We start from the raw sequence: 54500 nt of genomic DNA on the forward strand, positions 1-54500 counted from the left end.
TCGGCGCGTACTTCATGGTCGATATGGCGCACTACGCGGGTCTTATCGCCGCCGGGCTTTATCCGAACCCGGTACCGCATGCGGACTTCGTCACGACCACCACGCACAAGAGCCTGCGCGGGCCGCGCGGCGGCGTCATCCTGATGAAGGCGGAGTTCGAGAAGCAGATCAACTCGGCGATTTTCCCCGGCATTCAGGGCGGCCCGTTGATGCACGTGATTGCGGCGAAGGCCGTCGCGTTCAAGGAAGCGCTCGCGCCAGAGTTCAAGACGTATCAGCAAGCCGTGATCGACAACGCGCGCGTGCTCGCTGAAACGCTGGTCAAGCGCGGTTTGCGCATCGTGTCGGGCCGCACCGAGAGTCACGTGATGCTCGTCGACCTTCGCGCGAAGAAGATCACCGGCAAGGCAGCGGAAGCGGCGCTCGGCAACGCGCACATCACGGTCAACAAGAACGCGATTCCGAACGATCCGGAGAAGCCGTTCGTCACGAGCGGCGTGCGTCTGGGCTCGCCCGCGATGACCACGCGCGGCTTCGGCACGAAGGAAGCGGAGATCGTCGGCAATCTGATTGCGGATGTGCTCGACAACCCGGAAGACCAGGCAACGATCGAGCGCGTGCGCGGGCAAGTGGCCGAGCTGACCAAGCGCTTCCCGGTCTACCGTTAATCCGAGAGACTCCCGCCAATGCGCTGCCCGTTCTGCCGACACGAAGACACTCAGGTCGTGGATTCTCGCGTGTCGGAGGACGGCGCGGCCATTCGGCGGCGGCGGCGCTGTCCCGCATGCGACAAGCGTTTCACCACCTATGAGCGCGTCGAGCTGGCGCTGCCGTCCGTCGTCAAGAAAGACGGCAGCCGCACCGAATTCGACCGCCGCAAGATCGTCGCGAGCATGAAGCTCGCGTTGCGCAAGCGTCCTGTTGCGGCGGACGCCATCGATGCCGCCGTCGCGCGCATCGAATATCAGTTGCTCGGCAGCGGCGAGCGCGAAGTGCAAAGCGAGCGGCTCGGCGAGCTCGTGATGAACGAGTTGCGCCAGCTCGACACCATCGCGTATGTGCGCTTTGCATCCGTCTATAAGCGCTTCGAAGATGTCTCCGAGTTCGAAGACGTGCTCGACGAATTCCGCCGCGCCGCGCCCAAAAAGTCCGCCTCGCGCAAGCGCTGATCCTCGTTTCATCCTTCCCCCAAGCCCTTTGCGTGTCCTCGCGTAGTCTGCACAGGACGCGATCACGTGAACACTAGGCCATTCGGCTAATGGCGGCGCGTCTTGCATCCCGATAGATTCGACCTTCGTTCAACTCGATCGATAAGGGATGCAGATGAACCGACCATCCATTGCGGGCTTCACGCTCGTCGAACTCTGCGCGGTGCTTGCCGTCATGGCGATCCTCGCGACGTTCGCAACGCCCTCGTTTCTTGCATGGCAAACGCGCGATCAGGTCGATGCCCGCGCGCGTTCGCTGTTCTCGACGCTGACACTCGCCCGCGCTGAATCCCTGCGGCGGGGCGCGCGCATTACGCTGTGCCGCATCGACGGCGCGCGGCATTGTCTTGCGTCCGGAAAGAGCTGCGATAACGGCATCACGGACTGGTCGTGCGGCTGGGCCTTGTTCGTCGAGCGCGACGGCGTGCCTGCGCTGTTACGCGCTGAACCAGCGATATCGTCGATCTCGATAGCGGGCGCCGCAACCGATCTCTCTTTCACGCCGCCCGCCGGGCAAGTGATCGGCGGCTTTCGCAGCTTCGACCTGGCCCCGCGCGGTGCGGATTCCGCTTCCAATGCGGCCGCGCGGCGCTGCATCCGGCTAGCGGCGGGCGGGCGTCCACGCATGACGGCGGGCAGTTGCGGAGCATCGGCATGAAGACGCTTCAATCTGGCGATTCGCTCCTCGAAGTCATGATCGCGCTGTCGATTACCGCGGTGACGGCGCTCGGCTTTGTCGCCTTGCAAAGCGTGCTTGCGCGTGGCGAGCGGTCTGCGCTGATCCGCGAGCGTGCGGCGCTCATCGCGGATTCGGTCGTGGAGAGCATTCGCAGCGATGCGGATCGCGCCTCCGTCGTGTCGCAGTGGCAGGCGAGGGCGGCGGCGATGCTTCCCGATGCCGATATATCCGTGCAAGACCGTGTCGATGGCGTGCGCGTCGCCACCGTGAGCTGGCGTGCGGACGATCGCGCCGATCTTTGCCCCGAGCCACAGGCCCGGCCGCGCACTTCGTGCATCGTGGTGGCGTTCGCACGATGAAAACGCGGCTCTTCATCTCGCGCGGCCACACGCTGCTCGAACTTGCAATTGCGCTCGCGCTCGGGCTGCTGATCGTGGCGGCGGCGTTGTCCTTGTATCGCGCGCAGCGTGGCGCTTTCGAGCGTGCCGCCGACGCCGCCCGCATGCACGATGCCGCCGTCGCCGCGCTCGAACTGATCGCGCAGCACGTGCAGATGGCGGTTTTCGCATCCACCCACGCCGACGCGCCGCTGTTCGGGTGCGTGCAAGGCCGCGTCATCGGCGCGGATACGGCGGCATCGTGCGAATCGCTCACGAGCCGATCCGATGGCGTGCAGGTTCGATACGCGGCGGTGCGGTATCGACGTGGCCCGCAGCGACGGGTGCGCCGACCGATTGCCTCGGTCAGTCCGTCGCCGATGACTACGTGACCAATCGCTTCTACGCGAAATCCGCTACGTCGGCCGGCGAGCCGGAACTGTATTGCGAGGGAAGCGGCAAGCAGGCGCAACCGCTGGTCGAGGGCATCGAGCGCCTGCGAGTTCAGTACTGGCTGACGGGCGCCTCGAGCGCGGTCGATGCCTCCGCGATCCCGCGCGAGCGTTGGCCCGACGTCCACGCCGTCGACCTCTGCGTGTTCGTACGCGGCTTCGCGACGTTGACGAAAGCGCGGGCGAACTATATCGATTGCAGCGGCGCAACCGCCGTTGCCGACGACGGCCGCGTGCGCCAAGCATTCTCGCGGCGCGCCGAGATACGCAATGCGGCGGCGGCAAGCGATCGAGGTTCAACATGAACCTCCGGTCGAAGTCTCTCGGCGCGGTATTGCCGATCGTGTTGCTGCTCGCCGCGATGATGCTCGTCACCGCGAGCGCATGGCTCCAGACATCGCTCGTGGCGGCACGGACGACGGTAGCGGCGCGCGAACGCATGCAGGCTTTCCACGCGGCGGACAGCGCGCTGCTGCGTTGCAGCCGGATGCTTTCGGCGGCGTTGCCTGCGACTGGAGCGGTAGATCAGGAGCCGGCTCGCTGGCGGCTCAGGGCGTCGTTCGAAGGGGCGCCGGCGGTGGCGGTTGCGCCATTCGTCACCTGGCCTTATGCGATGCGCGCGCCGCAATGTCTGATCGAGGCGTGGTCGCGCTCATGGCAATCGGCGGCAATGTCGTATCTCGTCACCGCGCGAGGTTTCGGGGCACAGCCGCAGTCCGAAGCGTGGCTACAGGTGCGGATCGATTTAGCTGATGGCGTCATCACGCAACATTGGCGGCGCGTCGTCGCCAAGCCATTTTGAGGGGCTTTACAGTGAAGAACCGGTATCGGATAGAAGACGGCTTCAGCTTGCTCGAGTTGATGATCGCGCTCGGCGTGGCCGCGATCATCGCGACCTTTGCGCTTCCGGCGTACCGGACGCACGTCGCGAAAACGCATCGGCTCGATGCTGCGGCAGCGCTTCAGCGAGCGGTGCAGTTCATCGAGACAGCGCGGCTCGCACAGACCGGAACCGACTCCATTGCGTTGAGTGCGGGTCTGGATCAGGCGCCGTCGAGCGGAACGCCCGTCTATAAGCTCGCGCTGTTGCCAGAGTCTGCGGCGAACGGCGGCTACACGATCGACGCTGCGCCCGTCGCATCCGGCGTCATGCAGGACGATGCATGCGGCGTGTTCATCATCGATGCAACCGGCCTGCGGTCGAACCGGCTTGCGGACACGGCGGCCCCGCTCGATGCGGCGAAATCGTCGGCATGCTGGACGGGAAAGGGATGACGCGCTTAGAAAACGGTCGGATCGACCGCGTTCGTCGACGTCTCCGTGCTTGTGGCCTTCATCTGCTGATAGATGCGCCATGCTTCCCAGGCCGCCAGCCCAAGCCCGCCCCACTTGAGCAAAGGCTTCGCGCCACGCACCACCGTTTTGCGGACGGGACGGGTCAGCAAGAGCGAAGCGAGCGACCCGACGATCGGATACTGCTTGAACAGGAACCCGAACTTTCCGCCAGCCGGGCCACGGCCGCTCATCAGTGCATTGAGCGAGCCAAGCAAACTGCCGATGCCGCCGCCCGCCGCGCCGCGCCGGGCCGACCGCCGCCCCGAACGCCTGCCCGTCACCATCAGCCCGATGAGAGGCAGGTGCGCGACGGATTCGCGAAGATCGTTCGTCGCTTGCCGCAGTTCCATGCGCTCGACATCCGCGCGAGCAAGCAGCAGTTCCTTGCGCAGCGTGCGCATTTGCGGCGTGCGAAGCTGTTGCTGCACTTCGCGCTTCCCTGCCTTATAGGTGTCGTCGTTATGGCTCATGGTCGAACGGGCATGTGTGATTCAACGTGGACGGGATTCGTGCGCCGTGCTGCTCAGTCGAAAATGTCGCGATCCTTGCGGAACTGATCGAGCGTGTCGTCGAACAGATGCGGCGCACTGCGCAGCTTGCCGCGCGCGCTCAGGCCGCAAATGATCGCGATGACCGCATACAGCAACGTGATACCGCCGAGCGCCTGCCAGCGATAGGTGTCCCAAAAGAATATGGCGATGAGCACCGTGAGGGAAATCAGCGCCATCATGGCCAGCAGCATCGCCGCAAGCCCGAGAAAGAGCACGCCGATCAGCCGTTCTTTCTCCTCCTGCAGTTCGATGCCGATCAGTTCGAGCCGCGTTTCGAAGATCGCGAAAACGGAGCTCACGATGCGGCGCAAGGGTCCTTGGGAGGAATCGCGCGGTAGCCGTTCTGTCGTCATGGTTTGGGTGCGGGGGCGCGGTGGATGCGGCCTTCATGGTCCCGGCCGGTGCACGAGGCAGCCGGCCGGCGCGAGTGCCGAACCGCGGTCCCGGGCAGGGCGTTCGCGGTTCGGCCTGAAACGATCCGTCCTGGCTAGGCCGGATCGCGTCGGTTACCCCTTTAGCAAACGGCGGGCCATTCGTTCGAAAGAGCGATGCACATCGAACGTGGCCTGCCTCAAACGCTTACCGTCGATTGATAAGGAGACCGATGACCATGCCTACGCCCGCCGCTATGCCGATGGACGCCCACGGATGCTCGTGCACGTAATCGTCAGTGGCGCGCGCAGCTTTCTTGCCGCGTTCGATCACGACGACCTGTGCATCGGCGGCCTTCTCTTTGGCTTGCTTGAGACGCGTCATCGCGCTCTCGCGCAGCTCGGAAGCGCGCTCGCCCGTTGCGGCAGCGGCTTGCTTGAGAAGGTCTTCGGCGTCAGCGAGAACGCTTTTGATGTCCGACATGAATTGCTCCTTATTGATTTCTGACATTAAAGGCTCCAATCGTTGTGGCTACGAGATCGTAACCAAAGACGCCATCGCTGACGAGGAGGCTTCGTTACAGTGCCGATGAATGCAGATTTCGTTCCTGCCCCGTTTATCGGAACAAAGGCTGTGAACAGCGCCTGCCTTCGTCGAAAGTCCGACACCGTTGCAACACTGAGACGATCTGACCCGTAAAAGTTTCAGTCGCCTATCGAAAGTTACAAAAGGATCACTGGCTCAGAAGAACGCCTGAATGCCGGTCTGCGCGCGGCCAAGGATAAGCGCGTGGATATCATGCGTGCCTTCGTAGGTATTCACGACTTCGAGATTGACGAGATGCCGCGCGACGCCGAATTCATCGGAGATGCCGTTGCCGCCGAGCATGTCGCGGGCTAGGCGTGCGATTTCGAGCGCCTTGCCGCACGAGTTGCGCTTCATGATCGACGTGATCTCGACTGCCGCCGTGCCTTCGTCCTTCATGCGGCCGAGCCGCAGCACGCCTTGCAGTCCGAGGGTGATTTCAGTCTGCATATCGGCGAGTTTCTTCTGGATCAGCTGGTTTGCGGCAAGCGGACGGCCGAACTGCTTGCGGTCGAGCGTGTATTGCCGCGCCGTGTGCCAGCATGCCTCGGCGGCCCCGAGCGCGCCCCACGAGATGCCATACCGCGCCGAATTGAGACAGGTGAACGGCCCCTTCAGTCCGCGCACGTCCGGCAGCAGGTTTTCTTCCGGAACGAAGACGTCGTCCATGACGATTTCGCCGGTGATCGATGCACGAAGCCCGACCTTGCCGTGAATCGCGGGCGCTGATAAGCCCTTCCAGCCTTTCTCGAGAATGAAGCCGCGAATGTCGTCGCGGCCGTCTTCTTCCAGCTTAGCCCAGACGACGAAGACATCCGCGATCGGCGAGTTCGAAATCCACATCTTCGCGCCGGACAGCGAATAACCGTTCTGCACTTTCTTCGCGCGCGTGGTCATGCTCGCCGGGTCGGAGCCCGCGTTCGGCTCGGTCAGGCCAAAGCAGCCGATCCACTCGCCACGCGCCAGCTTCGGCAGATACTTTTCTTTCTGGGCATCGCTGCCGAACGCGTGGATTGGCACCATGACGAGCGACGACTGCACCGACATCATCGAGCGATACCCCGAATCGACGCGCTCCACTTCACGCGCGATCAGCCCGTAGCTGACGTAGTTCAGCCCCGGCCCGCCGTATTGCTCGGGAATCGTCGGCCCGAGCAGGCCGAGTTCGCCCATCTCGCGGAAGATCGCCGGATCGGTCTTCTCGTCGCGGAACGCCTGCAAGACGCGCGGTTGCAGCTTGTCCTGCGCGTAGGCGCGCGCCGCGTCGCGCACCATGCGCTCTTCTTCGGTCAGTTGATGATCGAGCAGCAGCGGGTCTTCCCAGTTGAATCGGGCGGCGTCGGCCATGTGCGTTCTCCTGTTTGGCGTATTGGGGCGTCGCGCACTGTCGTCGGAACGGCGCTTGACGTGAGTTCCGCTGTGCGAAACAATGTTCTGCAAATCCGCTTCGAGTTTAGCATTCGATGAAACCCTCCAACAATCGCAGGCTCCCCGTAAATGCGTCGCGCCTTTTAGAATCCGATGCCATCGACGAGCGCAAATTCGTCGTTGCGCTCGCACGCGGCCTCGACATATTGCGCGCATTTCGCCCCGGCGAAACCTTGCTGGGCAACCGCGATTTCGTGGAACGCACGGGCTTGCCGAAAGCGACCGTGAACCGCCTCGCCTATACGCTTGCCACGCTCGGCTACATGCGCTTCGACGAAGCCGCGGGCAAGTACGCGCTCGACACCGGCGTGCTGTCGCTCGGCTTTGCGCTGCTCGCGGGCGCGGACATGCTGGAACTGGCGCGACCGCATATGCGCGCGCTCGCGCGCGAGATTGGCGCGGCGGTATCGCTCGGATGCCGCGACGGACTGGACATGATCTATCTGGAAACGATCCGCAGCGAAACGGCGCTGACGCTCGGCCTCGCGCCGGGGTCGCGTCTGTCGATGCTCACGAGTTCGATGGGCCGCGCATATCTCGCCGTGCAGGAATCGGCGGCGCGTGCTGCGTTACTGGAAGAGCTGGCAAGAGAGCAGGGCGCGGAACGCGTGGAAGCGGCGGCGCGCGCCATCGACGATTACGCGCGTGACGGCTGCTGCTATTCGTTTCGCGAGTGGCACGACGACGTGAACGCGATCGCCGCGCCGTTTCGCGACGTGCGCAATGGCCGATGGCTCGTGTTGAGCAGCAGCGGGCCGGCGTCGTCGATGGACGAAGCGTATTTCCGCGACATCATCGGCCCGAAACTGAAGGCGCTGGCCGCACGCCTCGGCTAGGCCGGCGAGGCGATCAAAGCACGGTCCGGACGTGCCAAAGCTCCGGAAACAGCACGACATCGAGCATCCTGCGCAGATACGGCGCGCCCGCTGTGCCGCCCGTGCCCTGCTTGAAGCCGATGATCCGCTCGACGGTCGTCACGTGGCGGAAGCGCCATTGCCGGAACGCGTCTTCGAGATCGACGAGTTCTTCGGCCATCTCATACAGTTCCCAGTGCTCGGACGGATTGCGGTACACCGCGAGCCACGCCGCTTCGACGGAGGCATCGTGCGTCGTCGGCTGCGTCCAGTCGCGCTCCAGCCGCTCCGGCGCAATGTCGAAACCGCGTCGTGCGAGCAGGCGGATGACTTCGTCGTAGAAGGAAGGCATTTCCAGTGTCTCGCGCACCTGTCCGAGAATGTCCGGCCGATGCGCGTGCGGCTTCAACATCTGCACGTTCTTGTTGCCCAGCAGAAATTCGATCTGCCGATACTGATGCGACTGAAACCCCGACGACGCGCCGAGATAAGGCCGCATCGCGGTGTATTCGGACGGCGTCATCGTCGCGAGGACGTTCCACGCTTGCACCAGTTGCTCGAATATCCGCGACACGCGCGCGAGCATCTTGAACGCGGGCGGCAATTCATCGCGATGCACCGAGTCCAGCGCCGCGCGCAGTTCGTAGAGCGCGAGCTTCATCCAGAGCTCGCTCGTCTGATGTTGCACGATGAACAGCATCTCGTTGTGATCCGGCGACAGCGGATGCTGCGCCGTGAGGATCAAATCGAGGCCGAGATAATCGCCGTAGCTCATCGAATCGGAGAAATCGAGCTGGGCGTCGTGCCAGCCTTCCTTTTCCCCTTCCGGCGATGCCGCCGCGCCGTGTCCGAACGGACAACCTTTGACTTCGCTCATGTTCTCTGCCCTCAGGTCACCGACGCGCGTTCGGCAAATTCCGGCGCGCGCCAGCTTTCGGTCGCGAGCACGTCGCGCAGCACTTCGACGGCGTCCCACACATCGACGAAGCGCGTGTAGAGCGGCGTGAAGCCGAAGCGCAGAATATGCGGCTCGCGATAATCGCCGATCACGCCGCGCGCGATCAGCGCCTGCATCACTTCATAGCCGTGCGGATGTTCGAAGCTCACTTGCGAGCCACGCTGCGCATGATCGCGGGGCGTCGCGAGCGTCAGCGGGAAGCCGGCGCAGCGTGCTTCGACGAGCGCGATGAACGCATCGGCGAGCGAGAGCGACTTGCGCCGCAGCGTCTGCATGTCCGTTTGCAGGAAGACATCGAGTCCGCATTCGACGAGCGCCATCGAGACGATCGGCTGCGTGCCGCAGAGAAAGCGCCCGATGCCGTCGTCCGGCCGGTAGACCGGGTCCATCTCGAAAGGCTTCTTGTGGCCCCACCATCCGGAGAGCGGTTGCGAGAACGTATTCTGATGCCGCTTCGGGACCCATACGAAGCCCGGCGATCCGGGGCCGCCGTTCAGATACTTGTACGTGCAGCCGACCGCATAGTCTGCGCCGACGCCGTTCAGATCGACCGGCACCGCGCCCGCCGAATGCGCGAGGTCCCATACGGCGAGCGCGCCCGCGCGATGAATCGTCTCGGTGAGCGCGGCCATGTCGTGCATGTAGCCGGTGCGGTAGTTGACGTGCGTGATCATCGCGATGGCCGTGTGCTCGTCGATGGCGGCAGGCAACCCGGCGGCGTCATCGACGAGACGCAGTTCATAACCGCGATCCAGCTGCTCGATGAGCCCCTGCGCGATGTAGAGATCGCTCGGGAAGTTCGAACGTTCGGAGACGATCACGCGACGCTTGGGATCGCGCTCGTTCACTGCTTTCAACGCGGCCGACAGTACCTTGAACAGGTTCGAGGAAATCGTGTCCGTGACGACGACTTCGTCTTCGCCCGCGCCGATCAGCGCCGCGAGCTTGTTGCCGAGGCGCTTGGGCAGGGCGAACCAGCCGGCTGTATTCCAGCTTCGGATCAGCCCTTCGCCCCATTCCGCGCCGATCACGCTGGCGGCGCGCGCGGCTGCGGACATGGGCGGCACGCCCAGCGAATTGCCGTCGAGATAAATTACGCCCTCGGCGAGCGAGAACTGCTGGCGCAGCGGTGCGAGCGGATCGTCGCGGTCGAGCGCGGCGGCATCGTCACGATGTTTCATCGAAAAGTCCATGAGTGGGCGGATTATCTAGCGAAGAGGACGGAGCACGGCGCGCACGGGGCTTGCATCGAGCGTCGTGAATTTGAGCGGTAGGGCGATGAGTTCGTAATCGCCGGGCGCGACGGCATCGAGTACGAGGCCTTCGAGAATCGCCATGCGATGGGCGCGGATGCGGCGATGCGCGTCCATCGTTTTCGACTCCTGCGGATCGAGCGAAGGCGTATCGATGCCGATGAGCTTCACGCCTTTCGCCGCCAGCAAGTCGATGGTTTGGGGCGCGACCGCGCAGAACGCGCTATCCCACGCTTCGAGCGGCGCGCGGTCATAGGTGCGCAGCAGAATGCGCGGCGGGGCGTCGTCGAGATGAGCGGCGATCATCTCCGGCGTGACGAGCGGCTTCGCGCCGATGCAGTGCACGACGCGGCACGCACCGATATACGCGTCCAGCGCGACAGCCCCGATCGGTGCGCCGTCGGCATCGTAGTGAAACGGGGCATCGGCGTGCGTGCCCGTGTGCGGCGAAAGCGTGAGGCGGGCGACGTTGACGGGCGACCCCGCTTCTATCCGCCAGACGCGCTCGATGCCGACCGGCGTATCGCCCGGCCAGACCGGCGCGCCGTTGGCGATCGGCGCGGAGATATCGAAAAGCGTCATGGCGCGGCCTAGCAGAGAGTGTGGATATGCGTCAAATCATAGCCGTCCGAATCGGAAAGGTGATTGCGAAATAACCACCCAAAAACGTTCCGGCTAGAACATAATTCGATGAAACGGGCTCGGAGGCTAAAAAGTGACCGGATTCACGCTCGATGCAACGGATTGCCGAATTCTGGCGGTATTGCAGGAAGATGGACGGATCAGCAACCTGGACCTGGCGGAGCGCATCTCGCTCTCACCGTCGGCGTGCCTGCGCCGGATGCGGCTGCTCGAAGAAGAAGGGGTGATTGCGAGTTATCGCGCGTGCCTCGACCGCGAGCGGCTAGGCATCGAACTCGAGGCGTTCGTCCACGTCTCCATGCGCAACGACCAGGAAAACTGGCATGAGAAGTTCGCGGCGGCGGTGCGCGAATGGCCGGAAGTGGTCGGGGCGTTCGTCGTCACCGGGGACACGCACTATGTGCTGCGGGTGCTCGCGCACAACCTCAAGCACTACTCCGATTTCATTCTGACGAAGCTGTACAAGGCGCCGGGCGTCATCGACATACGCTCGAACATCGTGCTGCAAACCATGAAGGACGACGCGGGCGTGCCTGTCGCGCTGATCGACCAGCCGGCGCGCGGCGTGTCGAACGGCTGATCCGCGCCTCGCAGCCTTATTCGAGCGGTCCGACCGTATGGAATCCGCCCGCCTGAAAGACGAGCGGCGCGATCTCCGACGCGTTCTCATGCACCCCGCAGCGTTCCACTTCACCGACGAAGATCACGTGATCGCCCTCGTCGTAGCGGCTACGGTTGTGGCATTCGAACCAGGCGAGCGCGCCATCGAGCACGGGCATGCCGGTATCGCCGGCGGCGTGGGAAACGCCTGCGAAGCGGTCGCCCTTGACCGTCGCAAAACGCCGGCAAAGGTCGAGTTGCGAGGCCGCCAGCACGTTCACGACGTAATGACTATTCGCGCGAAAGACCGGCATCGAAGCCGAGCGCGTCGCCAGACTCCACAGCACGAGCGGCGGATCGAGCGAAACCGAATTGAATGAGCTTGCCGTGATGCCGATCAGCTGGCCGGAGTCCGTGCGGGTGGTGATGACCGTCACGCCGGTCGCGAACTGGCCGAGTGCGGCGCGGAAAGTGGTCGGGTCGAAATTCGGGGTCTTGGCGCGTGTCATGTGGCAACTGGGCGGGCGAGTGTACGGTCGAGTTTGTTGTGTGCAACCGAGCCGGCCGCGCGTCGCGCCTGAGTCGGAACGACCTTCTTTGAAAGCATAAAAAAGCTGTAGATTTGTGTCGATTCTAGCGGAATCGGCTGCGGCAAGCCGCCATAAGCCAGTACGGAGTGTGTGGGCGACGCCGCTTTGTAATCGCGGTTAAGCTCGTCGTCATTGAAGAAGCGCGTCGGCGCATCCATATGGAAGGTCCGCGGCATCGCCGCATGCACTTGATGAGGAGCAGGCATGACCCAGCAAAACGCGCAGGCGAGATTCGAAACCGCGACGCTCGGCGGCGGTTGTTTCTGGTGCACCGAAGCGGTGTTTCTGGCGGTCGAAGGCGTGCAGTCGGTGGAATCGGGGTATGCGGGCGGGCAGGTGGTGAATCCGTCGTACGAGCAGGTCTGCGACGGCGACACCGGCCACGCGGAAGTCGTGAAAGTCGTGTTCGATCCGGACGTCATCGGCTATCGCGAAGTTCTGGAGATTTTCTTCGCGACGCATGATCCGACGCAACTCAATCGTCAGGGCAACGATGTCGGCACGCAGTATCGCTCGGCGGTGTTCACGCATTCGGACGAGCAACGCAAGATCGCGCTCGAAGTGATCGACGAATTGCAGCGGGAGGATGTCTTCGGCGGCAAGGTCGTCACCGAAGTCACGCCGCTCGCCGACGACTATTATCCGGCCGAGGCGTATCACCAGAACTTCTTCGCGCAGCATCCGAATCAGGGATATTGCGCGGCGGTCGTCGGGCCGAAGGTGGCGAAGTTCCGCAAGAAGTTCGCGCATCGGCTGAAGGCGTGATGCATCGCTAATTCGACTGCGCGCGCTCGCACGCTTCTGCGATACCGCGCGCCAGTTCGAAGCACGTCAGCGGCGCGGAACCTTCCGCCTTGTTGTTCGCCGCGATTACCACCGGCTGGCCGGCAATCGCGTACTGCGCCGCCAGTTCGGCGAGCGCGGCGCGCGTGTCGATGTCTTCATCGACGATTCTGTCGAACGGCTCGTACTTCGCCTTCGCCTGTTCGTATTTGAAGCCGCTGTGCAGGCTCCAGCGCACGATGAGCGGCCCTCTCTTTTGTTCGTCCAGCAGCGCAAGCGCCTTCGCCTGGCGGCGCACGTCCGGCATCCGTGCGTGCACGCCGATGCAATACCGCACGTTCGCGTCCCGCAGCGCGCGGATGAAGCGCGGCGTGAGCATCACCGCGTCGCGAAGCTCCACCGCGTAGCACGCATCGCCTTCGAGCGGCGGCAGCGCGCCGAGAAACGTCGCGAGACGATCGGTAAAGCGCGATGGCTCGACGATCATCGCGTCGGGCAGCGGCGGGATCTGAAACACGAGCGCGCCGGCCTTGGCGCCCAGACCGCCGATGCACGGCGTCACGAACTCGTCGATGGCGATGCGCGCGTCGAGAAACGAGGGGTTCCCGGAACCGGGCGCGCCGCGCTCGCCGCGAATGAAGGCGTCGGTGACGGAGGCGGGCGCCTTCACGATGAAGCGGAAATGCTCCGGCACCTGCGATGCGTAGCGCGCATACTCCGCGAGCGACAGTGGCGCGTAGAACGAGCGGTCGATCGACACGCTTCTCAGGAGCGGATGCGCGGAGTAAGCGGAAAGGCCGTCGCGGGACAGTTTGGTGTTCGAATAATCGTCGCCGTAGACGATGCCTCGCCAGCCCGGAAACGACCACGTCGATGTGCCGAGATGTACGCCCGACGGTAGCCGTCGAGCCAGCGTCTCCAGTTCCGGCTGGGAAACCGCGGGCTGCACGCCGCGCCTCTTCGAAGCGGCAGCAGGCACGGGCGCGGCTGAACCGAACAGATCGGACTGTTCGTCGTTGTTATCGTCCGCGCTTGCGTCGATCAGCGTTTCATCGTGACTCAGAGCGGCTTCTCGTAGATATACCGCCGCGACCACGGCAGTGTCCGGGCGCTGCGTCCGGCCTTGCGGCAGACGACCTGATAGATCGAGACGTCGTCGTTCTCGAACGCATAGGCGCAGCCCGCCAGATACACGCGCCAGATGCGGAATTTCTCGTCGTCGACGAGCTTTCTCGCTTCTTCCGCATGCGTCTCGAAGTTGTGCGCCCACAGATCGAGCGTATGCGCGTAGTGACGCCGCAGGCTCTCGACATCGACAGCCTCCAGCCCGCCGCGCTGCATGCTTTCGAGCGCGAGGCTGATATGCGGCAGCTCGCCGTCCGGAAACACGTACTTGTCGATGAACTCGCCGCCGCCGAGCGACGTCTCGCCGCTATCCGCATCCGACGACGTAATGCCGTGATTCATCGCCACGCCGTCGTCGACGAGCAGATCGTGAATCCGCGCGAAGTAGCCGGGCAGATTCTTGCGCCCGACGTGCTCGAACATGCCGACGCTCGTGATGCGGTCGAACTGTCCCGGCACATCGCGATAATCCTGCAAGCGGATTTCAATCTGGTCTTCGAGGCCAGCGTCCTTCACGCGCTGCGTCGCGAGCTTGAACTGATTTTCGGAAAGCGTGACGCCCACGCATTTCGCGCCGAACTTCTGCGCCGCGCGAATGACGAGCGCGCCCCAGCCGCAGCCGATATCGAGCAGGCGATGGCCCGGCTGCACCTGAATCTTGGTGAGAATGTGGTCGATTTTCTTGAGTTGCGCTGTGGCGAGGTCTTCGTCGCCGTTTTCGAAATACGCGCAGGAGTACACCATGTTCTTGTCGAGCCAGAGTTGATAGAACTCGTTCGACACATCGTAGTGATACTGGATGGCCTTCTTGTCGGACGCCTTGGAATGCGTGAAGTAGCGTCGCACGCGGGCGAGCTTACCGGCGCTCGTGACCGTGCTCTTCGCAAGCGAGTAGCCGATGTCGATGATGTCCGAGAGCTTGCCCTCGATATCGATCTTGCCCTTCACATATGCCTCGCCGAGATTGTCGAGGCTCGGCTCCAGCAAGTACGGCAGTGCGGTCGCGCTCTTCACGTGCAGCGTCACCTGAGGCGCGGCAAAGCTGCCGAAGTCATGCTGCTGTCCGTCCCACAGCACGAGGCGCGCGGGGAGATTGGCCCTTTCCCGCACCTCGTCAACCCATTGCGTCAGCTTCTTCTCCCAGAACATGCTTGTTTCTCCGCGCTAAGAAAATCCAAGGTGAAGGCTCGCGCCCTCATGTTCGTTGCCCCGTGTTGCGCCGGCCGTGCTTCTTGCGGTGCTTTCTGGCGTGCCTGCCTTACGGTGCGAGCCGCGTGATGCGCCACGGGCCGTCGGCGCCATCGCGCGTATAGACGATGCGGTCATGCAGCCGCGAGGGCCGTCCCTGCCAGAACTCGATCGTCTCGGGCACGAGCCGGTAGCCGCCCCAGTGCGGCGGGCGCGGCGGCGCGTCGCCGTATCGCGCGATCATGTCGCGCTCGCGCGCTTCGAGCGTCTCGCGGCTGTCGAGCGGCTGGCTCTGGTCCGATGCCCACGCCCCGATGCGCGATCCGAGCGGACGCGACGCGTAGTACGCATCGCTTTCTTCGTTGCTCGTTTTCACCACCGTGCCCTCGATGCGTACCTGTCGCTCGAGTTCGATCCAGTGAAACAGCAGGCTCGCCGCCGGATTCTCCGCGAGTTCGCGGCCCTTGCGGCTATCGTAATTGGTGAAAAAAACAAAGCCATGCTCGTCGACGCCCTTGATGAGCACGATGCGCGCGGACGGGCGGCCTCGTGCGTCGACGGTGGCGAGCGTCATCGCGTTGGGCTCGGGCAGTTTGGCATCGAGCGCCTGGGCGAACCAGGTTTGGAACTGGCGCACCGGGTTGGGATCGACGTCAGCGGCGTCCAGCGCGCCGCGCGAATAATTCTTTCGAAGGTCTGCTAAGGTCGTCATTTTTATGCAAACGCTACAATCGCGTCAGTATAGCCAAGGTGATACGTTCTTGCCCCGTTTACCAAGGGCTTGCAATGACCGGCGTCAAGGCATCGAAGAGGGAAGACATAATTCTTCGTTCGCATCGGCTGCAGCTATCACGGCTTCGGTATCGATAAGGCAGAATACGCAATTCAGCGCCACTTTGCATGAATGGACTGCGCACTACCATGCATCGACAGCCGCCTGTAAGCCTTGATGAGCGGGCGTTTGCGTCCGTCACCCATTTTGCACCAGCGCCATGACTTCACCTGATTCCGCCGTCACGCTTTCCGTCGAAGACGCCGCCGACCGCGAGCGGCGCTTCGGCGGCGTCGCACGTTTGTATGGCGCGGACGCGCTCGCCGCGTTCGAGCGCGCACATGTCGCGGTCATCGGCATCGGCGGAGTGGGGTCGTGGGTGGCGGAGGCGCTGGCGCGCAGCGCGGTCGGCGCGCTGACGCTGATCGACCTCGATAACGTCGCCGAGAGCAATACAAATCGTCAGATTCACGCGCACGACGGCAACTATGGCAAGGCGAAGGTAAGCGCGATGGCCGAGCGCATCGCGTTGATCGATCCTGCGTGCGATGTGCGGCAGGTCGAGGATTTCGTCGAGCCCGGCAACTTCGATGCGACGCTCGGCGGCGGCTTCGACTTCATCGTCGATGCCATCGACAGCGTGCGTACCAAGACGGCGTTGATCGCGTGGTGCGTGGCGCGCAAGCAGGCGCTCATCACCGTGGGCGGCGCGGGCGGGCAACTGGATCCGACGCGCATTCGCATCGACGATCTTGCGCTCACCATTCAGGACCCGCTGCTCTCGAAAGTGCGCGGCCAGTTGCGCAAGCAGCACGGCTTTCCGCGCGGGCCGAAGTCGCGCTTCAAGGTCAGTGCGGTGTATTCGGACGAGCCGCTCATTTATCCCGATGCCCCCGCGTGCGATATCAGCGAAGGCGCAGAGCATCTGGAGACGGGCGCGAACTACGCGGGGCCGGTCGGGCTAAATTGCGCGGGCTTTGGTTCGAGTGTCTGCGTGACGGCGAGCTTCGGTTTTGCGGCGGCGGCGTTCGTCCTTCGGGAACTGGCCAAACGGGCGGCTTGATCGCCGGATCGGCGTGGATGCAAAAACGGCCAGCTTCCTAGCTGGCCGTTTGCCTTTGTACAGCGACGATCAATTCATCGCCGCGCTCAGCCTGCGCCGCCAGCGCGACACGAGATCCGGCTGATTCGACGCCAGTTCGAAGACCGAGAGCATCGTCTTGCGGCCAACATCGTCCATGAAGGCGCGGTCGCGTTGCACGATCGCCAGCAGATGTTCCAGCGCGCCTTCATAGTCGCGGCCCGCGATCAGCCGGTTGGCCAGCGCGAAGCGCGCTTCGAGATCGTCGGGATTCGCATTCACCGCGCCGATCAGCGCGTCGGCGGGCGGCAGTTCGGCTGCGGCTTCGGCGGCGTCCAGCTCGGTTTTCAGCGCGTTGTAGCGGGCATCGATGCCTTGCGTGGTCTTCGGCGACAGCAGCTTGTCCTCGTCCTTCGCCTCGTCGATACGCCGCTCGGCGAGCAGCCATTCGATCAGGTCGAGGCGGGCGTCGTCATAGCCCGGATCGAGCGCGAGCGCGGCCTTGATGCGGTCGATCGCCTCCTTGCGGTTGCCTGTGGCCCACGCGTTATGCGCGGCGTTGCGCTCGGCATCGGCGCCGTCGGGCACGAGCTTGTCGAGGAACGCGCGCAACTGGCCTTCGGGCAGCACGCCGATGAACTGATCGATCGGCCGGCCTTCCGCAAATGCGATCACGTGCGGAATGCTGCGTACCTGAAAGTGCTGCGCAAGCTCCTGATTCTCGTCGACGTTCACCTTGACGAGCTTCCATGCGCCGCCGGCTTCCGCCTCCAGCCTTTCCAGCATCGGGCCAAGCGTCTTGCAGGGGCCGCACCAGGGCGCCCAGAAATCCACGAGGACGGGCGCGAGCATCGACGCGTTGATGACGTCGTTCTCGAATGTGGCAAGGGTGGTATCCATGCGTTCTCTCCTCATGCTTGTGATTTGTGTCGACATCCTAGTTGGGGACGCCCGACGCAGGTATCAATGGTTCACGCTTCCGGCGCACGCTGTTCGCGGCGCGGCGGCGGCAACGGAATGAACTCGGTCTCGCCCGGAACCTCGCCCATGCGCTGCTCGCTCCATGCGAGCTTGGCGGCTTCTATCTTGTCCCGCGAACTCGATACAAAGTTCCATTCGATGAAGCGCGTGCCGTCGAGCGGCGCGCCGCCGAGCAGCATCACGACCGCGCCGCTCGTGCTCGCGAGCTGCACGGCCGCGCCTGGCGTCAGCACGGACATCTGCTGCGGCGGGACGGCAACGCCGTCGACCGACAGATCGCCATCGACGAGATAGACGCCGCGTTCCTCGTGCTCGGCGTCGAGCGTGAGTTCGCTGCCCAGCGCGAAGTGCGCGGCGACGTAGAGCGTCGGCGAGAAAGTGCGCGTCGGGGCTGTCGCGCCGAACGCGGTGCCCGCGATCACGCGCAAGGTGACGGCGCCGCGCTCGATCTGCGGGAGCGTCGCGGCTGCGTGATGCTCGAACGACGGCTCCACTTCCTCGCTCGCGACCGGCAGCGCCACCCACGTCTGGATGCCGTGCATCGTCTGGCCGCTCGCGCGTTCTTCGTCAGGCGTGCGTTCCGAATGGACGATGCCGCGCCCGGCGGTCATCCAGTTGACATCGCCCGGAACGATCTTCTGCACGGAACCGACGCTGTCGCGATGCATGATCGCGCCGTCGAACAGATAAGTGACGGTGGCAAGCCCGATATGCGGATGCGGCCGCACGTCGAGGCCCTTGCCGGGCACGAGGGTTGCGGGTCCGATGTGGTCGAAAAAGATGAAAGGTCCGACGGTGCGCGCCGCAAGCGCGGGAAGCACGCGCCTCACCATGAGGCCGCCGACGTCGTGTTGATGAGGTTTCAACTGCGCGCGAATCGTCGAGGACATGGCGGTTCACCGAAGAAAGGCGGGCGCCGGAATGGCGCACCAGAACTGCCGATTCTACCGGTGGCCGCCAGGCGGCGCATTGCCCGGACTCCGGGCGTACGCTCATCCTTTCGAAGTTCCGTGCGGTCGTGACCGGCCGCGCTTTTTGAAGCTGCGTGCAGGTCGCGCAATCTTGATAGGAGAGGGAAACAATGAGCAAGAACAAACTTTTGATCGCCATCACCGCGGGCCTTTTCACGGCAACTGCCGCAACTGGCGCGTTTGCGCAGACCTCGTCGGGCAACTCGTCGGCGGCAATGGGCGGCGATACCTCGACGGCCACTCAGGGCGACGCATCGGCGGGAACGGGTTCCGGCACCACGACCAAGAAGCACCACAAGGCGCGCAAGCACGGCACGCAGTCGTCGGCAGCGACCAAGAAGACGCCGGAAGCCGAAACCGGCAACAACGCGGGCACCGAGTCCGGCCAGAGCAAGTAAAGCGTCTTCGTTCGCGAAGGCTGCGAGCGCCCGCGCCGTCGAACGGCGCGGGCGCTTTTCACATTCGTTTCCCAATCCCACGCCTGCCGCAGGTTTTGACAATCCTTCGCGCGCGCCCTTCGCTACACTCGCCTGATTGCGCATGCGGCGCACGACAAGAGGGGAATGGCGATGTCGCCCAGGGATTTGCTGATTGCAACGGTGGTTATTTTTGCGTGGGGCGTGAACTTCGTCGTCATCAAGCTGGGGCTGCATGGCGTCCCGCCGATGCTGCTCGGCGCGCTGCGTTTCGCGCTCGCGGCGCTGCCCGCGTTCTTCGTGAAGCGTCCGCAGATTCCGCTGCGATGGCTCTTCGCCTACGGTCTCACCATCTCGCTCGGGCAGTTCGCGCTGCTCTTCTATGGCATGTCCGTCGGGATGCCGGCGGGGCTCGCGTCGCTCGTGCTGCAGGCTCAGGCGTTCTTCACGCTGATTTTCGCCGCGATGTTTCTCGGCGAGCGCATTCGCGCGGCCAACGTGATCGGTCTGCTGATCGCGGCGGCGGGTCTCGCGCTGATCGGCATGCACGGCGGGCAGGCGATGACTCTCACCGGCTTTCTCTTCACGCTCGGGGCCGCGTCGATGTGGGCGCTCGGCAACATCGCGACGAAGCGCATGGGCAAGGTGGATCTGCTGTCGCTCGTCGTGTGGGCGAGCCTGATTCCGCCGCTGCCGTTCCTCGTGCTGTCGCTGATCTTCGAGGGCCCGGCGCGTATCGAGTCGAGCCTCGCGTCGATCCCGCTCGTGTCGGTGCTCGCGGTGTGTTATCTCGCCTTCATCGCGACGCTGGTCGGTTATAGCTTGTGGGGGAAACTGCTCGCGCGCTATGCGGCGGGACAAGTCGCGCCGTTCTCGCTGCTCGTGCCGGTGATCGGCCTGGCGTCGGCGGCGCTGTTTCTCGATGAAGGAATGAGTTCGATGGAAGTCGCCGGTGCCGCGCTAGTGATGGCAGGGCTGGCCGTCAACGTGTTCGGCGGGCGGATCGTGCAGCGGTTCGCGTCGGCGGCGCGGTAATCGTCGGGCGGGCGCGCAATGCGCCCGCCATCGAAAGCGTCAGGTCATCCGGCTCTTCGCGAGCGGCGGATTCGCCGCGAAATACCGCTTGATGCCCTTCATGATCGCGTTGGCCATCTTGTCGCGATAGGCGTCGTCGTTCAGGTGCGCTTCCTCTTCGGGATTGCTGATGAACGCCGTTTCGACGAGGATCGACGGAATATCCGGCGCTTTCAGCACGGCGAAGCCCGCCTGCTCGACCGATCCCTTGTGCAGCTTGTTGATGCCGCCGATCTCGTTCAGCACGAAGTTGCCGTAACGCATCGAGTCGCGGATTTGCGCGGTCGTGGACATGTCGAAGAGGGCGCGGCTCACGCTCGCGTCGTTGGTCTTCACGTTGATGCCGCCGATCTGGTCTGATGCATTCTCCTTGGTCGCCATCCAGCGCGCCGCCGCGCTCGATGCGCCATGCTCCGACAACGCGAACACCGACGAGCCGCGCGCCGACGGCGTCGTGAACGCGTCCGCGTGAATCGATACGAACAGGTCCGCGCCCACGCGCTGCGCCTTCTGCACGCGCACGTTGAGCGGCACGAAGAAGTCGGCGTCGCGGGTCATCATCGCGCGCATGTTCGGCTGGGCGTCGATCTTCGCGCGCAGCTTCTTCGCGATATCGAGCGCGATGTGCTTCTCGTACGTGCCGTTGCCGCCGATCGCGCCGGGGTCTTCGCCGCCGTGTCCCGGATCGATGGCGACGGTCAAAAGGCGCGTGGTACCGGAGCGGTCCTGCTTCGGTGCGGAGAATGCGTACTGGTCGTTGTCGTCGTCGTCTTTCTTCGCGATGACCGGCGGCGCGACGCGCGGCTTCGGCGTCGCGGGCGCAGGCTTCGGCACGGCCGGCGCGGGTGTGTCGGTCGAACTATCGCCTTGCGCGTACTTCTGGAAGAACTCGTCGGTCGAATCCTGTGCGAGCGGTTTCTGCGTGGTCGCGGGGCCGGAGAGCGTCGCGGGCGGCGGCGTCGACGGATTCGGATTGGCGCGGTCGAATGCTTCCTGCTTGCGCTCGGTCTGGGCGAGCAGTTCCATCAGCGGATCGGGCGCGACGGCCGGATACAGGTCGAACACGAGGCGATACTTGTAGCTGCCGATCGGCCCGAGCGTGAACACCTGCGGCTTCACGGAGCCTTTCAGATCGAACACCATCCGCACCACATGCGGCTGATACTGCCCAACGCGCACCGCCTGAATCTGCGGATCGTTCGGCGTGATCTTCGATACGAGCTCGCGCAACGCCTGATCCAGATCGATTCCATTGAGATCGACGACGAGCCTGTCCGGTCCCTGAAGCAGCTGGTTGCTGTTCGTGAGCGGCTGGTCGGATTCGATGGTCACGCGCGTGTAATCGCGCGCCGGCCACACGCGCACGCCGAGCACGGAGCTGGCGTGCGCGAGCTTCGGCCCGGCGAGCGCGAGCACGAGCGTCGATGCGCCCGCGCGCAGCACCTGGCGTCGGCGCCAGTTGTGCGGCGCGCTCGCGCTCGATTCGATCGAGTGGAACGGCTTGATCAGCATCTTTCGAGACATGTCTTTCCTGTTTCGCTAAACGCCCGCGCGGTCAGCACGCGGCCTTCTTCTTCGTTCGACTGCGTCGTTTCCATGGGTGCGATGCCGCTGTCCGGCAGCGTCAGCGCGAAAACGAGGTCCGGCACGCCGAGCAAGCCGCCCGCTTGCTGCGGCCACTCGACGAGGCACAACGCGCCCCGGTCGAAATACTCGCGAAACCCGGCGTCGGCCCATTCGGCGGGATCGGCGAAGCGATAGAGATCGAAGTGATACACGTCGAGCGGACCGCCTGGCGCATCCAGCGAATACGGCTCGACGAGCGTGTAAGTGGGGCTTTTCACCCGGCCCGCGTGACCGAGCGCACGCAGCGTCGCGCGCACGAGCGTGGTCTTGCCCGCGCCGAGGTCGCCGATCAACTGGACTTGCAAGCCGTGGAATGGTTCAGACGAGGCTATTGTTCGCGTCTCGCCGATAGCGCGTGCGAAGCGCTCACCGAACGCGAGCGTCGCGGCTTCGTCGCGCAGTTCGAAGCGGCGTTCGATGAGCGCGGCGGGTGAACCGGATGTCGATGGTGCGGGGCTTTCGGGCATTGCTCGTAAAATGTCGTGATGAACCGATTGCCGGAACACTCCGATGAAGTCACGACCGCGGCGAGCGACGCCGCCGTCGAGCCGCGTGCCTTGCATCGCCTCGAAAGCGACGAGGCGGGGCTGGCGGAGCTCGCGCAGCGCATCAAGGCGTGGGGGCGCGAGCTGGGATTCGGTGCGGTCGGAATCAGCGATACCGACCTGACGGACGCCGAGGAAGGCCTCGCCAGCTGGCTCGAAGCAGGCTATCACGGCGAAATGGATTATATGGCCAAACATGGGATGAAACGCGCGAGGCCGGCCGAGCTTGTGGCCGGCACGCGACGCGTCATCACCGCGCGCATGGCCTATCTGCCGGCCGCGACGCTCGCGTCGACAGGCGATGAAAGTGTCGCGACAGCGGACGGTCAGAAGAACGACTGGCGCGCGATCGAATGGAAGCGGCTCGCGCAGCCCGCGCAGGCGCAGGTGTCGATCTATGCGCGCGGCCGCGACTACCACAAGGTCATGCGCAACCGGTTGCAGCAGCTGGCCGAGCGTATCGAGAAGGAGATCGGCGCGTTCGGGCATCGCGCGTTCACGGATTCTGCGCCGGTCCTCGAAGTGGCGCTCGCGCAGAAGGCGGGCAACGGCTGGCGCGGCAAGCACACGCTATTGCTGGATCGCGATGCCGGTTCGCTGTTCTTTCTCGGCGAGATTTACGTCGATCTGGCGCTGCCCGTCGATCCCGAACCGGAGCACGACGGCGCGCACTGCGGGCAATGCACGCGCTGCATCGGCGCGTGTCCGACCGGAGCGATCGTCGGGCCGTATCGCGTGGATGCGCGGCGCTGCATCTCGTATCTGACGATCGAGCTGCACGGCAGCATTCCGGAAGACCTGCGGCCGCTGATCGGCAATCGCGTGTACGGCTGCGACGATTGCCAGCTCGTGTGTCCGTGGAACAAGTTCGCGCAGGCCGCGCCGGTTGCGGACTTCGACGTGCGGCACGGGCTGGATCGCGCGACGCTCGTCGAACTGTTCGCATGGAGCGCCGATGACTTCGATACGCGGATGCAGGGCAGCGCGATCCGCCGCATCGGACATGAGCGATGGCTGCGCAATATCGCGGTGGCGATGGGCAACGCGTTGCGCGATGCGTCGCTCGATGCGCGCGAACGCGGCTCGATCATCGGCGCGCTGCACGCGCGCGCGGACGATGCGTCGGCGCTCGTGCGCGAGCATGTGTCGTGGGCGCTGGAGCAGGGGGACAGGCATGAGTAACGTGTCATTCGATGCGGTCATCGACGCCCCGTTCGGCAAAGTCGGCATCCGCGCCGACGATCGCTTCGTGCGCGAGATCGTCTATCTGCCGCACGAGACGCCGAACGTCGATCCGGGCAAACCGCTCGCGCAGGAAGCCGCGATGCAGATTCGCCGTTACTTCGATGCATCGACGATGCGCTTCGATCTTCCGCTCGCCATCGGCGGCACCGCGTTTCAACAGCGCGTGTGGCGCGGCATCGGCGCAATCGCGGCGGGACAAGTCTGGACCTACGGACAGCTAGCGCGCGAAATCGGCAGCGTGCCGCGCGCAGTCGGGCAGGCGTGCGGCTCCAATCCGCTGCCGATCGTGATACCGTGCCACCGGGTCGTGGCGTCGGGCGGGATCGGCGGATTCGCGCATCATCCCGGCGACGGCTTTTTTCGTGACGTGAAGCGCTGGCTGCTGGCGCATGAAGGTGTATCGATCGGATGACGAGCGCAATCATTGAAGAACAGCAAACGCCTGAGCTGATCGCGAGCAGCGATGCGATCGATCTCTTCTGCGATGCATTGTGGCTCGAACACGGGCTCGCGGAGAATTCACTCGACGCGTACCGGCGCGACTTGCGGCTCTTCGCGGAGTGGCTCGCGAAGACGCGCGGCGCGTCCATCGACGCCGCCAGCGAAGCCGACATGAACGGCTACATGGCCGCGCGCCGCAGCGACAAGGCGACTTCCGCGAACCGGCGTCTTTCGGTGTTTCGCCGCTACTACGCGTGGGCGATGCGCGAACATCGGGCCATTGCCGACCCGACGCTCAAGCTGCGCTCGGCCAAGCAGCCGCCGCGCTTTCCATCCACGCTCAACGAAGCGCAAGTGGAAGCGCTGCTCGGCGCGCCCGATATCGAAACGCCGCTCGGCCTGCGCGACCGCACGATGCTCGAACTGATGTACGCGAGCGGCCTGCGCGTGACCGAACTCGTGACGCTGAAGACCGTCGAGCTTGGTCTGAACGAGGGCGTCGTCCGCGTGATGGGCAAAGGCTCGAAAGAGCGTCTCGTGCCGTTCGGCGAAGAGGCGCACGGCTGGATCGCGCGATATCTGCGCGAATCGCGCCCGGCGCTGCTCGGCCCGCGCGCCGCCGATGCGCTCTTCGTCACCGCACGCGGCGAGGGCATGACGCGTCAGCAGTTCTGGAACATCATCAAGCGCCATGCGCTGAACGGCGGCGTGCATGCGCCGCTTTCGCCGCACACGCTGCGTCACGCATTCGCGACGCATCTGCTCAATCACGGCGCGGACCTGCGCGTGGTGCAACTGCTGCTCGGCCACTCCGATATTTCGACCACGCAGATCTACACGCACGTCGCCCGCGAGCGCCTGCAGAAGCTGCATCGCGAGCATCATCCGCGCGGCTGAGATCGGCGGCGGTGCCTCGCGTCGCTCATGCCGTGCTGGCAGCCGGCGCGTAAAGCAGCAGGACGCTTGCAATGAGCAGCGTCGCGCCGGCAAGCGTTCGCAGCGACATCGCTTCGCCGAGCACGACGCCGATTAGCATGATTTCGAGTATCGTCACCGCGACCATCAGCGGGTACGCGACGCTCAGTTCCACGCGCTTCAACGCGAGCGCATACAGCACGAAGCCCGCGCCGTACGCGCCGATCGCACCGAGCCGGTAGATCAGCGGACGCGCCTGCATGCCGAACAGCAACGCTCCGCCCTCGGACGGAAGCGTGCCGGCAAGACGCAGCAGGATACTCGCGAGCGCACTGCACGTGCCGCTCAGCAAAAGCGTGATGTATTGCATCGTTGAGATAGGTCAGATCGCGGCGACCACGGTCGCCACGCACAGGCAAATGATGAAAAGGCTCATCCGGTTCCTGATCGCGTAGACGATCGGGTCGTCGTGCATCTCGCCGCGAAACGCGAGCATCCACACGCGGCTTACCCAGTACAGCAGAAGGCCGAAGAGCACCCACAGCGCCTGCGGATGCCGATAGAGAAGCCGCACGTCCGAAGAGTTCACGTAGAGCGCCAGCACCACCACGGCCGCATAGGCCGACGCGGTGCCGAACGAACGAAGGATGCCGAGGTCCTGCGTGACATAGCCCCGCCCGGCGGCGGATACCTTGCCGTCGCGCAGCAGCGCGTCCAGTTCGGTGTAGCGCTTGACCATCGCGAGACTCAGGAAGATGAGCACCGAGAACATGATGAGCCAGTCGGACAACACGATGTCCGCAGCCACGCCGCCCGCGATGATGCGCGACGTATAAAGCGCCGCGAGCGTGAAGACGTCGATGAGCATCATGCGCTTGAGCTTGAACGAATAGGCCAGCGTCGTGATGAAATAGCCGCCGATCACGAGCTGAAAGTTCGGTTCGAGCCGCGCTGCGAGCGCAGCGGATGCGACGAGCAGCGTCACCGTCAGCGCCATCCCGAACGTGAGCGGCAACTGACCCGATGCGAACGGCCGGTTGCGCTTTTTCTCGTGACGGCGGTCCGAGTCGAGATCGAGCATGTCGTTGAGCAGATACACCGCCGACGCGCAGAAGCTGAATGAGAAGAACGCAACCGTTTCGGCGAGCAGCGTCGACGGATCGGTGAAGCGGTGCGACGCGAGCAGCGGCACGAAGATCAGCAGGTTCTTCACCCACTGATAGACGCGCATTTCCTTGATCGTCAGCGCAACGAGCGAACGCTTCTGCTCGAAGAAGACGATCGTCTCGTTGACGCCCTCAGCCGCCGCTGCGATATGCCGGTCGCCGACGACGATCGCCTGCCGCGCCTGCTGCCACACGGGCACATCGGCGCGTGCATTGCCGCAGTAATCGAAGCCCTGCGCGCCGAATTCCTTCGTCAGCGCGCCGGCCTTGTGACGGCCCTTGAGATTGTGGGCTTCGTCGCTTGCCAGCACGCCCTTGAAAATGCCGAAGTGCTTCGCGATCTGTTCGGCGACCTGCTGGTTGGATGCGGTGCAAAGATACAGATCGCGTCCGCATGAGCGCTGTTCGTGCAGATACGCGACGAAGCGCGCGTTGTATGGCAGCACGGATACGTCGATGGCCACGCGCGCTGCAATCTGCGCCTTCAGATAGGCCCTTCCGCGCATCAGCCAGACGATGCTCAACAGTGCATAGAGCGGATTTTTCTTGACGAGCACGAGGAACGATTCAACGAGCAGATCGGTGGCGGTCAACGTGCCATCGAGATCGACGCAGAGGGGAACGCTTGCTTCGGACATAGCTTCCTCGACGCTGTAATTCGTCTGTCGATTCGGGTGCGGCTCGTTGAATCGTTTGCGCACAGAATAGCGATGCGTTACTTCTCCGCTCTGTGCGCTAGGACACTCGAGTTGCGCGCCCGCCGATGCAGGGCAGTCATTTCCAGCCTGACGGCATGCCTGCGCCTGTGTCTCCGCGATCCTGCTCCGACGAATCCGCAACGCGTACCCGATAGCGGGCGGAACGCGCGATCGCGCCGTGATTGCCGAGGCGCGACGGTGACGGCGCCGCTTCGTCGAGGCCGTTGCCGCTTTGCATGTCCGCGACCGCGCGCAGGTTCGCCTGCTCGAGAACGAGCGCGATGTTGACGCAGAAGATCATCAGTACACCGACGATCAGCATGCTCAGATTGCGCAGTTCGTCGTGAAAACCAAAGGCCATGAAAAGCGGCACGTTAATCGCAATGGCGATCTGCACGTGACGCCGCAGCGCCAGCGGCAGTTTGCTCCAGCCCGAGCGAAGAAGGATGGCGGCAATGGCTATCGTAATGATGTTGAAGCCCTTCGCCATCACCACGCCGTAGTTGTATTCGAACCGCAGATAGCTCAAAGGATGAACGAGGAAGTTGAGATTCTCGTACAGGTTGAACGCGACGATACCGCCGCCATTGCCCGCATATTTCAGCTTGATGACGAAGTTGATCGCGCCGGCGATCGCAAGCATGACGGCCTGCAACGTCAGCACCTTGCCGAGCGAATAGCGCGCTTGAAGAAACGGAAATAGCGTGAGCGTGAAAAACAGGAACGATTCCTTGTTGAATGTGGCGATGACCGTCAGCGGAATGAGCCACAGCGCCCGGCCTCTCGCCGCGAGCCATACTGCGAGGTTCATGAACAGAAGTTCGGGGAAGTCGTAGAAATACGCACCATCTGTCAGGATCAACGGAAAGATCGCGGCGAGCGCCATCGGTGCAAGCGTGCTCGCCGTGCGATTCATCTGGAACGTCATGCACACGGCGCGCATCGCGAACAGCGCGAGAAAAAGCGCGGTGAACGACATGCCGAAGATCAGGTAATAACGAAGCGCGTACTGCGGATTGTGCGCATCCACCGCGTTGGGATAGAACCATGTGATCGGGTGATGCGTGCGGTTGTCGTCCATCAGCACGCTGGTGATGCGCTCTTTCAGCGTCCGGGGCATCGCACGTTCGACGCCGTTTGCGATCGCCGGCAGCAGTTGCCGGTACACGAACGGACGCTCGATCGTTCCCTCCAGCATCGCGGGCAGCGCCCACTGCGGCGTCTGATCGCGGAACTGCCACTTCGTAAAATAGCCGTTGTACGACGCTGCCGCGACCACGTAATACATCACGACGAGCAGCATCCAGCGAACACCGCGGCGCAAGACCGGTTCGTTGAACATTGCGATCTCCAGACGGTTGATCGACCGAGGCGCGTTTCGACATCGGGGTGGTGCAATTGAGCGAGCTGCCCGAACCGCCTCGCGCATGTTCGCTGATGTCTATTTTGGCGAAGGTGGGGTACCGCACATTTCGCGAAGTTCGAACCACGCCGCACCGCCATGGGAAGAACTTTGCTCTGCGAAACGGTGCGTGCTGTCGGTCGAGCCCCATCGACTCAGCACTTAATTAAGGATCGCAGAACGTCCGTTTCATTCCGTCATGATGCGTCGAGCACAGGAGAGGCGCGTTCGTTCGTAGAACGCTTCAGATGTCCGCGCCCCGCATCAGCCCCCGCGCGATGATCACCTGCTGAATCTGCGACGTGCCTTCGTAAAGCCGGAAGAGCCGCACGTCGCGATAGAACCGCTCGATGCCGTACTCCGCGATATATCCCGCGCCGCCATGCACCTGCACCGCGCGGTCCGCGACGCGCCCGCACATTTCGGTGGCGAAGTACTTCGCGCACGACGCCTCGATCGACACGTCGCGGCCCTCGTCGCGGCGGCGCGCGGCGTCGAGCACCATGCATTCGGCGGCGTACAGTTCGGCCTTGCTGTCGGCGAGCATGCCCTGCACGAGCTGAAATTCCGCGATCGGCTGACCGAACTGGCGGCGCTCCATCGCGTAGGCGAGGGCGTTGCGCAACATGCGTTTGGCCGCGCCCACCGCGATGGCCGCAATGTGGATGCGCCCCTTGTCGAGCGTCTTCATCGCCGTTCTGAAGCCGACGCCTTCCACGCCGCCGATCAATTGCCGCGCCGGCACGCGACAGTTCTCGAAGACGACGTCGCTGGTATGCGCGCCGCGCTGGCCCATCTTGCGATCTGGCTTGCCAAGCGAGAGCCCCGGCGTGTCGCGTTCGACGATGAACGCCGAGATGCCGCTCGCGCCTTTCGCATCGCTCGTGCGGGCCATCACGGTATAGATGCCCGCTTCCGGCGCGTTCGTGATGTAGCGCTTCGTGCCGTTGAGCACGTAGGCGTCGCCGTCCTTTTTCGCTGTCGTTCTGAGCGACGCGGCATCCGAGCCCGAATCCGGCTCGGTCAGGCAGAACGAGCCGATCAGCTCGCCCGCCGCGAGTTTCGGCAGATAGTGCGCCTTTTGTTCGTCCGTGCCGTCGAGCAGAATGCCGATCGAGCCGATGCCGTTGTTCGTGCCGATCATCGAGCGAAACGCCGGCGATGTCTGCCCAAGCTCGAACGCAATACGCACTTCCTCTTCCATCGTGAGGCCGAGCCCGCCGTACGCTTCGGGGATCGTGAGCCCGAACAGGCCGATTTCCCGCATTGCGTCGATGACATCGGCGGGAATGGCATCCGTTTCGTCGACTTCGCTTTCGCGCGGCACGAGCGTCTCGCGCACGAATCGGCGGATGGTGTCTTCAAGCAGCGTTTGCGTTTCGGTGTCGCGGATCATGATGGTTTCCTCCCTGGCGAACGATCGTACGGCACGCGCGGGCATTCGACCAGCTGGCCGAACGGCCGATGGTGAGCCGCCGTGAGCGCCGCTACAATGCGTCCATGCCGAAATCCAAACACGTATCCGAAACGCCCGCGACGCAATTCCTGCGCCGTCACAAGGTGGCGTTCGGGGAGCATCCTTACGATTACGTCGAACACGGCGGCACCGAAGAGTCCGCGCGGCAGCTCGGCGTGGACGAGCATTGCGTCGTGAAGACGCTCGTGATGGAGGACGAGCACGCGAAGCCGCTCATCGTCCTCATGCACGGCGACCGGACCGTGTCCACGAAGAATCTCGCCCGGCAGACGGGCGCAAAGCGCATCGAGCCGTGCAAGCCCGAAGTGGCGAACCGGCATTCGGGCTATCTCGTCGGCGGAACCTCGCCGTTCGGCACGAAGAAAGCGATGCCCGTGTACGTCGAATCGAGCATTCTCGAACTCGACGCCATCTATCTGAACGGCGGGCGGCGCGGTTATCTCGTGAGCCTCGATCCGGCGGTGTTGACCAGATTGCTCGACGCGAAACCCGTCCAGTGCGCGAGCGTCGATTAGAATGCTGACCGCGCTTTTCAAGACACAAGAGACAACATGATTTATCTGATCGTCGCCGTCGCGTCCTATCTGATCGGCTCGATTTCATTCGCCGTCGTCGTGAGCAAGGCGATGGGCCTCGCCGATCCACGTTCCTACGGCTCCGGCAATCCCGGCGCGACCAACGTGCTGCGCACCGGCAACAAGCGCGCGGCAATCCTGACGCTCATCGGCGATGCGTTCAAGGGCTGGCTGCCCGTATGGCTCGTCGGGCATTTCGGCGCGGATTACGGCCTCGATGCGACAGGGCTTGCCACGGTCGTCGCGCTGTCGGCCATCGCCGTGTTCCTCGGGCATCTGTACCCGGTGTTCTTCAGGTTCCAGGGCGGCAAGGGCGTGGCGACGGCGGCGGGCGTGCTGCTCGCGATTCATCCGGTGCTCGGGCTCGCCACGCTGCTGACGTGGCTGATCATCGCGTTCTTTTTCCGCTATTCGTCGCTTGCGGCGCTCGTCGCAGCCGGGTTCGCGCCGCTGTTTCAGGTGTTCCTGTTCGGGCCGAGCCGCGTCTCGCTCGCCGTGCTGGCGATGAGCGCGCTGCTCGTCTGGCGGCATCGCGCGAATATTTCGAAGCTGATGGCGGGGAAGGAAAGCCGGATCGGCGACAAGAAGAAGCCGGCGGCGGCCGAATAAAAAAGCCGTTCCGCGTAGAACGGAACGGCTTTTTTCCTTGATGCGCAGAAAAAGTGCTTAGTCGCGGAAATTGTTGAAGTCGAGCGGCGTGTCCGTCACGTCCTTCTTCAAAAGCGCAATGGTGCTCTGCAGATCGTCGCGCTTCGTGCCGGTCACGCGCACGGCGTCGCCCTGAATGCTTGCCTGCACCTTGATCTTGCTGTCCTTGACCATCTTGACGATCTTCTTCGCGAGATCGCCGGAGACGCCTTTCTTGATCGTCACGACCTGCTTGAGCTTGTCGCCGCCGATCTTCTCCTGCTTGCCGTAGTCGAGGAACCGCACGTCGACGCCGCGCTTCGCCAGCTTCGAGAGCAGCACGTCCTTGACCTGACCGAGCTTGAAGTCGTCGTCGGCGTAGAGCGTCAGTTCGCGCTCCTTCTGCTCGACGCGTGAATCGGAACCCTTGAAGTCGAAGCGCGTCGAGATTTCCTTGTTGGATTGCTCGATGGCGTTCTTCACTTCGATCATGTTTGCTTCGCTGACGACGTCAAACGATGGCATCTGTTTTCCCCTTCTTGAGGCGAGCGCCCGGGAGCGGCTCGCGCAATCGCTATAATCACGGACCTGACGTCATTCTACCGACGCGCCCTGGATTTCCCCAAGACTGCGCGCGTTTCCCGGCTTCTCCACGCGGTTTCCCATGCCCCACGCTCAACTACTCGCGGATTACTCCCTGCGTCCGCACAACACATTCGGCTTCGACGTGCGCGCGCGCCATGCAATGCGAATCGACAGCGTCGATGCCGCCGCCGCGCTCGCGAACGACGCGCGCATCATCGACATGCCGAAGCTCGTGCTGGGCGGCGGCAGCAACGTCGTGCTGACGCACGATTTCGACGGCGTCGCGCTCATCGTCGGCATCATGGGAAAACGCGTGGTCGGCGAGGATGACGACGCGTGGCTCGTCGAAGCCGGCGCGGGCGAGAACTGGCACGACTTCGTCGCGTGGACGCTCGCACACGGCATGCCGGGCCTCGAAAACCTCGCGCTGATCCCGGGCACGGTCGGCGCGGCGCCGATTCAGAACATCGGCGCGTATGGCCTCGAAATGGGCGAGCGCTTCGAGCGGCTGCATGCGGTGGAACTCGCGACGGGCGCGCACGCCGAATTCGATCGCGACGCGTGCGCGTTCGGCTATCGCGACAGCTTCTTCAAGCGGGAAGGGCGCGGGCGGTACATCATCACGTCGGTCGTCTTCCGGCTGCTGAAGGCGTGGACGCCACGCGCCGATTACGCCGATGTCGCTCGCGCGCTGGAAGGCGCATCGGCTCGCGACGCGCAGGCCATCTTCGATGCCGTCATCGCCGTGCGTCGCGCCAAGCTGCCGGACTGGACCGTGCTGGGCAACGCCGGGAGCTTCTTCAAGAACCCGGTCGTCAGCGCGGATGCGTTCGAATCGCTGCAAGCGCGTGAGCCGGGCGTCGTGTCGTACCGTCAGGCCGATGGTCAGGTGAAGCTCGCCGCCGGATGGCTGATCGACCGTTGCGGCTGGAAAGGGCGCGGCATCGGCGGGGCGGCGGTGCACGAGCGGCAGGCGCTCGTGCTCGTGAATCGCGGGAATGCGACCGGGGCGGAAGTGATCGAACTCGCCGAAGCAATCAAACGCGATGTGCTCGCGCGCTTCGGCGTCGAACTGGAGATGGAGCCGGTCTGCCTCTGAATCCGCGGACGCGGCTCAGTGGTTCAACTTGCCGAGCAGCAGGTACTCCATCAGCGCCTTCTGCACGTGCAGGCGATTTTCCGCCTCGTCCCAGACCACGCTCTGCGGCCCGTCGATGACTTCCGCGCTCACTTCCTCACCGCGATGCGCGGGCAGGCAGTGCATGAAAAGCGCGTCGGGATGGGCGCGCGCCATCATCTCGGCGTCGACGCAATAGTCCGCGAACGCCTTCATGCGCGCCTCGTTTTCCGCTTCGAATCCCATGCTGGTCCAGACGTCCGTCGTCACGAGGTCCGCGCCCTGGCAGGCTTCGTTCGGATCGGCGAACTCCTGATAGAACGGCGCGCTATCCGCCGATACCAGCGCGTGATCCAGCTTGTAGCCGTGCGGCGTCGACAGCCGCAGCTTGAAGCCGAGGATTTGCGCGGCTTCGATCCACGTGTACAGCATGTTGTTGGCGTCGCCGATCCACGCGACGGTCTTGCCATGAATCGGCCCGCGATGCTCGTAGAACGTGAAGATATCGGCGAGCACCTGACACGGGTGGTATTCGTTGGTCAGCCCGTTGATGACCGGCACGCGCGAGCTTTCGGCGAAGCGCCGGATGATGTCCTGCCCGAACGTGCGGATCATGATGATGTCCACCATGCGCGAAATGACCTGCGCCGAATCTTCGATCGGCTCGCCGCGGCCAAGCTGCGTGTCGCGCGTGTTCATGAAGACCGCGTGGCCGCCTAGCTGGAAGATGCCGGCTTCGAACGACAGGCGCGTGCGCGTCGAGCTCTTCTCGAAGATCATCGCGAGCGTGCGATCGTGCAGCGGATGGTACGTCTCGTAGTTCTTGAACTTGCGCTTCAGGATGCGGGCGCGTTCGAGCACGTACTCGTAGTCGTCGAGCGAAAAATCCTTGAACTGAAGATAGTGGCGAATTTTCTTGGCGGTCATGAAAACGCAAGCGGCGGCTTCGAACCGGCCGCGCGACTCGAACTGCGAGCGTCGCCAGACCGGGCGCCGCCGCCGTCGGAGTGGGTATCGCGTTCGAGCATAAAGGATTTTGCGAACTTTTACGAGGCTGGCCGAAAGGCGAGTGCGCCATCGAGAAGCCCGGCGTACGGCGCTCTCCGGCCCTTGGGCAGCCTGTCCGGCGTCCGTGTGCGCTGCGGAAAAGAGGGCGCTGCGGTATAATCGCCGGCGCTTGTCTCAGCAACTCTGCAACACTCAGTAACGCCCAGCACCGTTTCACGCGCTCAGCCGGCGAAGCTCGCAAGAGACCGCTGCATTGCCTTGGCGTATGCGAATCCGCCGTGCTGCCGAGTCCGCCATCGTGTCGCGGGCGTGAACGGTCCTCATCGGGCAGGTTCGCAAGCATCGCCCGGCGCCGTTGCGTGCCGGCGGCGCGCATCCCGCGTCGAGCGTGTGCATTCGCCGGTGCCTGCCACCGGCCGACAAAAGGTATCGCTACATGGCTGAATCATCCCCGACCCAGTATTTCATTCAAGGCATTACCAAGAACGGGAGAAAGTTTCGCCCGAGCGACTGGTCGGAGCGCCTCTGCGGAGTCATGTCGGCGTACGGTCCGAAAGCGAAGGGGCCGAATGCGCGGCTGCAGTATTCCATCTACGTGCGTCCGACGATGATCGGCGACATCAAGGTCGTCATTCTCGATGCGCGTCTGCGCGAGATCGAGCCGATGGCCTTCGACTTCGTGTTGAACTTCGCGAAGGACAACGATCTGCAGGTGACGGAAGCGTGCGAACTGCCGCCGCATCACGGCACGCAGACAGCGACGCCGCCGAAAGGCTGATCGGCGAGAACGAACAAACGCAAGCCGACAGACGCAAAAAAGCCCGCGAAAGCGGGCTTTTTCGTTACTGCGCAGCGGAAACAGGAAGCTGTTCCGGCGAACGCCTCGCGATGGAGGCATGCACCGGACGCGAGCCGGAATTACTGGGCTGCGGAAGCCTGCAGACCCTTGATGGCTGCAGCCAGGCGGCTCTTGTGACGAGCGGCCTTGTTCTTGTGGACGATCTTCTTGTCCGCGATGGTGTCCATCGTCTTGACCGACGACTTGAACACTTCGGCGGCCTTGGCCTGGTCGCCGGCATCGATTGCCTTGCGAACTGCCTTGATGGCCGTGCGGAACTTCGAGCGCAGCGCCGAGTTGTGCGAGTTGGCTTTGGCGGCCTGACGGGCGCGCTTGCGAGCTTGTGCGGTATTTGCCATGACGGTTCCTTGTCCTGTTTCTGCTGTTACTTGTCGGAGCGGCTTCACACGAAGCCGGCGGTGGCCGGAAGCGGTGAACGATGCGCGCTGCCTTGATCTGAAATCCGGGGAACGATTGCCCCGAAACGTTAAAGCGTTACTGCCATGATACCTGTACGGCTCGTGCGAAATCGCGTTCGAGACCGCGCTTTAGACCGGCCTGAGACCGGCTTGAGACCGGCTTGAGACCGATACGGTATACGCGTTCGGCACAAAAATGCCGAAACGGAGCTTCGAAACCCGCGATTATAGCAAGCGGATACGAGATATGACAAGCGCGGGCTGTCTTCCAGCTAGCGTCTACGCCCGGCGACGGATTTGGTGCAATCCGTCAAACTCGCGGACTTGCACGCCAGCGTTGCGGGGGAGGGTCATGCATGGCCCGTATAATAAGCGCCCCATGAATCTATTCCGAGCCCTCCTGACGGTCAGCGGCTTCACGCTGCTGTCGCGCGTGACCGGCCTGATCCGCGAAACGCTGATCGCCCGTGCTTTCGGCGCCAGTCTCTACACCGACGCGTTCTACGTCGCTTTCCGTATTCCGAACCTGCTGCGGCGTCTGTCTGCGGAAGGCGCATTCGCGCAGGCGTTCGTGCCCATCCTGGCCGAGTTCAAGAACAGCAAGGGCCACGACCCAACCAAGGCGCTCGTCGACGCGATGTCGACCGTACTGACGTGGGGCCTCGTCGTGCTGTCGCTCGCCGGCATGGCGGGGGCGAGCTGGGTCGTGTTCGCGGTCGCGTCGGGGCTGAAACACGATGGCGGCGCGTATCCGCTCGCCGTCGAGATGACGCGCATCATGTTCCCGTACATCGTCTTCATCTCGATGACGACGCTTGCCTCCGGCGTGCTCAACACCTACAAGCAGTTTTCACTGCCGGCGTTCGCGCCGGTGCTGCTCAACGTGGCGTTCATCGTCGCGGCCGTGTTCGTCGCGCCGCATCTGAAGATTCCGGTCTACGCGCTCGCCTATGCGGTGATCGCGGGCGGCGTGCTGCAATTGCTCGTGCAAGTGCCGGGGCTCAGGAAGATCGACATGACGCCGCACGTCGGCCTCAATTTCCGCCGCGCGCTGGCGCATCCGGGCGTGAAGCGCGTGCTCGCGAAGATGGTGCCCGCGACGTTCGCGGTATCGGTCGGTCAGCTGAGTCTCATCATCAACACGAATATCGCGTCGAATATCGGGCAGGGCGCGGTGTCGTGGATCAACTATGCCGACCGGCTGATGGAATTCCCGACTGCGCTGCTCGGCGCGGCGCTCGGCACCATCCTTTTGCCGAGTCTCTCGAAAGCGCACGTCGATGCCGACCCCGTCGAATATTCCGCACTGCTCGACTGGGGCTTGCGCATCACGTTCCTGCTCGCCGCGCCGAGCGCAGTCGCACTGTTTTTCTTCGCGCAGCCGCTCACGGCGACGCTGTTCCATTACGGCAAGTTCGACGGTCATTCGGTCGTGATGGTCGGGCGCGCGCTGTCGGCGTACGGCATCGGGCTGATCGGCCTGATCCTGATCAAAATCCTCGCGCCCGGGTTCTATGCGAAGCAGGACATCAAGACGCCGGTGAAAATCGCGATCGGCGTGCTGATCATGACGCAGGTGAGCAATTACGTCTTCGTGCCGATCTTCTCGCACGCGGGGCTCACGCTGTCGATCGGTCTCGGCGCGCTCGCCAATGCGTTTCTCTTGTTCGTCGGCCTGCGCCGCCGCGACATCTACCAGCCGTCGCCGGGCTGGCTACGCTTTTTCGTGCAGTTGACCGGCGCGTGCCTGCTGCTCGCGGGGGCGATGCATTGGGTGTCGCTCAACTTCGACTGGATCGGCATGCGCGCGACGCCCTTTGCACGAATCGTGCTGCTCGGAGCAAGCCTGGTTCTGTTCGCGGCGCTATATTTCGGTATTCTGACGGCGATGGGCTTCAAGTACGCCTACTTCAAGAGACGCACGCTTTGATGACGACGACGCGCATCCTCGACTATTTCTGCTCGCTGATGGCAGACGATGAAACCCTGCCGCTCACGGAGGCCGCTTTGTCGCTGGCGCAGGATGCGTATCCGGACCTCGACATGCAGGCGGTGCTCGCGGAGATGGACGAGCTTGTTCTGCGCGCCCGCCGCCGCATGCCCGAGGACGCCGATGTTCGTCAAAGAGTCGATGCCTTCAACCGTTATTTCTTCCGCGAGCTGGGCTTCTCCAGCAATCTCAACGATTACTACGATCCGGACAACAGCCACCTGAACGCGGTGCTGCGCCGTCGCCGGGGCATTCCCATTTCACTCGCGGTGATCTATCTCGAAATGGCCGAGCAACTCGGCCTGCCGGTGCGCGGCGTGTCGTTTCCGGGCCATTTTCTGTTGCGCGTCACCACGCCGGAAGGCGACCTGATGCTCGATCCGACGACCGGGCAGACGCTTTCCGAATCGCAGATGGTCGAGATGCTAGAGCCGTACGTGCAGCGCGCGGGCGAATCCATCGGCAGCGCGTTGCGCGTGCTGCTGCAGCCTGCGACTCGCCGCGAGATCGTCGCGCGGATGCTTCGCAATCTCAAAAGCATCTACTTGCAGACGGAGCGTTGGCAACGGCTTCTCGCCGTGCAGCAGCGGCTCGTGATCGTGCTGCCGGGAAGCATCGAGGAAGTGCGCGACCGTGGTTTCGCTTACGCGCGCCTCGACTACCTGCGGCCGGCGCTGGAAGACCTCGAGCGCTATCTCGAAGAACGCCCGGATGCGCAGGACGCAACCGTCGTCGAATCGGAGTTGCACGAGCTTCGCCAGCGCGCGCAGCACGACGACGACTGAAGCCGCGTCACATCACATCGCGTTACTTCGGCTGCATCCGGATTGCCCCGTCCAGGCGGATGACTTCGCCGTTGAGCATCGGGTTATCGAAAATCTGCTTCACGAGCATCGCGTATTCGTCCGGCTTGCCGAGGCGCGGCGGGAACGGGACCATCGCGCCGAGCGCATCCTGCCGGTCCTGCGGCATGCCGAGCAGCATCGGCGTCTCGAAGATGCCCGGCGCAATGGTCATCACGCGGATGCCATCCCGCGACAGGTCACGCGCGACCGGCAGCGTCATGCCGACGACACCGCTCTTCGATGCCGCATAGGCCGCCTGACCGATCTGTCCGTCGTACGCCGCCACCGACGCCGTGTTCACGATCACGCCGCGCTCGCCCGCGCCGTTCGGCTCGTTCTTCGACATGACGCTGGCCGCTAGCCGGATCATGTTGAAGGTGCCGATGAGATTCACCGCAACGACCTTGCTGAAAAGATCCAGCGGATGCGGCCCGTCGCGTCCGACCGTCTTCGATGCCGGCGCGATGCCCGCGCAGTTCACGAGTCCGCGCAGCGTGCCGAGCTTCGTCGCGGCATCGACGGCTTTCTGCGCGTCGTTCTCCTGGCTCACGTCGCACTTCACGAATTCGCCGGACAGTTCGCGGGCGAGGGCGACGCCCGCGTCCTCGTTCATGTCGGCGAGCACGACCTTGCCGCCGTTCGCGACAACGAGCCGCGCGGTGGCCGCGCCAAGACCCGACGCGCCGCCGGTGATCAGAACGACGTTGTCCTTCATCTCCATCTTTTTTCTCCGTCTTTGATCGAATTTGTGAGGCTTCGCATCGAGTGTAGCGAATCCGGGCGTAAAAAAACCCGCTCGTTTGGAGCGGGTTTCTTGCCCTGCGTGCGACGCTTTACTTCAGCGCTTCGAACACGCGCGCGCGGATTTCATCGACGGAACCGAGGCCCGAAATGCGGCGATATTCCGGCGCCTTCAGCCCGTTCGACGGACCGCTTTTCGCCCAGTCGTTGTAATAGGCGATCAGCGGCTTCGTCTGCGCTTCGTACACGTCGAGACGCTTCTTCACCGTCTCTTCCTTGTCATCCTCGCGCTGAATCAGCGGCTCGCCGGTGATGTCGTCCACCATGTCGTTCTTCGGCGGATTGAACTTGACGTGATACGTGCGGCCCGATGCCGAATGCACGCGGCGCCCGCTCATGCGAGTGATGATCTCGTCGAACGGGACGTCGATTTCAAGCACGTAGTCGATGACGACGCCCGCCCTTTTCATCGCTTCCGCCTGCGGAATGGTGCGCGGAAAGCCGTCGAACAGATAGCCGTTGGTGCAGTCGCTTTCGAGCAGACGCTCTTTCACGAGATTGATGATGAGTTCGTCCGGCACCAGTTCGCCCGCGTCCATGAAGCGCTTGGCCTCGATGCCCAGCGGCGAGCCGGCCTTGACGGCCGCACGCAGCATGTCGCCGGTCGAGATCTGCGGGATGCCGAACTTTTCCTTGATGAAGTTTGCCTGGGTGCCCTTGCCCGCGCCGGGCGCGCCCAACAGGATCAAACGCATGGTGATATCTCCGAATCGTCTAGAAACCGCTCGGCGCGAGGGGATGACATCCGGTAGCGACGCTCGTGCGGCGTCGACGACAGGGCGGCGCGGCCGATTCGACAGGCGGCGCGGCACCCGCGGACAGCGGCGCAACGTTGAGCGTGGCGCTGACCGGGAGGCTCGCGCAATCGCTTGATTATGCCACGGCTCATTACGATCGCGGCCCTAATAGCGAGTATGGAAACAGCTATGACGCCCGTCGCGCGGGCGTTTGGCGGGGTTTACACCGGTTGCGCGATGCTTTCAGTTCGCCCCGGCAAAGAGCGCCTGAACGCGCGCGAGATCGGCGGGTGTATCGACGCCGGGCGGCGGTGCGTCATGCGTGACGCGGACCGCGATGCGTTCGCCGTGCCACAGCGCGCGCAATTGTTCGAGCGCTTCGGCTGCTTCGATGGGCGCTTGCGCGAGATTGGGGAAGCCGCGCAGAAACTTCGCGCGATACGCGTATAGGCCAATATGCCGCAGCACGTTTTCGGAAACGGCCGGTAGCGCGGAGAGTGCGGCGACGTCGGGCCACTGCAATTGCCACGCGTCGCGGGACCATGGAATCGGTGCGCGCGAGAAGTAGAGCGCGACGCTGTTCGCATCGAGCACGACCTTGACGACGTTCGGATTGAACACGTCGGCGGGATCGTGGATACGATGCGCCGCCGTGGCGATCGCGCATTCGCGGTGCGCCGCCAGATGCGCGGCGACATCGCGCACGAGTTGCGGGTCGATGAGCGGTTCATCGCCCTGCACGTTGACGACGATCGCGTCGTCGTCCCAGTTCAGGCGCGTCGCGACTTCGGCGAGGCGGTCGGTGCCGGTCGGATGATCGGAGCGCGTCAGCATCACTTCGATACCGTGATCGCGCGCCGCTTCGACGACGCGGTCGGAATCGGTCGCGACGAGCACCTGGCTCGCGCCCGCTGCGCGCGCCCGCTCGGCGACGCGCACGACCATCGGCTTGCCGCCGAGATCGGCGAGCGGCTTGTTCGGCAGCCGCGTCGATGCGAGGCGCGCGGGAATGACAGCGATGAACGGCACGGACATGGCGATGACCCGGTTCCGCTTACGCGTCGCCGACCGGCTTCAGCGGCTCGACTGGCGTGCCTTCGACCGTCTGACGCGCTTCGTCGACGAGCATCACGGGAATGCCGTCGCGGATCGGATAGGCGAGCTTGTCCGCGTTGCAGACGAGTTCCTGCGCCGCGCGGTCGTAATTGAGCGGACCCTTGCAGATCGGGCAGACGAGGATTTCAAGCAGACGTGCGTCCACGGAGTTTCTCCACAACGAGAGCGATGAGGCGAGGCCTGAGCACGGCCTGCACGGGAACGACCCAGATGCGCGCATCGCGCCAGGCCCCGAATTTTACTGCATCCTTCTCGGTGATCAGGATGGCGTCGGCCTCCACGGCGGCGAACGGATTCTCGCGATACGAGTAGTGATCCGGAAAGGCGCGCGTCGCCGGCGTGATGCCCGCCGCGCGCAGCGTCGCGAAGAATCGCTCGGGCGAGCCGATGCCGGCCGCCGCGACCACCTTCTCGCCCGCGAACGCGGCGAGCGGCCGGCGCATGGCGGGATCGTCGAGCAGCCAGGCGTCGCCCGATTCGAGTTCGAGCGCGAAGGTATTCGGCCACGGCGGCAGCGTGCGGTCATAGGGGCTGTTGATGAGCGTGGCGTCGCGATGGCGCGACATCGGCTCGCGCAACGGCCCGGCGGGCAGCAGGAAGCCGTTGCCGCCGAGCCGGTCGTCGAACACGACGAGCTCGAACGCGCGGGCGAGGCGATAGTGCTGCAGGCCGTCGTCGCTGACGAGGACATCGACGTTCGGATGCGCCTGCAACAGCGCACGCGCCGCCGCGACGCGGTCCGGGCAGACGAACACCGGCGCGTGCGTGCGCCGTGCGATCAGAAGCGGTTCGTCGCCGACCTGCGCGGCCGCGCTCGACGGCGTGACGCTCGTCGCCTCCTTGATCTTCGCGCCGTATCCGCGCGAGACGACGCCGGGCTGGAAGCCCGCCGCCCGCAGCGCCTCGACGAGCGCGATCACGGTCGGCGTCTTGCCGGTCCCGCCGACGGTCACGTTGCCGACGACGACCACCGGCACGCCCACATCGACGCGCTTCATCCAGCCGAGTTCGTAGAACGCGCGGCGCGTCGCGGCGATTGCGCCGAAGATGCAGGCAAAGGGCGTCAGCGCCCACGCGACGGGACCGCGCCGGCGCCACTCGCGGGCGAGAAAATTTTCGATCGGCGGCTTGAAGTCAGACATGAACCGCCCTTGCATGAGCATGCGGCAAAGACTTCGGATACGGCAGGGCGCGCAACGGCAACTCCTTCGATGTCGGTCTCTCGTTGAACGGTTCGACCGGCGCTGCCCGCCCAAAGGTCCAGCCAGGGGGCGGCGCGCCGGTGCACGAACCCGGCACTCTAGCGCGCGAGCGGTCTGCGCGCCAGTCGCCGCGCGACGCAAGCAGTCTGTGGATAACTCTGTGAAGAACTTGCGCCGGAAAAGGCGCTAAACGGCTTCAAGCAAGAGTTGCTTCGGCGCACAGCATGGTCAGCGATATTTAACGCATCAAAATCAATGGGTTGCAACGAACTCATCAGCTTCCAAGGGCGGCGTCGATTGCGCTTCGGTAAGTCTTTCTGTGTGGACACTTGTTACACTGGCACGCATCCGGCCGCACGAAGACACTGCCTCGGCCCGCTTTCATCGACTCTCAGCCATGACTCCCGACTCCTTGCCGACGCCAGGCGGCGACGCCGTCATTCCCGTTTCCGTCCTCAATCGCGCGATCGGCACGATGCTCGAACGGTCGTTTCCGCTCGTGTGGGTATCGGGCGAAGTATCGAATTTCACGCGCGCGGCGAGCGGCCACTGGTATTTCTCGATTAAGGACGCCAATGCGCAGATGCGCTGTGTGATGTTCCGCAGCCGCGCGCAGTACGCCGAATTCACGCCGCGCGAAGGCGACAAGATCGAAGTCCGCGCCCTCGTGACGATGTACGAGCCGCGCGGCGAGTTGCAACTGGGCGTCGAAGCGGTGCGCCGCACGGGCCAGGGCCGTCTGTACGAAGCGTTCCTGCGGCTCAAGGCCCAGTTGGAGAGCGAAGGACTCTTCGCCGCCGAGCGCAAGCGCAGTTTGCCGACGCATCCGCGCGGCATCGGCATCGTTACGTCGCTGCAGGCGGCGGCTTTGCGCGATGTGCTCACCACGCTCGCACGCCGCGCGCCGCATGTGCCGGTGATCGTCTATCCGGCGCCGGTGCAGGGCGCGGGCGCCGGCGCGAAGCTCGCCGCGATGGTCGAAGCCGCGAACGCGCGGCGCGAAGCGGATGCGCTCGACGTGCTGATCGTGTGCCGTGGCGGCGGGTCCATCGAAGACCTGTGGGCGTTCAACGAGGAAGTGCTCGCCCGGGCGATCGCCGCGAGCGAGCTCCCGGTGGTGAGCGGCGTCGGCCACGAGACGGACTTCACGATCGCCGATTTCGCCGCCGATGTCCGCGCGCCCACGCCGACCGGCGCGGCCGAACTCGTCAGTCCGCAGCGCGTGCTGTTGTTGCGCGAGCTGGATCATCGGCACGCGGCGCTGGCACGCGGCTTTGGCCGGTCGATGGAGCGCCGCGCGCAGCAACTCGACTGGCTCGCGCGCCGGCTCGTGAGTCCGGCGGAGCGGCTTGCACGGCAGCGCGTGCATCTGCGGCAACTGGCGAGCAGGCTGGCGGCGGCGGGCGGGCGGCCGGTGCGCGATGCGCGTGCGCGGTTCGCGCTCCTGCAGTATCGATGGGCGCGCAGACGTCCTGATGTCGCCGCGCAAAGCGAGCACGTGCTGCGGCTGGCGGGGCGTCTCAGGAACGCGAGCGAGCGTCGCCGTGAGCGCGAGAAGGCGTGTTTGTCGGAGCTGTCGGCGCGCTTGCAGGTGCTCAGTCCGCAGCGCACGCTCGAACGCGGCTATGCGGCATTGATCGACGCGCAAACGGGCCGTGCGCTGCGTGCGCCGAATGCGCTGAAGCCGAAGCGGCCACTTACGGTGCATCTCGCGGAAGGATCGGCGGATGTGTTGCTGGCCGATGTCCAGCCGCGCCTGCCGGACGAATTCTGAAGCGGACGCGGCGCATTTTTGACGTGTCGAGCGATGCGCCGGCACGTCGCCGCGAGCACTTTTTACGCCGCTTTTAGCGGTATGAAAGCGATCTTCCTCATAAAGGCTGGCGGTTTGCGGGGTTATCCCAACTCGCCTACAATCCATTGCTCCACTGCTTCACTCCTCACAGTCCCACAATTCACATAGAAAGGAAGCTCGCAATCATGGAACATACGCTCCCGCCGCTGCCGTTCGACAAGAACGCGCTCGCTCCGCACATGTCGGAAGAAACGCTCGAGTATCACTATGGCAAGCACCACCAGACCTATGTGACCAAGCTCAACGAGCTGATCAAGGGCACGGAATTCGAGAACCTGTCGCTCGAAGAGATCGTGAAGAAGTCGTCGGGCGGTGTGTTCAACAACTCGGCTCAAACGTGGAACCACACGTTCTTCTGGAACAGCCTGTCGCCGAACGGCGGCGGCGCGCCGAGCGGTGCGCTGGCTGACGCCATCAACGCAAAATACGGCTCGTTCGACAAGTTCAAGGAAGAGTTCGCGAAGGTCGCCGTGGGCACGTTCGGCTCGGGCTGGACCTGGCTCGTGAAGAAGACCGACGGTACGCTCGACATCGTCTCGACGAGCAACGCCGCCACGCCGCTGACCACCGACAGCAAGCCGCTGATGACGCTGGACGTGTGGGAACATGCGTACTACATCGACTATCGCAATGCGCGTCCGAAGTTCATCGAGGCTTTCTGGAACATCGTGAACTGGGACTTCGCCGCGAAGAATTTCGGCGCCTGAGTTCGCTGTAGCGTTGGTTCAAAATCGGCTTCGCGATGATGCCGGTTGAAGCGAAGAAGCCCTCTGCGCGAGGGCTTTTTTGCGCCCGTTCGGCGCGTGGCGCGCTTTTGCGAGACGATTAAAATACCGGTTTCATCGCAACACGATCGCATCATGAAACGCTTCGCAGCCTTATGCCTCACGGCCTGGTCGGCCGCCGCGCTGCTTTACTTCGGGCGGCATTCGGCCGCCTTCATCGTGCTGTCGGGCGTGCTCGTGCTGGCGGGCTTCGATCTGCTGCGGCCCGATTCGAACGAGAGCGCCTGAATTAGAGCTTCTTCGCAAGACAACGATCCGAACTTGCTTCGGACAGCTTGCGTTGAAGATCACCGCCGCCGCGGCGTCGATTCCCAGTTGATGTCCACGCACAACACCTGCAAGCCAAACGGCGTCTGCGCGGCGATCGACGCCGTCACGCACAAGTGCGCTTCATTGATCGACAGATACGGCGCGGTCAGATGCACGCGCCCCGGCGCGCGCAGCGCCTCGATGAAGTACGGTCGGCGTTCCCAGCTCGCGCCTTCCGAATGCAGCAGCGGACTAAACCGCTTAGCGCGCTGCGACGTCCGCACCACCGGCACGACGTTATCGCCGATCTGCCGGCCCGCGTGATCGAGCAGGAAGCAGCGCGCCGTATCGGCCAGTTGCAGCAGTTCGCTCGTCGCGGAAGTCAGTGCTTCGCCTTCCATCAGCCTGACCGCCGCACGCTCGAGCCCGCTCACGTACGGCTCGAGACGCGTCGCTTGTGCGCGCTCGCGGGCCACGACGCGTTCGCGCGACGCCGCCGACAGCGCATCCATCGTGCTCGCCGCGACTTGCGGATGCACCGCGTCCACGCTCGGCTGCGCAAAGTACGCGCCCTGCACGAAATCGACGTTGCATTCGAGCGCGATCAACGCGTCGCGCTCGGTCGTGAGGCCGCCCATCAACACGAGCTGCCCCGATTCATGCAGCAGCGACACGAGCCGCGGCAGCACGCGCTCGATATGCGAATGCTCGGTCGCTTGCTGAAGGATGCAGCGGTCGAGCGTCACGATGTCGGGCCGCAAATGCCATACGCGATCGATGTTCGAATGCTTGACGCCGAAGCCATCGAGCGCGATCAGAAAGCCGGACTTGCGCAGCGAATCGACGATTGCGGTGAAACGCGCCGTCTCGCCGCCGGCCTGTTCAGGCACTTCGAGCACGACGCGCTGCGGCGGCAAGCCAATGTCCTTCAGCGCGGCGAGAAGCGCATCGCCGTAGCTCGTGTCCATCAGTGCGGCGGGATGAAGGCTCAGGAAAAGCCATTCGTCGTGGCTGTCGAACGCGTTGAAGTTGCCCAGATGGAGCGACTCGGCGAGCCGCCCGAGCTCGAGCAGATCGCCGCGCCGCGCGGCCTGCGTGAAAACCTCGTGCGACGGCACATGGCGATGCGTATCGTCGCGCGCGCGCAGCGACGCGTGATAGCCGATCGCCCGCCTGTGCGACACGGAGAACACCGGCTGAAACACGCTGAAGACCGTGTATTCGCCGTACAGCACGGTGCGACGCGAGCCGTCGTCGCCGGCGACAGGGCGCGGCGGCTGGAAGCGGGGAGGGTCGATATCAACCATGCTCATGGTCTGGGCGCGCGGGAACCGGCTTATTGGGATAGAGGGAGTTTACAAGATCGGGCGTCCGACCGTTCGAGCAAAAATCATGCGAATGCACGGAGCGGTGCGTGGGGTGGACAAGCCGATGAATCAAGCGTCATGCGAGCGTCGCGTCGCGGTGCGAATGGCACCGGCGCGGTGCGGCGCGCACATCGGAATGGCGGATACACGCGAGGCTCCGTACGGCACGCGTTCAATTGGATTCCGACGGGTCCGGCTTCCTCAATGTCCCCCGCACTTCCGGCGCGAGTTGGCCGAAGATCCACGCGGTCGCCGCCGTGATCACGCCGACGCAAAGGAAGGTCGCGTGGAATGCGGGCAGCGAGTTCGTCTCGGTGACGCGCGGCAAAAGCCCGGTGAACGTCGACAGGATCGCGCCGGCGACGGTCACGCCGAGGCTCATCGACAGCATCTGCACGAGCGAAAACAGGCTGTTGCCGCTGCTCGCGCCGCCGGTGCCGAGGTCCTTGAGCGTCAGCGTGTTCATCGCGGTGAACTGCATCGAATTGACGGCGCCGAACACGGCCAGTTGCACGAGGCGCAGCCAAAGCGGCTGATGCGCGCTCGTCAGCGCGAAGCTCGCCATCATCAGGCCGACGAGCACCGTGTTCACCACCAGCACTGGCCGATAACCGTACCGTTCGATCAGCCGCGTCACGAGCCGCTTGCTCAGCATGCCGGCGGCAGCGACGGGCAGCATCATCATGCCGGCTTCGAATGCGGAATAGCCGAGGCTCACCTGCAGCAGCAGCGGAATCAGATAAGGCATCGCGCCGCTTCCGATGCGGGCGAAGAGATTGCCCAGCAAGCCGACGCTGAACGTGTGAATCTTGAAGAGATCGAGCGAGAAAATAGGCTGCGCGGCGCGCGTCGCGTGCAGTCCATACGCGATGAAGCAGCCGAAGCTCAGAATCAGCAGCACGAGCACGATCGCGTGTTGCAGGCCGAGATCGGCGAGGCCGTCGAGCGAGATCGTCAGCGCGACCATGCCGACCGCGAGCAGCAGATAGCCCGCGAGATCGAAGCGCGGCGTCGCGGGATTGCGGCTGTCGGGCATATACAGATTCGTCGCGATGCAGCCGATCACGCCGACCGGCACGTTGATCAGAAAGATCCAGTGCCACGACGCGATCTGCACGAGCCAGCCGCCGAGCGTCGGTCCGATGAGCGGCCCGATCAGCCCCGGAATCGCGACGAACGCGAGCGCGGACAGATACCGTTCCGCCGGAAACACGCGCAGCACGGCGAGGCGTCCGACGGGCAGCAGCATCGCACCGCCGATGCCCTGCACGACGCGATAAGCGACCAGCGCCTGCAGCGATTGCGCCTTCGCGCACAACAGCGAGCCGATGGTGAACACGAGAATCGCGCTGAAAAACACGCGCTTCGTGCCGAGCTTGTCCGCGAGCCAGCCGGATACGGGAATCATCATCGCCATGGTGAGCGAGTAGGCGATCACGACGCCCTGCATGCGCAGCGGCGCCTCGCCGAGACTTCTGGCCATCGCGGGAAGCGCGGTATTGACGATAGTCGAATCGAGCGTCTGCATGAAGAAGCCCGTCGCGACGAGCCACAGCATGATGGAGAGCGATCGGTCGTCGGGCTGCGCTGTGGCGGTATCGGTCATGAGCGGGGCGGCGTTATTTGCGCAGTTCGGCCACGAAGTCGTAATACTCGTTGCGACAGTAGGTATCGGTGAGCTCGATGGCGCGCTGATCGGCGGTATAGCCGACGCGCGTGATCAGCAAGAGCGCGTCGTGCGGCGCGATGCCCATTTGCTCAGCAATCTCCGGGCTCGCGTTCACGGCGCGGAAATGCTGGAGCGCGCGCACGATCGATAGGCCGTGTGCATCGAGATAACTGTAGAGCGAGTCGCCGATGGAAAGCGGATCGGGGACGAGCGAGGCGGGAAAGGTGGAGTTCTCGACGGCCATGACGGTGTCGTCGGCGAGACGCAGGCGCTTGAGGCGCGCGACGGCGGCGGCGGGCGACAGTCCAAGCTGAATGACCTCTTCGCGATTGGCCGGTTCGATGGTGCGCGAGAGCCACTTCGAACTTGGCTGGAAGCCGCGCCGCCGGAGCATCTCCGAGAAGCTCGACAGACGCGAGAGCGGGTCCTCGTAGCGTGGCCGGATGAAGCTGCCTGCACCCTGTTCGCGTCGGATGAGCCCTTGTTCGACGAGCAGTGCGATGGCCTTTCTCGACGTGATCCGCGATACCCCGAGCGCCTCGGACAGCACGCGTTCGGACGGCAACGCTTCACCGGCGTGCCAGCGGTTGTCGTGAATGGCGGTGGCGAGCTTGCGGGCGAGTTGGAGATAAAGCGGCGTGTCGCTGTCCGGGTCCGGGCGCAAGTCGCGCCAGCGGTCTTCCGAGGTCGAGTTCATAAATCGGACGCTGTGGGCTAAGCGGGGATTTTAAGACAAACGGTGGACGCAAAGGGGCGGGCGATTGCGTCGTTTGTCGATGAATGCATGGGGGAGACGCATCGGTGCGACAGGAGGCTGGCGCATCTTGCGATGCTTCAGCAAGTAGGTGACGCGACTGGAGAATCGAGACGCTCTGCGGAAGCCGACCGAATGTTCGTCAACCGAGAAAGACATCGCCGGTTAAATCGATGCCTGCCCGCAAGAAGTATCGTGATGATGCCGATCTCATCGCGCATGCGCCCGGCGCGATTTCGCGAGCGCGCGACAGCGGCATCAGCGCGAGGTGTCGGCTACAAAGACGCAGATGCCGTCAAGCCGTCGCCGCCCCGCCCACACCCCGGCCACCGCGCACATAAAGCGCAACCGACAACGCCACCGCCGCCGCAGCAGCGACCGCCGCGAACAGAAACACCGATCCATACCCGAACTCGCCTGCGACATACCCCGCGAGCGGCCCGGTCAATCCGAGCGACAAATCGAGGAACACGGAATACGCCGACAGCGCCGCGCCCCGGCTCGCGGGCGGCACGAGGCCAACCGCTTCCACGCCTAGCGCCGGGAACACGAGCGCGAAGCCGCATCCCGTCAACGCCGCACCCGCGAGCGCAAACGTCGGGTCCGCCGAGAGCCACAGCATCAACAGCCCAGCGCACTCGAGCGCGAAAGAGACGATCGCCACGCGAAATCCCCCGTAAGCCTTGATCGTGTTGGCGAACAAGAGCCGCGCGCCGACGAACGTCGTGCCGAACACCGTCAGCGACAGCGCCGCGTTCGGCCAGTGATGCGCCGCATAGAACAGCGTGATGAAGGTCGCGATCGATCCGAAGCCCGCCGATCCCAGCGCAAGGCCGAATCCATACGGCAGCACGCGGAAGAACACGCTGCGATACGACATCCGTTCGCCATGCACGACCGGCACGCTCGCCATGCGCGTCGCGAGCCAGTACCCGAGCGCGCCGAGCGCAATCACGATCAGCGCGAGCGCACCGAAGCCCAGCGAGTGATCGATGGCGACGCCGAGCGGCGCACCGATCGCCAGCGCGCCATACGTGGCGATCCCGTTCCACGAGATCACCTTCGCGTTGTTCGCGACACCCACGCGCCCGATGCCCCACGTAATCGATCCCGTTCCGACCCAGCTTTCCCCGAAGCCGAGCACGAGCCGCGCGATGACCAGCAGCACGAGGCTCACCGCATGCCATTGCGCCGCGAGCGCGGAGCCGAGCAGCAGCACGCCGCTTGCCGCGCACGCCGCCAGCCCGTAAAGCACGGTCTTCTTCGGCCCGAGCGTGTCGGCGGTGCGGCCTGCCAGCGGCCGCGAGACGAGCGTCGCGAAGTACTGGACGCTGATCGCCGCGCCGGCCATCACCGATCCATAGCCGAGGTCCGTATGCACGAAGCCGGGCAACACGGCGAGCGGGATGCCGATCGTCAGGTAGCAGAGGAACGTGTACAGCACGACCGAGACGATGCGTAGAGTCACAGCCAGGTCGCTTTGCGGGGCGGCCGCAGTGCGGGAGTCGGAGGACATAGGGAAAGTGCGGGGTTGAATTCGGCGGGAAGGCGTGATTCTCCCATATGTTGCGGCGCAGCGTCGCGGTCGTTTTGTAACTGGATAGTCCAAACCGGCGATGCGGTCGATCGTTCGCTTTCCGCCTCTTCGTTGCCGGATAAGGCTTTCGGGACTTATCGCAACGCCAATATGTCGTTCATGCAATGCCGGCTATGGGTCGCGGATTTTGGCAGTGATAGGTTTCGAACCATCGAGGCGGTAGGACCAGTCTGAAAATGAGTCCACCGACCTCACCGCCACCGGCTGCGCACCCCGCGCAACCAGCAAGCCGCATGAAGCCCCGCGAGACACGATTCCATGAGCGAGCCCATCCGTTTCTATCATCGCAATGCCATCCGCGAAATCAGCGGCGCGTCGACGACGCGCACCGTCCTGCAATACCTGCGCGAAGACGCGCGCTGCACCGGCACGAAGGAAGGCTGCGCCGAAGGCGATTGCGGCGCGTGTACGGTCGTCGTCGGCGAGCCGGACGGCGCGGGCGGCGTCGCATTGAAGGCGGTAAACGCGTGCGTGCAGTTCCTGCCGACGCTCGATGGCCGCGCGCTCTGCACCGTCGAAGACCTGCGCCAGCCGGACGGCTCGCTGCATCCGGTGCAGCAGGCGCTCGTCGATTGCCACGGTTCGCAATGCGGCTTCTGCACGCCTGGCTTCGCCATGTCGATGTTCGCGCTCTACGAGAAGCACGGCCACGCGAACGCGACTTGCGCGCACAAGCCGCCGCCGTCGCGCCAGGAAATCAGCGACGCGCTGACCGGCAATCTGTGCCGCTGCACGGGGTATCGCGCGATCATCGATGCCGCCGAGCGCATGTTCGATCACGCGCCGCTCGCGCCGCTCAACAAGGAATCGCTGGCAAAGACGCTCGCTACGCTTCAGCGCGACGACACATTCCACTACGAGCACGCCGGCCGCGAGTTCGACGCCCCGCGCACCCTCGAAGCCCTCGCGAAGCTCAAGGCCGGGAAGCCGAACGCGCGCCTGCTCGCGGGCAGCACGGACGTCGGCCTGTGGGTGACGAAGCAATTGCGCGATCTCGGCGATGTCATCTACATCGGCCAGATCGAGGCGATGAAGCGCGTCGAGACGACGGATGAGTGGATTGAAATCGGCGCGGGCGTGACGGTCGAGCGCGCGTATGCCGAACTCGTGAAGACGTATCCCGAACTCGAGGAAATGTGGCTGCGCTTCGCGTCGCTGCCGATTCGCAACGCAGGCACGCTCGGCGGCAACGTGGCGAACGGCTCGCCCATCGGCGACTCGATGCCCGGACTCATCGCGCTGAACGCGCGCGTCGTGCTGGCGAGCATCGACGGGACCCGCGAGATGCCGCTCGAAGACCTGTACATCGCCTATCAGAAGAAGGACATGGCCGAGCATGAATTCGTCGCCGCGATTCGGGTGCCGACGCGCACGGGCAAGCGTGCGAACCTGCGCTTTCGGACCTACAAGCTTTCGAAGCGCTTCGATTCCGACATCTCCGCCGTCTGCGCCGCGTTCGCCTATATCGCGGATGGCGACGTGATCCGCGAGCCGCGCATCGCGTTCGGCGGCATGGCGGCGACGCCGAAGCGCGCCGCGCGCGCCGAAGCCGCGCTCGCCGATGTGCAATGGCACGAAGCGACTGCGCAAGCCGCGATGCGCGCGCTCGCCGACGACTACGCGCCGCTCACCGACATGCGCGCGTCGAGCGGCTATCGGCTCGATACGGCGAAGAGCCTGCTGTACCGCTTCTGGCTGGAGACGCGTCCGCACGATCCGCTCGCGAAATCGAAGCTGGATGTACGCGCGATCGAACTCGTCGAAGTGAAGTGAGGATATCGAAATGAATCAGCAAGCCGAAGCCTTTCTCGCCGAAGCGCAATCCGCCGCCGACGCCGCCGGCGATTTCAAGCAGGTCCATGTGTCGCGTCCGCACGAGTCGGCGCATCTGCACGTCAGTGGCCGCGCAAGCTATACCGACGACATCCCGCTCGTTGCGGGCACGCTGCACGCCGCGCTTGGCCTGAGCCCGAAGCCGCACGCGAAGATCGTTTCGATGAACCTCGACGCCGTGCGCGCGACGCCGGGCGTCGTCGCCGTCTTCACCGCCGACGATATCCCCGGCGTCAACGATTGCGGCCCGATCATCCATGACGATCCGATTCTTGCGCCGGGCGTCGTGCAATACGTCGGCCAGCCGATGTTCGTCGTCGTCGCGAATTCGCACGATACGGCGCGCCTCGCCGCGCGTCGCGCGGATATCGCGTTCGAGGACTTGCCCGCCGTGCTCACCGCCGAGGACGCGCGGCGCGCGCAATCGTATGTGCTCAATCCGCTGAAGCTCGCGCGCGGCGATGCGCGCGGCACGATGTCGAAAGCCACGCATCACGAACGCGGCGCGATGAAGCTCGGCGGACAAGAGCAGTTCTATCTCGAGGGGCAGATTGCGTACGCGGTGCCGAAGGACGACGACGGCATGCACGTCTATTGTTCAACGCAGCATCCGACGGAGATGCAGCATCTCGTCGCGCACGTGCTCGGCGTGCAGTCCCATAACGTGCTCGTCGAGTGCCGACGCATGGGCGGTGGCTTCGGCGGCAAGGAATCGCAGTCGGGGTTGTTCGCGTGCTGCGCGTCGCTGGCGGCGTGGAAGCTGTCGTGCCCGGTCAAACTGCGCCCCGATCGCGACGACGACATGATGATCACCGGCAAGCGCCACGACTTCGTGTACGACTTCGAGGTCGGCTATGACGATGACGGCGTGATCGAAGGCGTCGCCGTCGACATGACTTCGCGCTGCGGCTTCTCCGCCGATCTCTCGGGCCCGGTGATGACGCGCGCCGTCTGTCACTTCGACAACGCGTACTGGCTGCCTAACGTGGCGATCGAAGGATTTTGCGGCAAGACGAACACGCAGTCGAACACCGCGTTTCGCGGCTTCGGCGGGCCGCAGGGCGCGTTCGGTATCGAGTACATCATCGACAACATCGCGCGTTCGGTTGGCCGCGATTCGCTTGATGTGCGCCTCGCCAATCTCTATGGCAAGACAGAGAACAATCGCACGCCGTATGGACAGACGGTCGAAGACAACGTGCTGCACGAACTCATCGGCGAGCTTGCGGCGACGAGCGAGTATCGACGCCGGCGCGAAGCCGTGCGCGAGTTCAACGCCAACAACGAGATTCTGAAGAAGGGCCTCGCGCTCACGCCGGTGAAGTTCGGCATCGCGTTCAACGTGACGCACTTCAATCAGGCCGGCGCGCTGGTGCATATCTATACCGATGGCTCCATCCTCGTGAACCACGGCGGCACGGAGATGGGGCAGGGCCTCAACACCAAGGTCGCGCAAGTGGTGGCGCATGAGCTGGGCATCGACTTCGTCCGCGTGCGCGTGACGGCGACCGATACGAGCAAGGTGGCGAATACGTCGGCGACGGCGGCATCGACGGGAACGGATCTCAACGGCAAGGCCGCGCAGGATGCGGCGCGTCAGTTGCGCGAGCGGCTTGCGTCGTTTGCGGCGGAGACGTTCGGCGGCGGCGCGGTATCGGCAGCGGAGGTGCGCTTTGCGAACGATCGCGTGATCGTCGGCGATGACGCGATCCCGTTCGGCGAAGTCGTCGCCAAGGCGTATCTCGCGCGCGTGCAGTTGTGGTCCGATGGCTTCTACGCGACGCCCAAGCTGCACTGGGATCAGGCGACGATGCAGGGCCGCCCGTTCTTCTACTACTCGTATGGCGCGGCCGTGTCGGAAGTGGTGGTCGACACGCTGACTGGCGAGATGCGCGTGCTGCGCGCGGATGCGTTGCACGACGTGGGGGCATCGCTGAATCCGGCGCTGGACATCGGGCAAGTGGAGGGCGCGTTCGTGCAGGGCATGGGCTGGCTCACGACGGAGGAACTCTGGTGGAACGATAACGGCAAGCTGATGACGCACGCGCCGTCCACGTACAAGATTCCGACGGTGAACGACATGCCCGCCGACTTCCGCGTGTCGCTGTTCAACAACCGGAATGCGGAGGACAGCATTCATCGCTCGAAGGCGGTTGGCGAGCCGCCGCTTCTTCTGCCGTTCTCGGTGTTCTTCGCGATTCGCGATGCGGTCTCGGCTGTGGGCGATCACAAGGTGAATCCGCCGTTGAACGCGCCGGCCACCGCGGAGGAGATTCTTCGCGCGGTGAATGCGGTGAGGAGCGCGCGGTCATGATGCACGTCGTCTTGTTCGGCGCGGGCCACGTCGGCCATGCGCTTGCCAACGTGCTCGGGATGCTGCCGTGCGTCGTCCAATGGGTCGATGCGCGCGACGAGCTGTTCCCCGACGAGGTTCCTGCCAACGTCCAGATCGAAGCGACGGATGCGCCAGAGGCTATCGTCGACGAAGCGCCTGCCGGGGCGTATTTCATCGTGATGACGCACGATCATTCGCTCGACTTCGCGCTGACGCAGCGGATTATGCGGCGCCGGGACTTCGCTTACTTCGGGCTGATCGGGTCGAAGACGAAGCGCGTGAAGTTCGAGCGGAGACTGGTCGAACGTGGATTGGCGCCGGAGCGGTTGCAGGAGATGACGTGTCCGATCGGAGTCGAAGGAATCGCCGATAAAGCGCCGCCGTCGATCGCGCTGGCCGTGGCGGC

General features: G+C 64.2%; 59 protein-coding genes and 1 pseudogene (1 of these 60 running past the window's edge). 28 read left to right on the forward strand and 32 right to left on the reverse strand.

Annotated features, from left to right (window positions below):
• From BG57_RS21335 to BG57_RS21365, 7 genes and pseudogenes are all read left to right on the forward strand, one after another.
• Positions 1 to 668: serine hydroxymethyltransferase (locus tag BG57_RS21335; protein WP_035967850.1), on the forward strand; the 668-nt coding region annotated here is incomplete at its 5' end.
• An 18-nt stretch (positions 669 to 686) separates the two neighbouring features.
• The gene (gene nrdR / locus BG57_RS21340; protein ID WP_035967852.1) at positions 687 to 1169 is read left to right on the forward strand and encodes a transcriptional regulator NrdR; all 483 of its coding nucleotides are present in this window, start codon (positions 687 to 689) and stop codon (positions 1167 to 1169) included.
• A gap of 148 nt (positions 1170 to 1317) precedes the next feature.
• On the forward strand, positions 1318 to 1866 hold the full coding sequence (locus tag BG57_RS21345; protein ID WP_035967854.1) for a GspH/FimT family pseudopilin: 549 nt from the start codon (positions 1318 to 1320) through the stop codon (positions 1864 to 1866).
• A complete protein-coding gene (locus BG57_RS21350) occupies positions 1863 to 2246 on the forward strand; it encodes a type IV pilus modification PilV family protein (RefSeq protein ID WP_052005924.1) in 384 nt (127 codons plus the stop codon). Before BG57_RS21345 ends, BG57_RS21350 begins: the two co-directional genes overlap by 4 nt.
• Positions 2243 to 3021, forward strand: a pseudogene (locus BG57_RS21355) (PilW family protein). Before BG57_RS21350 ends, BG57_RS21355 begins: the two are co-directional and overlap by 4 nt.
• A complete protein-coding gene (locus BG57_RS21360) occupies positions 3018 to 3518 on the forward strand; it encodes a pilus assembly PilX family protein (protein ID WP_035967857.1) in 501 nt (166 codons plus the stop codon). The pseudogene BG57_RS21355 and the gene BG57_RS21360 overlap by 4 nt, the downstream one beginning before the upstream one ends.
• Before the next feature lie 11 nt (positions 3519 to 3529).
• Positions 3530 to 3991 carry a type IV pilin protein gene (locus tag BG57_RS21365; protein WP_075583179.1) on the forward strand — a complete coding sequence of 154 codons (462 nt, stop codon included), beginning with the start codon at positions 3530 to 3532 and terminating at the stop codon, positions 3989 to 3991.
• Between the two features lie 5 nt (positions 3992 to 3996).
• On the opposite strand, the gene BG57_RS21370 is transcribed toward BG57_RS21365, so the two are convergent.
• The 4 genes from BG57_RS21370 to BG57_RS21385 form a co-directional block, all read right to left on the reverse strand.
• Positions 3997 to 4521, reverse strand: a complete 525-nt coding sequence (locus tag BG57_RS21370; protein WP_035967859.1) for a DUF3318 domain-containing protein — start codon at positions 4519 to 4521, stop codon at positions 3997 to 3999.
• A gap of 53 nt (positions 4522 to 4574) precedes the next feature.
• Positions 4575 to 4955 carry a phage holin family protein gene (locus BG57_RS21375; RefSeq protein ID WP_035967860.1) on the reverse strand — a complete coding sequence of 127 codons (381 nt, stop codon included), beginning with the start codon at positions 4953 to 4955 and terminating at the stop codon, positions 4575 to 4577.
• Positions 4956 to 5181: 226 nt separating this feature from the next.
• On the reverse strand, positions 5182 to 5484 hold the full coding sequence (locus BG57_RS21380; protein ID WP_035967862.1) for an ElaB/YgaM/YqjD family protein: 303 nt from the start codon (positions 5482 to 5484) through the stop codon (positions 5182 to 5184).
• 231 nt (positions 5485 to 5715) lie between these two features.
• The gene (locus BG57_RS21385) at positions 5716 to 6906 is read right to left on the reverse strand and encodes an acyl-CoA dehydrogenase (RefSeq protein ID WP_035967864.1); all 1191 of its coding nucleotides are present in this window, start codon (positions 6904 to 6906) and stop codon (positions 5716 to 5718) included.
• A gap of 116 nt (positions 6907 to 7022) precedes the next feature.
• Here BG57_RS21385 and BG57_RS21390 point away from each other — a divergent pair, with 116 nt between their 5' ends.
• On the forward strand, positions 7023 to 7823 hold the full coding sequence (locus tag BG57_RS21390) for an IclR family transcriptional regulator (RefSeq protein ID WP_035967867.1): 801 nt from the start codon (positions 7023 to 7025) through the stop codon (positions 7821 to 7823).
• A gap of 13 nt (positions 7824 to 7836) precedes the next feature.
• Here BG57_RS21390 and kynA read toward each other — a convergent pair whose 3' ends face one another.
• The 3 genes from kynA to kynB are packed head-to-tail and all read right to left on the reverse strand — an operon-like array spanning position 7837 to position 10634.
• Complete coding sequence (gene kynA, locus BG57_RS21395; RefSeq protein WP_052005925.1) at positions 7837 to 8718, reverse strand: tryptophan 2,3-dioxygenase; 882 nt, start codon at positions 8716 to 8718, stop codon at positions 7837 to 7839.
• An 11-nt stretch (positions 8719 to 8729) separates the two neighbouring features.
• Positions 8730 to 9980: a kynureninase gene (gene kynU / locus BG57_RS21400; protein ID WP_035967934.1), complete on the reverse strand. Its 1251-nt coding sequence runs from the start codon at positions 9978 to 9980 to the stop codon at positions 8730 to 8732.
• A 27-nt stretch (positions 9981 to 10007) separates the two neighbouring features.
• Positions 10008 to 10634 (reverse strand): arylformamidase, encoded by a 627-nt coding sequence (gene kynB / locus BG57_RS21405; protein WP_035967868.1) that lies wholly within the window; start codon positions 10632 to 10634, stop codon positions 10008 to 10010.
• A gap of 133 nt (positions 10635 to 10767) precedes the next feature.
• Between kynB and BG57_RS21410 the strand changes: the two genes are divergently transcribed.
• Positions 10768 to 11274 carry an Lrp/AsnC family transcriptional regulator gene (locus BG57_RS21410; RefSeq protein WP_035967869.1) on the forward strand — a complete coding sequence of 169 codons (507 nt, stop codon included), beginning with the start codon at positions 10768 to 10770 and terminating at the stop codon, positions 11272 to 11274.
• Positions 11275 to 11290: 16 nt separating this feature from the next.
• Here the strand turns inward: BG57_RS21410 and BG57_RS21415 are convergent, their stop codons facing one another.
• Together BG57_RS21415 and BG57_RS21420 are read right to left on the reverse strand one after the other, a co-directional pair.
• The gene (locus BG57_RS21415) at positions 11291 to 11803 is read right to left on the reverse strand and encodes a flavin reductase family protein (protein WP_035967870.1); all 513 of its coding nucleotides are present in this window, start codon (positions 11801 to 11803) and stop codon (positions 11291 to 11293) included.
• The gene (locus tag BG57_RS21420; RefSeq protein ID WP_152562662.1) at positions 11800 to 12042 is read right to left on the reverse strand and encodes a hypothetical protein; all 243 of its coding nucleotides are present in this window, start codon (positions 12040 to 12042) and stop codon (positions 11800 to 11802) included. The genes BG57_RS21415 and BG57_RS21420 overlap by 4 nt, the downstream gene beginning before the upstream one ends.
• Before the next feature lie 46 nt (positions 12043 to 12088).
• Here BG57_RS21420 and msrA point away from each other — a divergent pair, with 46 nt between their 5' ends.
• A complete protein-coding gene (msrA, locus tag BG57_RS21425; protein ID WP_035967873.1) occupies positions 12089 to 12649 on the forward strand; it encodes a peptide-methionine (S)-S-oxide reductase MsrA in 561 nt (186 codons plus the stop codon).
• Between the two features lie 7 nt (positions 12650 to 12656).
• Here the strand turns inward: msrA and BG57_RS21430 are convergent, their stop codons facing one another.
• The 3 genes from BG57_RS21430 to pdxH form a co-directional block, all read right to left on the reverse strand.
• On the reverse strand, positions 12657 to 13712 hold the full coding sequence (locus BG57_RS21430) for a DUF72 domain-containing protein (protein WP_035967937.1): 1056 nt from the start codon (positions 13710 to 13712) through the stop codon (positions 12657 to 12659).
• A gap of 14 nt (positions 13713 to 13726) precedes the next feature.
• Positions 13727 to 14941: an SAM-dependent methyltransferase gene (locus tag BG57_RS21435; RefSeq protein ID WP_035967875.1), complete on the reverse strand. Its 1215-nt coding sequence runs from the start codon at positions 14939 to 14941 to the stop codon at positions 13727 to 13729.
• Positions 14942 to 15050: 109 nt separating this feature from the next.
• Positions 15051 to 15692: a pyridoxamine 5'-phosphate oxidase gene (gene pdxH / locus BG57_RS21440; RefSeq protein WP_035967877.1), complete on the reverse strand. Its 642-nt coding sequence runs from the start codon at positions 15690 to 15692 to the stop codon at positions 15051 to 15053.
• A 280-nt stretch (positions 15693 to 15972) separates the two neighbouring features.
• Here pdxH and BG57_RS21445 point away from each other — a divergent pair, with 280 nt between their 5' ends.
• Positions 15973 to 16815 (forward strand): tRNA threonylcarbamoyladenosine dehydratase, encoded by an 843-nt coding sequence (locus BG57_RS21445; protein WP_035967878.1) that lies wholly within the window; start codon positions 15973 to 15975, stop codon positions 16813 to 16815.
• A 69-nt stretch (positions 16816 to 16884) separates the two neighbouring features.
• Here the strand turns inward: BG57_RS21445 and trxA are convergent, their stop codons facing one another.
• Together trxA and BG57_RS21455 are read right to left on the reverse strand one after the other, a co-directional pair.
• Entirely contained in the window at positions 16885 to 17733 is an 849-nt protein-coding gene (gene trxA, locus BG57_RS21450; RefSeq protein ID WP_035967879.1) for a thioredoxin, read from the reverse strand.
• 71 nt (positions 17734 to 17804) lie between these two features.
• Positions 17805 to 18704, reverse strand: coding sequence for a pirin family protein (locus BG57_RS21455; RefSeq protein ID WP_035967880.1), 900 nt, complete (start codon positions 18702 to 18704; stop codon positions 17805 to 17807).
• A gap of 191 nt (positions 18705 to 18895) precedes the next feature.
• Between BG57_RS21455 and BG57_RS21460 the strand changes: the two genes are divergently transcribed.
• Together BG57_RS21460 and BG57_RS21465 are read left to right on the forward strand one after the other, a co-directional pair.
• Positions 18896 to 19183, forward strand: a complete 288-nt coding sequence (locus BG57_RS21460; protein ID WP_035967881.1) for a hypothetical protein — start codon at positions 18896 to 18898, stop codon at positions 19181 to 19183.
• Positions 19184 to 19354: 171 nt separating this feature from the next.
• Positions 19355 to 20236: an EamA family transporter gene (locus BG57_RS21465; RefSeq protein ID WP_035967939.1), complete on the forward strand. Its 882-nt coding sequence runs from the start codon at positions 19355 to 19357 to the stop codon at positions 20234 to 20236.
• A gap of 39 nt (positions 20237 to 20275) precedes the next feature.
• Here BG57_RS21465 and BG57_RS21470 read toward each other — a convergent pair whose 3' ends face one another.
• Positions 20276 to 21799, reverse strand: a complete 1524-nt coding sequence (locus BG57_RS21470; protein WP_035967883.1) for an N-acetylmuramoyl-L-alanine amidase — start codon at positions 21797 to 21799, stop codon at positions 20276 to 20278.
• The gene (gene tsaE, locus BG57_RS21475; RefSeq protein ID WP_035967884.1) at positions 21781 to 22368 is read right to left on the reverse strand and encodes a tRNA (adenosine(37)-N6)-threonylcarbamoyltransferase complex ATPase subunit type 1 TsaE; all 588 of its coding nucleotides are present in this window, start codon (positions 22366 to 22368) and stop codon (positions 21781 to 21783) included. The genes BG57_RS21470 and tsaE overlap by 19 nt, the downstream gene beginning before the upstream one ends.
• Positions 22369 to 22386: 18 nt before the next feature.
• Here tsaE and queG point away from each other — a divergent pair, with 18 nt between their 5' ends.
• Genes queG through xerD form a run of 3 tightly spaced genes read left to right on the forward strand, consistent with a single transcriptional unit; the run spans position 22387 to position 25029 of the window.
• Positions 22387 to 23628 carry a tRNA epoxyqueuosine(34) reductase QueG gene (gene queG / locus BG57_RS21480; protein WP_035967885.1) on the forward strand — a complete coding sequence of 414 codons (1242 nt, stop codon included), beginning with the start codon at positions 22387 to 22389 and terminating at the stop codon, positions 23626 to 23628.
• The gene (locus tag BG57_RS21485; RefSeq protein ID WP_035967886.1) at positions 23621 to 24103 is read left to right on the forward strand and encodes a methylated-DNA--[protein]-cysteine S-methyltransferase; all 483 of its coding nucleotides are present in this window, start codon (positions 23621 to 23623) and stop codon (positions 24101 to 24103) included. The genes queG and BG57_RS21485 overlap by 8 nt, the downstream gene beginning before the upstream one ends.
• The gene (gene xerD / locus BG57_RS21490; RefSeq protein ID WP_035967887.1) at positions 24100 to 25029 is read left to right on the forward strand and encodes a site-specific tyrosine recombinase XerD; all 930 of its coding nucleotides are present in this window, start codon (positions 24100 to 24102) and stop codon (positions 25027 to 25029) included. Before BG57_RS21485 ends, xerD begins: the two co-directional genes overlap by 4 nt.
• Before the next feature lie 25 nt (positions 25030 to 25054).
• On the opposite strand, the gene BG57_RS21495 is transcribed toward xerD, so the two are convergent.
• The 4 genes from BG57_RS21495 to BG57_RS21510 form a co-directional block, all read right to left on the reverse strand.
• Positions 25055 to 25417, reverse strand: coding sequence for an SMR family transporter (locus tag BG57_RS21495; protein WP_035967888.1), 363 nt, complete (start codon positions 25415 to 25417; stop codon positions 25055 to 25057).
• Positions 25418 to 25429: 12 nt separating this feature from the next.
• On the reverse strand, positions 25430 to 26851 hold the full coding sequence (locus tag BG57_RS21500) for a UbiA family prenyltransferase (RefSeq protein ID WP_035967890.1): 1422 nt from the start codon (positions 26849 to 26851) through the stop codon (positions 25430 to 25432).
• 136 nt (positions 26852 to 26987) lie between these two features.
• Positions 26988 to 28253 carry a V-type ATP synthase subunit I gene (locus BG57_RS21505; RefSeq protein WP_035967892.1) on the reverse strand — a complete coding sequence of 422 codons (1266 nt, stop codon included), beginning with the start codon at positions 28251 to 28253 and terminating at the stop codon, positions 26988 to 26990.
• Positions 28254 to 28557: 304 nt separating this feature from the next.
• Positions 28558 to 29709 (reverse strand): acyl-CoA dehydrogenase family protein, encoded by a 1152-nt coding sequence (locus tag BG57_RS21510; protein ID WP_035967893.1) that lies wholly within the window; start codon positions 29707 to 29709, stop codon positions 28558 to 28560.
• 104 nt (positions 29710 to 29813) lie between these two features.
• Between BG57_RS21510 and ybaK the strand changes: the two genes are divergently transcribed.
• Together ybaK and plsY are read left to right on the forward strand one after the other, a co-directional pair.
• Positions 29814 to 30305, forward strand: a complete 492-nt coding sequence (gene ybaK / locus BG57_RS21515) for a Cys-tRNA(Pro) deacylase (RefSeq protein WP_035967940.1) — start codon at positions 29814 to 29816, stop codon at positions 30303 to 30305.
• Between the two features lie 36 nt (positions 30306 to 30341).
• Entirely contained in the window at positions 30342 to 30974 is a 633-nt protein-coding gene (gene plsY / locus BG57_RS21520; protein ID WP_035967894.1) for a glycerol-3-phosphate 1-O-acyltransferase PlsY, read from the forward strand.
• A 57-nt stretch (positions 30975 to 31031) separates the two neighbouring features.
• On the opposite strand, the gene BG57_RS21525 is transcribed toward plsY, so the two are convergent.
• Positions 31032 to 31517, reverse strand: a complete 486-nt coding sequence (locus BG57_RS21525) for a YajQ family cyclic di-GMP-binding protein (RefSeq protein WP_035967895.1) — start codon at positions 31515 to 31517, stop codon at positions 31032 to 31034.
• Between the two features lie 139 nt (positions 31518 to 31656).
• Here BG57_RS21525 and murB point away from each other — a divergent pair, with 139 nt between their 5' ends.
• Positions 31657 to 32676 (forward strand): UDP-N-acetylmuramate dehydrogenase, encoded by a 1020-nt coding sequence (murB, locus tag BG57_RS21530; protein ID WP_035967896.1) that lies wholly within the window; start codon positions 31657 to 31659, stop codon positions 32674 to 32676.
• Positions 32677 to 32691: 15 nt separating this feature from the next.
• Here the strand turns inward: murB and argF are convergent, their stop codons facing one another.
• A complete protein-coding gene (gene argF / locus BG57_RS21535) occupies positions 32692 to 33621 on the reverse strand; it encodes an ornithine carbamoyltransferase (RefSeq protein ID WP_035967898.1) in 930 nt (309 codons plus the stop codon).
• 517 nt (positions 33622 to 34138) lie between these two features.
• Between argF and BG57_RS21540 the strand changes: the two genes are divergently transcribed.
• Positions 34139 to 34480, forward strand: coding sequence for a DUF3579 domain-containing protein (locus BG57_RS21540; RefSeq protein WP_035967900.1), 342 nt, complete (start codon positions 34139 to 34141; stop codon positions 34478 to 34480).
• Positions 34481 to 34620: 140 nt separating this feature from the next.
• Here the strand turns inward: BG57_RS21540 and rpsT are convergent, their stop codons facing one another.
• The gene (gene rpsT / locus BG57_RS21545) at positions 34621 to 34899 is read right to left on the reverse strand and encodes a 30S ribosomal protein S20 (protein ID WP_035967901.1); all 279 of its coding nucleotides are present in this window, start codon (positions 34897 to 34899) and stop codon (positions 34621 to 34623) included.
• 439 nt (positions 34900 to 35338) lie between these two features.
• Between rpsT and murJ the strand changes: the two genes are divergently transcribed.
• The gene (gene murJ, locus BG57_RS21550; protein WP_035967902.1) at positions 35339 to 36889 is read left to right on the forward strand and encodes a murein biosynthesis integral membrane protein MurJ; all 1551 of its coding nucleotides are present in this window, start codon (positions 35339 to 35341) and stop codon (positions 36887 to 36889) included.
• Positions 36889 to 37734: a SirB1 family protein gene (locus tag BG57_RS21555; protein WP_035967903.1), complete on the forward strand. Its 846-nt coding sequence runs from the start codon at positions 36889 to 36891 to the stop codon at positions 37732 to 37734. The genes murJ and BG57_RS21555 overlap by 1 nt, the downstream gene beginning before the upstream one ends.
• A 22-nt stretch (positions 37735 to 37756) precedes the next feature.
• Here the strand turns inward: BG57_RS21555 and BG57_RS21560 are convergent, their stop codons facing one another.
• The 5 genes from BG57_RS21560 to lpxK form a co-directional block, all read right to left on the reverse strand.
• Positions 37757 to 38515 (reverse strand): 3-hydroxyacyl-CoA dehydrogenase, encoded by a 759-nt coding sequence (locus BG57_RS21560; RefSeq protein WP_035967904.1) that lies wholly within the window; start codon positions 38513 to 38515, stop codon positions 37757 to 37759.
• Between the two features lie 112 nt (positions 38516 to 38627).
• Entirely contained in the window at positions 38628 to 39290 is a 663-nt protein-coding gene (gene adk, locus BG57_RS21565) for an adenylate kinase (protein WP_035967905.1), read from the reverse strand.
• A gap of 285 nt (positions 39291 to 39575) precedes the next feature.
• On the reverse strand, positions 39576 to 40367 hold the full coding sequence (kdsB, locus tag BG57_RS21570; protein WP_035967907.1) for a 3-deoxy-manno-octulosonate cytidylyltransferase: 792 nt from the start codon (positions 40365 to 40367) through the stop codon (positions 39576 to 39578).
• Positions 40368 to 40386: 19 nt separating this feature from the next.
• Complete coding sequence (locus BG57_RS21575; RefSeq protein WP_035967908.1) at positions 40387 to 40593, reverse strand: Trm112 family protein; 207 nt, start codon at positions 40591 to 40593, stop codon at positions 40387 to 40389.
• The gene (gene lpxK / locus BG57_RS21580) at positions 40574 to 41590 is read right to left on the reverse strand and encodes a tetraacyldisaccharide 4'-kinase (protein ID WP_035967941.1); all 1017 of its coding nucleotides are present in this window, start codon (positions 41588 to 41590) and stop codon (positions 40574 to 40576) included. The genes BG57_RS21575 and lpxK overlap by 20 nt, the downstream gene beginning before the upstream one ends.
• Positions 41591 to 42047: 457 nt before the next feature.
• On the opposite strand from lpxK, the gene xseA reads away from it, so the two are divergent.
• The 3 genes from xseA to BG57_RS33375 all read left to right on the forward strand — a co-directional run bounded on the left by xseA (position 42048) and on the right by BG57_RS33375 (position 44518).
• Positions 42048 to 43424, forward strand: coding sequence for an exodeoxyribonuclease VII large subunit (gene xseA / locus BG57_RS21585; protein ID WP_035967909.1), 1377 nt, complete (start codon positions 42048 to 42050; stop codon positions 43422 to 43424).
• 206 nt (positions 43425 to 43630) lie between these two features.
• Positions 43631 to 44212, forward strand: a complete 582-nt coding sequence (gene sodB / locus BG57_RS21590; RefSeq protein WP_035967910.1) for a superoxide dismutase [Fe] — start codon at positions 43631 to 43633, stop codon at positions 44210 to 44212.
• 153 nt (positions 44213 to 44365) lie between these two features.
• Positions 44366 to 44518: a hypothetical protein gene (locus BG57_RS33375; protein ID WP_035967911.1), complete on the forward strand. Its 153-nt coding sequence runs from the start codon at positions 44366 to 44368 to the stop codon at positions 44516 to 44518.
• A 59-nt stretch (positions 44519 to 44577) separates the two neighbouring features.
• Here BG57_RS33375 and BG57_RS21600 read toward each other — a convergent pair whose 3' ends face one another.
• The 4 genes from BG57_RS21600 to BG57_RS21615 all read right to left on the reverse strand — a co-directional run bounded on the left by BG57_RS21600 (position 44578) and on the right by BG57_RS21615 (position 49845).
• Positions 44578 to 45852 carry an EAL domain-containing protein gene (locus BG57_RS21600; RefSeq protein WP_035967912.1) on the reverse strand — a complete coding sequence of 425 codons (1275 nt, stop codon included), beginning with the start codon at positions 45850 to 45852 and terminating at the stop codon, positions 44578 to 44580.
• Positions 45853 to 46078: 226 nt separating this feature from the next.
• Entirely contained in the window at positions 46079 to 47512 is a 1434-nt protein-coding gene (gene mdtD / locus BG57_RS21605) for a multidrug transporter subunit MdtD (RefSeq protein ID WP_035967913.1), read from the reverse strand.
• A 13-nt stretch (positions 47513 to 47525) separates the two neighbouring features.
• Entirely contained in the window at positions 47526 to 48272 is a 747-nt protein-coding gene (locus BG57_RS21610; protein WP_035967914.1) for a GntR family transcriptional regulator, read from the reverse strand.
• Between the two features lie 352 nt (positions 48273 to 48624).
• A complete protein-coding gene (locus tag BG57_RS21615) occupies positions 48625 to 49845 on the reverse strand; it encodes an MFS transporter (RefSeq protein ID WP_035967916.1) in 1221 nt (406 codons plus the stop codon).
• A 339-nt stretch (positions 49846 to 50184) separates the two neighbouring features.
• Here BG57_RS21615 and xdhA point away from each other — a divergent pair, with 339 nt between their 5' ends.
• The 3 genes in view from xdhA to xdhC are tightly spaced (at most 10 nt apart) and all read left to right on the forward strand, a layout consistent with a single transcriptional unit that may run on beyond the window.
• On the forward strand, positions 50185 to 51699 hold the full coding sequence (xdhA, locus tag BG57_RS21620; RefSeq protein ID WP_035967917.1) for a xanthine dehydrogenase small subunit: 1515 nt from the start codon (positions 50185 to 50187) through the stop codon (positions 51697 to 51699).
• Positions 51700 to 51709: 10 nt separating this feature from the next.
• Complete coding sequence (gene xdhB / locus BG57_RS21625) at positions 51710 to 54073, forward strand: xanthine dehydrogenase molybdopterin binding subunit (RefSeq protein ID WP_035967918.1); 2364 nt, start codon at positions 51710 to 51712, stop codon at positions 54071 to 54073.
• Positions 54070 to 54500, forward strand: partial view of a xanthine dehydrogenase accessory protein XdhC gene (gene xdhC, locus BG57_RS21630; protein WP_035967919.1) — the 5' portion only. The gene runs 61 nt beyond the window's last position; the window shows 431 of its 492 coding nt (coding positions 1–431); it begins with the start codon at positions 54070 to 54072; its stop codon lies off the right edge, out of view. Before xdhB ends, xdhC begins: the two co-directional genes overlap by 4 nt.

The organism is Caballeronia grimmiae (assembly GCF_000698555.1).
GTDB lineage: Bacteria > Pseudomonadota > Gammaproteobacteria > Burkholderiales > Burkholderiaceae > Caballeronia > Caballeronia grimmiae.

Coding starts and splice junctions, on each gene's coding strand:
- nrdR (WP_035967852.1), top strand. CDS start 687: ATGCGCTGCCCGTTCTGCCGACACGAAGACACTCAGGTCGTGGATTCT.
- BG57_RS21345 (WP_035967854.1), top strand. CDS start 1,318: ATGCAGATGAACCGACCATCCATTGCGGGCTTCACGCTCGTCGAACTC.
- BG57_RS21350 (WP_052005924.1), top strand. CDS start 1,863: ATGAAGACGCTTCAATCTGGCGATTCGCTCCTCGAAGTCATGATCGCG.
- BG57_RS21360 (WP_035967857.1), top strand. CDS start 3,018: ATGAACCTCCGGTCGAAGTCTCTCGGCGCGGTATTGCCGATCGTGTTG.
- BG57_RS21370 (WP_035967859.1), bottom strand. CDS start 4,521: ATGAGCCATAACGACGACACCTATAAGGCAGGGAAGCGCGAAGTGCAG.
- BG57_RS21375 (WP_035967860.1), bottom strand. CDS start 4,955: ATGACGACAGAACGGCTACCGCGCGATTCCTCCCAAGGACCCTTGCGC.
- BG57_RS21380 (WP_035967862.1), bottom strand. CDS start 5,484: ATGTCAGAAATCAATAAGGAGCAATTCATGTCGGACATCAAAAGCGTT.
- BG57_RS21385 (WP_035967864.1), bottom strand. CDS start 6,906: ATGGCCGACGCCGCCCGATTCAACTGGGAAGACCCGCTGCTGCTCGAT.
- BG57_RS21390 (WP_035967867.1), top strand. CDS start 7,023: ATGAAACCCTCCAACAATCGCAGGCTCCCCGTAAATGCGTCGCGCCTT.
- kynA (WP_052005925.1), bottom strand. CDS start 8,718: ATGAGCGAAGTCAAAGGTTGTCCGTTCGGACACGGCGCGGCGGCATCG.
- kynU (WP_035967934.1), bottom strand. CDS start 9,980: ATGAAACATCGTGACGATGCCGCCGCGCTCGACCGCGACGATCCGCTC.
- kynB (WP_035967868.1), bottom strand. CDS start 10,634: ATGACGCTTTTCGATATCTCCGCGCCGATCGCCAACGGCGCGCCGGTC.
- BG57_RS21415 (WP_035967870.1), bottom strand. CDS start 11,803: ATGACACGCGCCAAGACCCCGAATTTCGACCCGACCACTTTCCGCGCC.
- BG57_RS21420 (WP_152562662.1), bottom strand. CDS start 12,042: ATGGATGCGCCGACGCGCTTCTTCAATGACGACGAGCTTAACCGCGAT.
- msrA (WP_035967873.1), top strand. CDS start 12,089: ATGACCCAGCAAAACGCGCAGGCGAGATTCGAAACCGCGACGCTCGGC.
- BG57_RS21435 (WP_035967875.1), bottom strand. CDS start 14,941: ATGTTCTGGGAGAAGAAGCTGACGCAATGGGTTGACGAGGTGCGGGAA.
- pdxH (WP_035967877.1), bottom strand. CDS start 15,692: ATGACGACCTTAGCAGACCTTCGAAAGAATTATTCGCGCGGCGCGCTG.
- BG57_RS21445 (WP_035967878.1), top strand. CDS start 15,973: ATGACTTCACCTGATTCCGCCGTCACGCTTTCCGTCGAAGACGCCGCC.
- trxA (WP_035967879.1), bottom strand. CDS start 17,733: ATGGATACCACCCTTGCCACATTCGAGAACGACGTCATCAACGCGTCG.
- BG57_RS21455 (WP_035967880.1), bottom strand. CDS start 18,704: ATGTCCTCGACGATTCGCGCGCAGTTGAAACCTCATCAACACGACGTC.
- BG57_RS21460 (WP_035967881.1), top strand. CDS start 18,896: ATGAGCAAGAACAAACTTTTGATCGCCATCACCGCGGGCCTTTTCACG.
- BG57_RS21465 (WP_035967939.1), top strand. CDS start 19,355: ATGTCGCCCAGGGATTTGCTGATTGCAACGGTGGTTATTTTTGCGTGG.
- BG57_RS21470 (WP_035967883.1), bottom strand. CDS start 21,799: ATGTCTCGAAAGATGCTGATCAAGCCGTTCCACTCGATCGAATCGAGC.
- tsaE (WP_035967884.1), bottom strand. CDS start 22,368: ATGCCCGAAAGCCCCGCACCATCGACATCCGGTTCACCCGCCGCGCTC.
- queG (WP_035967885.1), top strand. CDS start 22,387: ATGAACCGATTGCCGGAACACTCCGATGAAGTCACGACCGCGGCGAGC.
- BG57_RS21485 (WP_035967886.1), top strand. CDS start 23,621: ATGAGTAACGTGTCATTCGATGCGGTCATCGACGCCCCGTTCGGCAAA.
- xerD (WP_035967887.1), top strand. CDS start 24,100: ATGACGAGCGCAATCATTGAAGAACAGCAAACGCCTGAGCTGATCGCG.
- BG57_RS21495 (WP_035967888.1), bottom strand. CDS start 25,417: ATGCAATACATCACGCTTTTGCTGAGCGGCACGTGCAGTGCGCTCGCG.
- BG57_RS21500 (WP_035967890.1), bottom strand. CDS start 26,851: ATGTCCGAAGCAAGCGTTCCCCTCTGCGTCGATCTCGATGGCACGTTG.
- BG57_RS21505 (WP_035967892.1), bottom strand. CDS start 28,253: ATGTTCAACGAACCGGTCTTGCGCCGCGGTGTTCGCTGGATGCTGCTC.
- BG57_RS21510 (WP_035967893.1), bottom strand. CDS start 29,709: ATGATCCGCGACACCGAAACGCAAACGCTGCTTGAAGACACCATCCGC.
- ybaK (WP_035967940.1), top strand. CDS start 29,814: ATGCCGAAATCCAAACACGTATCCGAAACGCCCGCGACGCAATTCCTG.
- plsY (WP_035967894.1), top strand. CDS start 30,342: ATGATTTATCTGATCGTCGCCGTCGCGTCCTATCTGATCGGCTCGATT.
- BG57_RS21525 (WP_035967895.1), bottom strand. CDS start 31,517: ATGCCATCGTTTGACGTCGTCAGCGAAGCAAACATGATCGAAGTGAAG.
- murB (WP_035967896.1), top strand. CDS start 31,657: ATGCCCCACGCTCAACTACTCGCGGATTACTCCCTGCGTCCGCACAAC.
- argF (WP_035967898.1), bottom strand. CDS start 33,621: ATGACCGCCAAGAAAATTCGCCACTATCTTCAGTTCAAGGATTTTTCG.
- BG57_RS21540 (WP_035967900.1), top strand. CDS start 34,139: ATGGCTGAATCATCCCCGACCCAGTATTTCATTCAAGGCATTACCAAG.
- rpsT (WP_035967901.1), bottom strand. CDS start 34,899: ATGGCAAATACCGCACAAGCTCGCAAGCGCGCCCGTCAGGCCGCCAAA.
- murJ (WP_035967902.1), top strand. CDS start 35,339: ATGAATCTATTCCGAGCCCTCCTGACGGTCAGCGGCTTCACGCTGCTG.
- BG57_RS21555 (WP_035967903.1), top strand. CDS start 36,889: ATGACGACGACGCGCATCCTCGACTATTTCTGCTCGCTGATGGCAGAC.
- BG57_RS21560 (WP_035967904.1), bottom strand. CDS start 38,515: ATGGAGATGAAGGACAACGTCGTTCTGATCACCGGCGGCGCGTCGGGT.
- adk (WP_035967905.1), bottom strand. CDS start 39,290: ATGCGTTTGATCCTGTTGGGCGCGCCCGGCGCGGGCAAGGGCACCCAG.
- kdsB (WP_035967907.1), bottom strand. CDS start 40,367: ATGTCCGTGCCGTTCATCGCTGTCATTCCCGCGCGCCTCGCATCGACG.
- lpxK (WP_035967941.1), bottom strand. CDS start 41,590: ATGTCTGACTTCAAGCCGCCGATCGAAAATTTTCTCGCCCGCGAGTGG.
- xseA (WP_035967909.1), top strand. CDS start 42,048: ATGACTCCCGACTCCTTGCCGACGCCAGGCGGCGACGCCGTCATTCCC.
- sodB (WP_035967910.1), top strand. CDS start 43,631: ATGGAACATACGCTCCCGCCGCTGCCGTTCGACAAGAACGCGCTCGCT.
- BG57_RS33375 (WP_035967911.1), top strand. CDS start 44,366: ATGAAACGCTTCGCAGCCTTATGCCTCACGGCCTGGTCGGCCGCCGCG.
- BG57_RS21600 (WP_035967912.1), bottom strand. CDS start 45,852: ATGAGCATGGTTGATATCGACCCTCCCCGCTTCCAGCCGCCGCGCCCT.
- mdtD (WP_035967913.1), bottom strand. CDS start 47,512: ATGACCGATACCGCCACAGCGCAGCCCGACGACCGATCGCTCTCCATC.
- BG57_RS21610 (WP_035967914.1), bottom strand. CDS start 48,272: ATGAACTCGACCTCGGAAGACCGCTGGCGCGACTTGCGCCCGGACCCG.
- BG57_RS21615 (WP_035967916.1), bottom strand. CDS start 49,845: ATGTCCTCCGACTCCCGCACTGCGGCCGCCCCGCAAAGCGACCTGGCT.
- xdhA (WP_035967917.1), top strand. CDS start 50,185: ATGAGCGAGCCCATCCGTTTCTATCATCGCAATGCCATCCGCGAAATC.
- xdhB (WP_035967918.1), top strand. CDS start 51,710: ATGAATCAGCAAGCCGAAGCCTTTCTCGCCGAAGCGCAATCCGCCGCC.